Raw genomic sequence first — 55,346 nt, forward strand, 5'->3', positions numbered from 1 at the left:
TCCTGTCTCACCCCCTGTCGAACTCGGTCGCTTATCCGTTCGATTCCGACGCTAGACCATGCCCCTGACACGGGGGTGAACTCCGGGGTCAACCGACGGTAAATATCCAGTTCAGGGGGTATTTATTTAATGAAAATGGGCACCATTTCCATTTATCAGGAAACGGTGCCCATGAGAATGGGACTGACTACCTAGAGGGTTTCAACAACCTCTTCAAAGCCTAGGCGCGGCAGGCGGTCGAACCAGGCGCCCTCCTCGGCAGGCTTGCCCATGTTGATGGCGACGAGCACGCGGTGGCGGCCGTCCGGGAAGAACTCCTTAGAGAGGGCCGCAGCGTCCATACCGGTCATCGGGCCGGCTGCAAGACCGGCAGCGCGGATACCGATGATGGCGTAGCCGATCTGCAGGCCGGCGTTGAGCTCGGCGGTGCTGACACGGTTGGTCTCGTCATCGGCGAAGATGTCGCGGGCACCCTCGAAGTGCGGGAACACCTTCGGCAGCTCATCGTGGAAGTCGATGTCTGCGGCCAGCAGAGCGACGGCCGGGGCCTGCTCGGCCTTCTGTCGGTTGCCCTCGGCCAGGTGCGGCAGCAGGCGGGCCTTGGCCTCCTCGGAGCGCACGACGACAACTCGCAGCGGCTGGATGTTCATCGAGGTCGGTGCCCACTTGACGAGGTCGAAGATCGCGTTGATCTGTTCATCGGTGACCGGCTCGTCAGTGAAGGCGTTGGCGGTGCGGGCCTCCCGGAACAGGATGTTCTGGGCTTCCTCGTTGATGACGAGAGGGCTCTTGTTGTCGGTATCAGTCATACACAGTAGAACTCCCTGGCCAGCCACTTCATTCCTGAAATTAGGGTGACCCTGATCACGAGCTGTAGCTCAGGCGTTCCCGCTCAGTGGCGATGAGGATCTCAGCAAGCTGCTCCGCGGTGGCATCGGCGGCGTCGTGGACTTGGGTGGGGCGTCCCACCGGCAGGTCAAGGACGTCGGCCACGGTGGCCACACCGATGGCCTCCGGCTCCGTGAAGCGTAGCCGTTTGGTCTGGTCACGTAGAGCGGGTTCGGAGTGCGGGTTGTGCGGCAGCGCCCGGGCGCGGGCCAGGACCCTGGACTGCTGGCCAGCGTTGTGGCGGGTGAAGTACAGGCGAGGGTGCCCTACGACCAGCCTGAAACCCGCGCAGGCCGCTGTGAGGGGGTGGTCAGGTGACCCGTGGGGACCAGGCTGCAGGCGCACTCCCCTGGCCTGCGTCTGCCGAGCGGAGCGGCCACCCAGCGGCGGAGCTGTTCCCGGGAACCAGGCAGGTGCCCGAGTTCGACGTGGGATTAGAGGTCGGTCGGCCACGCCGCCCGCCCGGGTGAACTCGGCCATGGGGGCCAGTGTCTCGCTAGGCTGGGTGGGGTGAATGAGCAGAACTCCCCCAACCGGGCGATTCCTTTCCTGGCGGCATTCAATGACATCGAGGATTTCCTCCGGGATCTGTTGAACGCGAAGAAGTCGGATAATTTCCGCTGGATGGTTGATCTGGCGGCGCGCAAGCATCTGCTCTCGGATGAGCATGCGGATGATCTCAAGGAGTTCGCGGAGCTGCGCAACGCGATCAGCCACGGGCTGTACACGGAGGACATGCGGCCGATTGCGGAACCGCTGCCGGAGACGGTCGCGGAGATTGAGCGGATCCGGGACCTGCTGCGTAACCCTCCCACGGCGCTTGGCGTGCTGGGGCACCATGATGTGCACACCTTCTCTCCCGGGGATGACATCCGGGAGGCGTTGCGGATCATCCGCCGGACGCGGATCTCCCAGTTCCCCATCTACGAGGGTGGCCGGTTTGTGGCGTTGTTGACCACGAACACGATTGCGCGGTGGGTGGCGGCGGACCTGGACGACAATGATCATCTCGATGCCCGTTCTGTCGCGGAGGTCCTCGACTGGGCGGAGGAGAATGACCGGGCTGTGTTCCTGGCCAAGGATGCGCTGGCGCAGGAGGCGATCGATGTGTTGACGACGCCGCGGAAGGACGGTTCGCTGCCACGGGCGGTGGTCCTCACGGAGGAGGGGCGCAAGGATCAGCGCCCCATCCGGGTGATCGGCGGATCGGACCTCGCGGAGCTTCTCGACGCCGTGGACAACTGACCCGCTTGACCCGATGTTGACGTGTCACATATGCTGGGTTCAGCAACTTCCAGTCAGGAGATAACACACCATGCAGTTCGGCATCTTCACCATCGGCGACGTCACCACGGACCCGACCAACGGCACCACCCCCACCGAGGGTGAGCGCATCCACGCCATGACGCAGATGGCGCTCAAGGCCGAGGAGGTGGGCCTGGACGTCTTCGCCACCGGCGAGCACCACAACCCCCCTTTCGTCCCCTCCTCCCCGACCACGCACCTGGCCTACATCGCCGCGAAGACCGAGAAGCTGCAGCTGTCCACCGCCACGACGCTGATCACCACCAATGATCCACTCAAGATCGCCGAGGACTACGCCTTCCTCCAGCACCTCTCCGGCGGCCGCGTCGACCTGATGATGGGTCGCGGCAACACCGGTCCGGTCTACCCCTGGTTCGGCAAGGACATCCGCCAGGGCATCCCTCTGGCCATCGAGAACTACCACCTCCTGCGCCGCCTGTGGCGCGAGCCGGTGGTCAACTGGCAGGGCCAGTTCCGCACCCCCCTGCAGGGATACACCTCCACCCCGGCCCCGCTCGACGACGTCCCGCCGTTTGTCTGGCACGGCTCCATCCGCTCCGTGCAGATCGCCGAGCAGGCCGCCTTCTACGGTGACGGTTTCTTCCACAACAACATCTTCTGGAACAAGGAGCACACCGCGAAGATGGTGGACATCTACCGCCGCCGCTTCGAGTCCTACGGACACGGGCAGGCCGACCAGGCCATCGTCGGCCTCGGCGGGCAGGTCTTCATCGGCGAGACCGAGCAGGCCGCGAAGGATTTCTTCCGCCCCTACTTCGACAATGCCCCGGTCTACGGCCACGGCCCCTCCCTGGAGGAGTTCACGGACATGACCCCGCTGACGGTGGGTACCGTCGAGCAGGTCATCGAGCGCACCATGGAGTTCGCCGACTGGGTCGGTGACTACCAGCGCCAGCTCTTCCTCATGGACCACGCCGGCCTGCCCCTGGAGGTCGTCCTCGAGCAGATCGAGATCCTGGGCACCCAGGTCGTGCCCGAGGTCCGCCGCCGCATGGAGGCACGTCGCCCGGAGCACGTGCCCTCCAACCCGCCGACCCACGCCACCCTCAAGGACAACCCGGAGGCCCCGCACTTCCAGGTCCGCCCGGGTGAGGAGAAGTAGATGCGCACCCTGACCGTCATCACGGCCGGACTGTCCAACCCGTCGAGCACCCGGCAGGTCGCCGACCAGATCGCCGCCGCCGCGAACGCCGCCGTCACCGCCCGCGGTGAGTCACTGACCATCGAGGTCATCGAACTGCGCGAGCTGGTCAACGACCTCGGCCGCGCCCTGACCACCGGCATGTCCTCGGAGCTTCTCGACGAGGCGAAGGAGCAGGTCTCCGGCTCCGACGGGCTCATCGTGGTCACCCCGGTGTTCAAGGCCAGCTACTCAGGCCTGTTCAAGACCTTCTTCGACGTCCTCGACCAGGACGCGCTCAACGGCATGCCCACCATCATCGCCGCCACCGCCGGGACGGCGCGCCACTCCCTGGTCCTGGATCATGCGCTGCGCCCCCTGCTGAGCTTCATGCGTGCCTTCGTGGTACCCACCGGTGTCTTCGCCGCTACCGACGACTTCGGTTCCGAGGAAGGTGCGGCCCTGGCGGACCGCATCGCCCGCGCCGCAGGTGAGCTGGCCGACCAGATGGTGGCCTCGGCCAGTGTCGGTGGTCTCGGCGGGGTGACCTCCGCCGGCCAGGGCAGCCGCCGCCGCACGGGGGTGGACCCGGTGGAGAATCTCGTCCCCTTCACTGACCTGCTGCGCGGCCACGACGGAGACTGACCATGATGCATCTCGACGCCGAGTTCCTCTCCCCGACCACATTCATCGACTCCGATGACCGCGACATCATCGCGCTCGCCGCGGCGTTGGACGGGGACAACCCGGCGGAGACGGTGCGCAACATCTTCGTCTACGTCCGCGACCACATCACGCACCCCGCCGACACCGGGGGCACGCACCTGGCCGCCTCCGCCTCGGACACACTGCACTCCCGGGAAGGTGTCTGCTACGCCCAGGCCCATCTGCTCGTCGCCCTCTACCGGGCTGCCGGCATCCCGGCGGCCCTGCGCTATCAGCGGCTGGAGGACGGGGTGCTGCACGGCGTGGCCACGGTGTGGGCGCCGGATATCTCCGAGGTCGGGGGTTTCTTGCTCGCCGACCCCCGCTACCGCGAGAATGACCCCCGCCACAGCGGCGACTTCTGGCGCACCCGCGCCCTGCAGGCCCCCTTCGAACGCAATCTGCCCACCATCCACACGGATGTGGCGCCTGGGGTGGCCGCCGCGATGCGGAAAGCGACCGACGCGCAGGAGTTCCTGCGCTCCGGTCTGCCGCGTGGCTGATCAGTCGCGGAAGGCCTCGTCCAGCACCTCGACGCGGCCGCGCTGCGCGGCCAGGTAGGTGCCGACCTCTGCTTGTCGACGCTCCTCCGCCCAGCCCAGCAGTGGGGCGATGAGCGTGGCGACCTGCTCGACGACCGGGGCGTCGACAAGCCCGAGGGTACCCACCGTCAGGCGGCGGTCCAGCACATCTGCCAGGGTGCGGGCGGATTCCTCGGTGACGGCGTAGACGGCCTGGGCGGCGATGTCAGCCGAACCGCCCAGCCGGGCCGTGAGAGTGCGGTCCCCGGCGACGAGCGCGAGGACCTTCTCGTGGGCAGTGCCGTAGAGGCGCGCCAGATGCACGCGGGTGTCGCGCGGCAGGCCGGCCTCCGGGACCCTGGCCGCAGCCGCACTGAAAGCGGCGGCGACGGTGTCGTAGTCACCGAAGGAGGTCGACAGGTCGAGATGACGGGAATCGAAGACACGGGTCGGCGGCAGATGCTGCGCACTGGCCTCGATGACCGTGTCCATGACCTTCTCCCCCATCTTGCGGCCCGTCGTCCACTTGCCGCCGGACACGGTGAACAGGCCGGGCAGGCCGTTGGGGCCGTGATCGCGGATGTCGAAACGCCGGGAGGAGGTGTAGGTGTTGTTGCCGTCGTCGATGAGCGGACGCACACCGACGATGGTGTCCTGCACGTCCGCACGCACCAGCGGACGGACCGAGACGGAATCAAGGGTCTCGCGCAGCAGGTTGATGTCCGCCACCGTCGTCTCCATCGACTCAGCCGGGGTATCCGTCGGCCCGACCAGGGTGCGGCCCTCCCAGGGGTTGACCACGATGTGGCGGCCGTTGCGGCCCCGGACATAGACCGCATCCCGGTTGCCCAGGTCCCGGGTGAACAGGTGCACACCCTTGGCCTGCTTGACCCGCACGCCGGCGTCCTCGGCGAGATCACCCAGCACTTCGGCAACCCAGGGGCCGGCGGCGTTGACGGTGACCGTCGCCTCGATCTTCTCGGTCGTCCCGGTGATACCGTCGCGCACCTGTATGCCGCGGATCCGCTCGCCCGGGCGACCCAGCAGACCGGTGACCTCGGCGTGGTTGACGGCCGTGCCGCCGTCGGCGACGAAGGTGTTGAGGATGGCCAGCAGGAGCCGCTCCGGGTGGATGTTGAGGGTGTCGTCATGCCGCCACGCCCCCACCAGTCCCTCCGGGTCAAGCCAGGGGACCTGATTCAGCAGCTTCTTCTTCCCGATCCACCGGAAACGGGGCGAGCGGACATCCTTGGGCATGCCGATGTTGCGCCCCAGCGCCATCGCCTCGTAGAGGGCCACACCGGCACCGAGGACCGGGGCCGGCGGGCTGGACCAGTCGTAGGCGGTGAGCAGGAAACTACGCGGCTGCACCAGGTGCGGGGCCGCCAGACCCAGGTAGTGGCGCTCCGAGACGGATTCCGCCACCACCCCGAAGTCGTACTGCTCCAGGTAGCGCAGGCCACCGTGGATCGCCTTCGTGGTGGCGGCGGAGGTGCCGGAGCCGTAGTCCTCGCGCTCCACCAGGATGGTGCGCAGACCGCGGCCGGCCGCATGGCGGGCAACCTGGACGCCGGTGATGCCGCCCCCGATGACGGCGACATCATATTTCCTGCGCAGCGGGGCACCGAGAACCCGCTCGTCGAAAACACTCACCCCCAGACCACCTGGTCGAAGGACGAGATCTCCGGGTGCTCCCCCACACCGCGGTCGTAGTGCTGGTCGCCTTCGCGGCGCACACCGACCGTGGCCCAGCCGTCCTCGCGGGCTCCGTCGAGCTCTTCGACGAGGTCGGAGAAGAAGAGCAGTTTGTCGGCCGGCACGCCGATGGCCTCGCGAATGGTCGCGTAGGAGGAGGCCAGCTTCTTCGGGCCGGCGTTCTCGGTGTCGAAGTGCCCGGTGAACATCGGCAGCAGGTCGCCCTCCGGGGAGTTGCCGAACCAGGCGGTCTGGGCGTTGACCGAACCGGAGGAGAAGATCTTCAGGTCGATGCCCTCCTCATGCCAGCGGCGGATCGCGGGGATGGAGTCGTCGAAGAAATGCGAGGTCAGGTCCCCACGGTTGAATCCGTCGGCCCAGATCAGTCCCTGCAGGGTCTTCAGCGGGGTGCGCTTCTCATCGTTGTCCAGCCACTCCTCGAGCTGGTCGACGAGCGTGTCCACGTTCACGTGCGCCCCCATCTCACCTTCCTGCATGATCTGGGCACTTGCGCGGGCGACGTCCGGATGGTCGCTGTGCTCACGCAGCCAGCTGCCGAAACGCTCACGGGAATAGGGGTAGAGGGTGTCGTGGACGAACCAGGTCGAGGAGGTGGTGCCCTCGATATCCAGGACGATTACGTCGGGGCGGGGCAGGATGACGGTGGGGAGATTATTCACGGGCGTGTCTACTTTCCGCCGCGGCTGGCGGCCAGGTCATCGTGGGTGGGGAAGGACGCGGAGATGGGGTCGCCGGTGAAGTCACCGACCCAGCCCTCCCCGTCGTGGAAGAAGCGGATGGCACAGAACTGCGGGTCAGAGGTGCCCATGTCGAACCAGTGGGTCGCACCCTCCGGGACGGACACCAGGTCACCGCGTTCGCAGAAGATCGCGGAGACGGTGTCACCGATGTGGAGGTAGAAGGTGCCGGTGCCCTCGACGAAGAAGCGGACCTCGTCGTCGTCGTGGGTGTGCTCGTCGAGGAATTTCTCCCGGGCACCGCGGGCGATCTCGGCGAAGTCCGGCTGGCCGGTGTTCTTCAGGCGGGCGACGTCGACGGTGGTGAAGTTCTCCTCCGCACTGATGCGGGCGACTTCCTCGGCGTAGGCGGCCAGCACGACCTCCTGGCCGGCGTCGTCGGGCAGCTCACGGGTGGGCCACTGGTCGTAGCGGACATCGAGTTCCGCGAGACGGGCGCGGATGGCCACCGGATCCTCACTGCGGAAGGTCTCGGTGGACGGGTCGTCGGTGTTCCACGTGACGAGCAGGGTCATGGTTTCTCTCCTAGTTGTCGTTGAGTTCGCGCAGGGATCGCACGGCGGCGAAGACCTCCTGCATGGGACGTGCCAGCAGGTCACGGCGGATGGCGGCGGCCTTACGGTAGATCCCGTGGATGGCCGGGTCCGGCTGGTGGGACACTCCCCCGGCGTTCCACTCCGCCAGCTGTGCGGCCAGGCCCGGGGAGGTGCCCAGACCCTGATTGACCAGGGCGGCGTTGGCGAGCACGGGGCCGTCGACACGGTGGGGGCGCCGCCACGGGATGCCGGTGACGTCAGCCTTGATCTGGTTCCAGACGCCACTGGCCGCACCACCGCCGGTGACCAGCACCTCGCGCAGTTCCACCCCGGCGCGCTGGGCGACACCGAGGGTGGCGGCGTATTCGTAGGCGACGGCCTCGAGCGCCGAGCGCCACAGGCGGGCGGTGTCGGTGCCGGAGTCCATGCCCAGCCAGGAGCCGGAGGCGTCGGGGCTGTCCGGATTGCCGCCGGCCAGGTACGGCAGGAAGAGCACGCCGTCGGAACCGGGGGCGACGCCGGCGGCGAGTTCGTCGAATTCGCGGTAGACGGAGTCGTCGCCGTCGAGACGCGCGATCTGGTCGCGGAACCAGCGCAGGGACAGTCCGCCGGCGCGGATGTAACCCCAGTAGAAGGACTGACCCGGGATGGTGCCCAGGCTGTAGAGCATGCCCGGCATGGCGGTGACCTCCGGGACGATGCCGTCGACGCCGACGGTGAGGATGCTGGTGGTGCCGGCGGAGTCGGTGGACTGGCCGACCTCGACCATGCCGGAGGCAAGGTTCGACTGCATGACGTCACCGGCGCCAGCGATGACCGGCGTGCCCGCGGGCAGGCCCGTGCTCTGCGACGCCCCGCGGGTCACCGTGCCCACGACGGCATCGGAGGGCACGATGCGCGGGAGGATGTCCATGGGCAGGCCGAAGGCGGCGAACTGCCCGGGTGAGAAGGTGCGGGTGTTCTCGTCCCAGCCGACCATCCAGCCGGAGGCGTGGGTCGGGTCGGTGAACATCTCCTCCTGGCGCAGGCCAGCCAGGCGGGCGGCGACGTAGGGGGCGACGGAGACCGAGCGGGCCACCCGGGCCCAGATGTCGGGCTGGTTGTCACGGATCCACTGCAGCTGGAAGGGCGCGGCGTAGGCGTCGAGGGTGGAGGTGCCGGACTCGGTGAGCCACAGCGGCTCCAGTTCCTCGGTTGCCCGGATGGCATGCCCCTGGGCGCGGGTGTCCAGGCTGGTGATCAGCGAGTGGAGGATGGTGCCCTCGGCGTCGAGAAGCACCTGGCCGACGAGGATGCCGGACAGCGCGATACCCGCGACGTCCGAGCGGCTGATGCCGGCGGCCACGGCCTCGTCGAGGGCCGTGGCGATAGCGGTGAAGGCTGCATCGACGAGGTGCTCAGGGTCCATCTCCGCCAGGCCGGGCCCGCGGTAGTTGATGGTGTGGGGGATGTAGGCGCGCCCCACCTGAACTCCGTCGGTGGTGTACACCCCGGCCTTGGTGCCCTGGGTGCCCACGTCGACTCCGATGGTGACGGCCATTCCGCACTCCTGAAATCACTCGGTCTATCGAGGATAGACCGGCTGGTCCATCCGCGTGGGGAGTACCTTAACAAAGCGACCTTACGGCCTGATAATCAGGAGAGCCGGGCGACGACGCCGGCCAGCGGCACGTCCTCCTGGGTGTGGGCGGCCAGATCCTTGACCGCCACGGTGCCGGCGGCCAGCTCGTTGTCACCGAGGACGAGAGCGTAACGCGCGTTGGCCCGGTCCGCGCCCTTCATCGCGCCCTTGAGGCCACGGTCGCCGTAGGCCATGTCCGCGGACACACCCGCGGCGCGCAGGTCGTTGATGAGCACGGCCATGGCCTTCTTGGCCGCAGCACCCAGGGCGACACCGTAGACATCGACGCGGCGGCCGACGTCCTCGAGCGTGATGCCCTCGGCCTCCAGGGCGAGGACAGTGCGGTCGACGCCGAGGCCGTAGCCGATGCCGGAGAGGTCCTGGCCACCGAGCTGGGCCATGAGCCCGTCGTAGCGGCCGCCGCCGCCGATGCCGGACTGCGCACCCAGACCGTCGTGGACGAACTCGAAGCAGGTCTTGGTGTAGTAGTCCAGTCCGCGGACCATGCGGGGGTTGATCACATAGGGCACGGACATGTCGTCGAGCAGGCCGGTGACCGTCTCGAAGTGCTCGCGCGCCGGGGTGGACAGGTGGTCGAGCATGAGGGGCGCGTCGGCGGTCATCTCCTGGACCTCCGGGCGCTTGTCGTCGAGCACGCGCAGCGGATTGATCTCCGCGCGGTTGCGGGTCTCCTCGTCCAGCGGCAGTTTGAAGAGGAACTCCTGCAGCTTCTCCCGGTAGGCGGGGCGGCAGGTGTCATCGCCCAGGCTCGTCAGCTCAAGGCGGAAACCGCTCAGGCCGAGGGTCCGGAAGGAGCGGTCGGCCAGGGCGACGATCTCCGCGTCGAGTGCCGGATCATCGACGCCGATGGCCTCCACGCCGACCTGCTGGAGCTGGCGGTAGCGGCCGGCCTGGGGGCGTTCATAACGGAAGAAGGGGCCGGCGTAGTTGAGCTTGACCGGCAGCTGACCGCGGTCGAGGTTGTGCTCGATGACCGCACGCATGACACCGGCGGTGCCTTCGGGGCGCAGGGTGACGGAGCGGTCACCGCGGTCGGCGAAGGTGTACATCTCCTTGCTCACCACGTCGGTGGACTCCCCCACGCCGCGGGCGAAGAGGGTGGTGTCCTCGAAGATGGGCAGCTCGATGTGCTGGAAACCGGCCAGGTGGGCCTGATGGATGAAGGTGTCACGGACCTTCAGGAACACCGGGGAGACCGGTGGGACGTAGTCCGGGACACCCTTGGGTGCGGACAGGGCGGCAAACTTGGCTGGTTTCTTCTCACTCACGGGTACCAACAGTACTCACATACCCAGCTGGAGCAGGAACGGGTTGCTGGCGCGTTCCGCCCGCATGGAGGTGGTGGCGCCGTGACCGGGGAACAGCTGCAGTGCATCATCGAGGTCCCAGACCGGACCGCGCAGGGTGGCGTCCATGAGGGCGGGGTCGGAACCCGCGAAGTCCGTGCGCCCGATGGAGCCCTGGAAGAGCACGTCCCCGGTGAAGCAGAACTGCTCGTGGACCAGCAGGCAGCTGCCCGGGGAATGTCCCGGGGCGTGTCTGACCTGGAACGTCACACCGGCGAGCACCAGCTCCTGCCCGTCGGCCAGGTCGCGGCGGTCGGTGACGGGGGTGATGTTCGCGGCGTCGAAAAGCACCTGGGACTGCCGGGACACGCCGTCCTTCCCGGCGAGCATGAAGGCGTCGTCCGGGTGGATGTGGACGGGCACGTTGTACTGACGTGCCAGGGTGCCGGCGTCGCGGGTGTGGTCGATGTGGCCGTGGGTGAGCACGACGGCGACCAGTTCGGAACCGGTCTCCTCGAGTGTCTGCTCGACCTGTCTGTGCGCGTGCATGCCGGGATCCACGACAAAGGCCTCCCCCTCGTGGGAGAGGACGTAGGTGTTCGTGTTGTAGGGGCCGGCGGCGAATCCGTGGAGCTGCATGCCGGGCAGTCTAGCGCCCGGCCGGCTGGTACTCGTGCACGGTGTAGCTGACCTGGGCACTCCCGGCCTCATCGGCCAGCTGGACATAAGGCAGATGGCAGTCATCGGCGAGCATCCAGCCGGTGGCGTGGCTCCCGGTGCGGACGGGGGTGCCGAGGGCGTCCGCGAGCTGCGCGGTGAGCAGCTCCCCTTCCGCCGCGGTGAAGGTGATCAGGTGGGCGCCGTCGCCGCAGCCGGGCTGGCCGGCGGGGAACCAGTTGCCCCCGGGCCCCAGGATCAGCTGCGCCGGGCTGTCCTGCCAGACGGTGAGCTCGCCCTCCCAGCTGCGGATGTGCTCGAACCCGCCCCAGGTGTCGGAGGCCGCCGGGACTTCGGTGCCGTTGATGCTGTTCATCGTGACCTGTTCCAGGGGTTCCTGCGCAGGTTCCGGAGTCGGAGCGACCACAGCCGTCTCCGCTGCCACGACAGCACCGGCATCATCCCGAGCACCGAGGCTCACCGCGGCGACCAGGCCGGCGATGGCTATCGCGATGATGGTCAGCAGCGCGATAAGGGTGGTCCCCTCCGAGCGGGTCATGAACTCTCCTGGTGGTGCGGCGCAACGGTGAACCAGTTCATCATGGCAGAGAGACAGGGGGCAGCGAAAAGCCCCGGACATCAGTCCGGGGCTGGAGGAGGGGGTGCTACTGCAGCGCGTTGACGGCGGCGTCGTAATCCGGCTCGGTGGTGATCTCGTCGACGAGCTGGGTGTAGACGACCTTGCCGTTCTCATCCGCCACGACGACGGCGCGGGCCAGCAGGCCCTGGAGCGGGGAGCCCTGGAGGGTCAGGCCGAAGTCCTCACCGAAGGTGGAACGGAAGGCGGAACCTGCGGTCAGGTTCTCGATGCCCTCGGTGGAGCAGAAACGGCCGTGGGCGAAAGGCAGGTCCTTGGACACGCCGAGGACAACGGTGTTGTCCAGGGAGGTCGCACGCTTGTTGAACTCACGTACGGAGGCCGCGCACACGCCGGTGTCCAGCGACGGGAAGATGTTGATCACGACGCGCTTGCCCGCGAAGTCGGCCGGGGTGATCTCCGCGAGATCAGTGCCGACGAGGGTGAAGTCCGGGAGCTGGTCGCCGACAGCGGGCAGCTCGCCTGCGGTGGTGGTGGGGTCATTCTGGAAAGTTACGTTTGCCATGCCACCACACTAGAGATGATCACCACACCGTGCCACGCGCACACACCGGGCACTACACTGACTGTCCGACATGACCACCGACCACAGGAAGAGCCCGCTGTGACCGACAACAGGAAACGTGGCGAGGAATCCCTCGCCAAGCTTGACCGCGAAATCAAGTCCCGCGACCGCGCCGAGAAGTCCCGCCCCGCGAAGGTCGGTGCGGCCGCAGCCGCGGCCATCCTGGTGATCGTCGGTGGCATCTGGTTCCTCACCACCCGCGACTCCGACGAGGAGATCACCGCCTCCGAGGAGACCACCACCAGCGCCGAGGCCCCGAGCATGGAACCGCTGTCCATGACCCGTGCCATGGCCCTCCCGGAGACCGTCACCTGCGAATACAACGAGACCGGTGAGGCCTCCCGCGAAATCTCCACCCCTGCCACCCAGGACATCCCCACCACCGGCACCGTCAACATCACCCTGAACACCAACCAGGGTTCGGTCGGCATGGAGCTCGACCGCACCGTCGCACCCTGCACCGTCAACGCCGTCGAACACTTCGCCAACGAGGGCTTCTACGACGACACCGTCTGCCACCGCCTGACCACCTCCGGCATCTTCGTCCTGCAGTGCGGTGACCCCTCCGGCACCGGCGCCGGCGGACCGGGCTTCCAGTTCGCCAACGAGTACCCCACCGACGAGCTTGACGAGCCCGCCACCTCCCCGGTGATCTACCCCCGCGGCTCCATCGCCATGGCCAACGCCGGCCCGGACACCAACGGCTCACAGTTCTTCCTCAACTACGCGGACTCCCCGCTGGCCCCGGACTACACCTACTTCGGCCAGATCTCTGAGGAGGGCCTGAGCACGCTCGATGAGATCGCTGAGACCGGTGTGGAGGGCGGTGCCGCCGACGGTGCCCCTGCCGAAGAGGTCCGCATCGAGACCGCTTCGGTCGGATAAGGACAGGCTGGGCGGTGTTCTTTCTGTTATAAAACGGTTGCACGGTTGATGCGGACGTTATATGGTGTCTGCAGTTCATCGCCCCACCCTCCTGGAAGAACAGGTATTCTCATGAAGCTCTCCCGTAAGGCCCTGGCTGCTGTCGCCACCACCTTCGCCCTGACCACCGCCGGCATCTCTGCCCCGGCCATGGCGGCTCCGACTCCGACCATCACCATCCTCGCTGAGGAGGCCGGTGACGATAAGGGTGACGAGAAGAACGAGGACACCTCCTCCGGTTCCTCCACCAGCGATAACAAGGACAAGGACGGCGAGGACGTCGACGGCGGTTCCAGCGACCCCAAGGACATCCGTGACTGGGTCGCCGTCTTCACCGCAGTGGTCGGCGCCCTGTCCACCGCCTTCGTCTTCATCCAGAAGCTCAACGGTTAAGCTCCACCTGTTCAGGCTGTTCACCGAGCCGCTCTCCCGCCCACGGGAAGACGGCCCGCGCTGATTCCGGCGGGGCACGCAGAGAAGAACCGGGCACCTTTCTTGAGAGAGGTGCCCGGTTCTTCCGCGTCCGGGGGTGGTGTGGCTGCAGTGAATCAGGCGGTCACGCGGTAGACGTCAAAGACACCCTCAGTATTGCGCAGCGTGGTGAGCAGCTGCCCCAGCTGCTTGGTGTCGGAGACCGAGAAGGTCATCCGGATCGTGGCGATGTGGTCATCGGAGGAGTGCGAGTTCAACGACATCACCGACAGCTTCTGCTCGCTGAACACACGGGTGATCTCAAAGAGCAGCCCCTGCCGGTCCAGCGCCTCCACCTGGAGCGTCGCGGCGAAGGCCCCGCCGGTGACCCCGTCCTGGGCCCACGCGACGTGGATGAGCCGCTCCGGCTCCTGACGCAGCTTCCCGGCGTTGGTGCAGTCGGTGCGGTGTACCGACACTCCCCCGCCGCGGGTGACGAAGCCGAAGATCTCATCACCCGGCACCGGCTGACAGCACTTGGCCATCTTCGCCATGACGTCGGGACTGCCCTCGACAAGCACCCCGGTCCCGGCCTCCGAATCTGAGGCGCGTGCCTTGGAGTTGATGATCTCGGAGAAGGGGGTGCGCGCGGCCAGGGCGTCGACGGCGTCGTCCTGGTCGCCGAAGATCGCCATGAGCTGGTTGGCCACGTGCTGGGCGGAGACGCTGCCCGCACCAATCGCGGTGTAGAGGGCATCGACGTCCGGGTAGTGCAGCTGCGTGGCCACCGTCTTCATCGACTGGGCGGTGAAGAGCCGGTGCATGGGCAGGCCGCCCCGCTGGACCTCCGCAGCGAGCGCGTCGCGGCCGGCCTCGAGGTGCTCCTCGCGGCGTTCCTTGGCGAACCACTGGCGGATCTTCGCCTTGGCCCGCGGGGAGACGACGAAGTCCTGCCAGTCCCGCGAGGGGCCGGCGTTCTGATCCTTGGAGGTGAAGACCTCCACCCGGTCACCGGACTTCAGGGAGGATTCCAGGGCGACGAGCTTGCCGTTGACCTTCGCCCCGATGCAGCGGTGGCCGACCTCCGTGTGCACGGCGTAGGCGAAGTCCACCGGGGTGGACTCAGCCGGCAGGTTGACCACGTCCCCCTTGGGGGTGAACACGAAGATCTGCTTGGCGGTGAGGTCGTAGCGCAGGGAGTCGAGGAACTCATTGGGGTCCGCGGCCTCTTTCTGCCAGTCCAGCAGCTGGCGCATCCACGCCATCTGGTCGACTTCCTCGCGGTCGCCCTTGTGGGAGCCCTTCGTCTCCTTGTAGCGCCAGTGCGCGGCCACACCGAACTCGGCGTTGAAGTGCATCTCGTGGGTGCGTACCTGCACCTCCAGCGGTCGGCCCTGCAGCGCCATCACGGTGGTGTGCAGCGACTGGTAGACGCCGAAGCGCGGGGACGAGATGTAGTCCTTGAACCGGCCCGGCAGCGCCGAATAGAGGGAGTGGACGACGCCGATGGCGGCGTAGCAGTTGTTGACGTTGTCGACCAGGATGCGGATGCCCACGAGGTCGAAGATCTCGTCGAAATCCCGGCCGCGGACGATCATCTTCTGATAGATCGACCAGTAGTGCTTCGGCCGGCCCATCACCTCGGCCTCGATGTGGTTCTCCCGCAGCGCGGAGGTGACCTGCTCGCTGATCTCCTTCAGCGCCCGGTCACGCGACGGTGCCCGGTCAGCGACGAGGCGGACGATCTCGTCGTATTTCTTCGGGTAGAGGATGGCGAAGGAGAGGTCCTCCAGCTCCCATTTGACGCTGGCCATGCCGAGGCGGTGGGCCAGCGGGGCGATGACCTCCAGGGTCTGCCGCGCCTTCTTGGCCTGTTTCTCCGGCGGCAGGAAACGCATCGTGCGCATGTTGTGCAGGCGGTCGGCGACCTTGATCACCAGGACGCGGGGGTCCTGGGCCATGGCGACGATCATCTTGCGGATCGTCTCCGCCTCTGCGGCGGCACCGAGGGCCACCTTGTCCAGCTTGGTCACCCCGTCGACGAGGCGGGCGACCTCGGCCCCGAAGTCCTCGGTGAGATCCTCGAGGGAGTAGTCGGTGTCCTCCACCGTGTCGTGCAGCAACGCCGCGACGAGGGTGGTGGTGTCCATGCCGATCTCCGCGGCAATGGTGGCCACGGCCAGGGGGTGGGTGATGTAGGGGTCGCCGGATTTCCGGAAGACCCCCTCGTGGAGCCGCTCGGCGGTCTCATAGGCGCGGGAGAGTACCTCGGCGTCGGCACGCGGGTGGATCTGCCGGTGGATGGACAGCAGCGGGTCGAGCACCGGGTTCGTCTTCGCGCGGGCACCGGTCAGGCTCCGGGCCAGACGGGCGGACATGCTCCGCACGCCGACATTGGAGCGGGGACGGGAACGGTCGGTCATTCGTTGATCACCACCAGCGGGAGGTCTGAGAGCCGGTCCCGGCCGCCGAGTTGCGGCACCTCCAGGACGACGACGTTGCCGACGACCTGACCGCCGGCATGTTCAATGAGCCTGCGGGCGGCGACCAGGGTGCCGCCGGTGGCGAGCACGTCGTCGACAAGCACGACCTTCACTCCATGCACATCCTGCCCGTCAGCGGGGATCTCCAGCGCGGCGGCACCGTACTCCAGGGAGTACTCCTCCGTGACCACCGGGGGCGGCAGCTTGCCCTTCTTGCGGATCGCCAGGATCCCCAGGCCGAGGTTGTAGGCCACCGCCGAACCGAGGAGGAAACCGCGGGCATCCAGTCCGCCGATCATCTCCGCACCGAGGCGGCGGCAGGCATCGGAGAGCTCGTCGACGACGACCTGGAACGCATCCGCATCGGCCAGCACCGGCGTGAGATCCTCGAAGAGGACGCCCTCCTCCGGCCAGTCCCGCACGTAGCGGATCTTGTCGGCGAGCGCCTCCCTGGCGCTGCCGTACCTGGTGATGCGCTTCTGCGTCTCGTTAAGCACCGTTGTCCTCGCTTAGCCATCGGTCCATGTTCCAGCCGATCCCGGCCAGTCCCGTGTACACCACCACGTTACCCACTGTGCGGTCGATCACGAACCAACGGGGCTGGGCCGACAGGGGAATGGCCGGCACCTCCTCCCACAGCCGATTCTCCGCCTCCCGGAGGTATCCGACATCCACCGCCCGGGCCGAGGCCGCACCGTACTCCGCCAGCGGATCCACCGCCATGAGCACGGCATCAAGACCACCCTCACGCACCACCGTCCCACCCCACCGGCCGGTGGTCGTCCGCGACAGATCCGCCAGGGTGGACGACTCCGCGGAAACATCCACCACCGTGATGCCGGCCTCCCCGCAGGACTGGGCAAGCGCCTCAACCATCGCCGCCTTCCGCTCGTCGGGACCCAGGTAACCGATACGCACCGTGGCGCCAGCCAGAGCCCGGGCTCGCCCGATGTCAGCCGGCAGCTGCGGGTCCCCCACCTCCGCGAGCTGGGGCGCCATCGGGTCATTATGCGGCAGGGTGTGCAGCACCACCGGCGGGACCTCCACCCCGCTGATGCGCGAGGACACCGCAGCCACCGCCTGCTGGTCCACACAACCCGCGAAGGCACGCCTGGCCTCCGGGGTGGCGAAGAGCCCTGCGTCGGCGAGCACGAGAGTGTCGGTGAGGCTGCCCACCCGGCTCTCCACATCCAGGGTATTGGTCGGCTCATCCCGGTTGACCCAGGTGGGATTGGTGCTGCGGATGTCCGCGACCCGCACGGCATCCGTATCGACCAGGTGATGCGCGTCGGTCCCCCGCGGCCACACCACAATGGTTTCCAGGTGCGGGGCGTCACCGTAGTAGTGCTCATTGGGCACGAGCACGACCTCACCGTCCTCCCCCACCCGGTCGATGACGAAGGGGCCGGACGTGACCTGCAGCTCCGGGTCGAAGGTGGCGAGGTCGAAACCGCCGCGCCAGACGGGCGCGACCTCCGCGAGGGTCTCCAGATCATCGGCCTGCAGAGCGGCGTGGAGTTCCTCCGTGCTCAGGCCGACCCGCGCCGCAATCGCATGCGCCGGCAGCGTCGAACCCGGCCCGAAGAGCTGGCGCCACCGTCCCCCGCCGTCCTCGTCGAAGACGACCGTGAAACGCTTCTGCCCCGGTTCACACTCCAACCGCAGGACGGAACGGGTCTGCGGCAGGTGGGAGCCGAAGAGCCCCTCATGCACCCCGGCCTTGTAGCTGAGCAGGAAATCCGTGCAGGTGACGGGCACTCCGTCCGAGTATTTCGCCCCATCGGCGATGGTGTAGATGACCTGCCGGTTCGCGCCGGGCAGCACCTGGGTGCTCATCAGGTCGGTGTTGGGGATCATCTGGCCGGCCGGCCCCGGCACGAAGACCGCCGGGTAGAGCCGGCCCGACAACGCCTCAGTGTTGGAGGAGGCCCCCACCTCACTCCCGGCGTTCGTGGTCAGCAGAGCGGTGTCCACGAGATAGCCGAAATGGTCCGTGGAGGCCAGCTCCGCGGCTCTGTCCCCGCCTCCCCCACCGGAGCCCGGGGAGCAGGCCACCAGCATCACCGAGGTGAGTGCGGCGACTGTCGCCGCCCTGGCGCGGCGCCCGCCCCTGAACCGTTGTCCCGCCACGTCAAACCTACTTTCCGGCCCCCACATCCACCACCGGATGTGATGCGACCAGTATAGGGGGCGGACAGTTCAGGAGAGAATCACCGGCGGTCGGGGCGCCAGCTGGCGCCGGTGGCAGGTGCCTCCGCCGGGCCCGTGACGGTGCGCGGGGTCTCCGCGGGGGTGGCGGCGGCGTCGACAGGCTCTTCCCCGTTGTCCCCGCCGGCGCGGTAGGCGGCGACCTCCGCGTTGTGCTTCTTCGTGTCCTTGCGGCGGTTGACCAGGGTGACCAGCAGCGGGGTGGCCAGGAACAGCGAGGAGAAGATGCCCTCGATGACGCCGATGAGCTGGATCAGCGCCAGGTCCTTGAGGGTGCCCACGCCCATCAGCCACACGGCGACGATCATGAGCGCGATGATCGGCAGCGCAGCGATCACCGATGTGGAGATGGAACGCATGACCGTCTGGTTGACCGCCAGGTTCGCCTCCTCCGCGTAGGTGGCGCGCCTGGAACCGAGATATCCCTCGGTGTTCTCGCGGACCTTGTCGAAGACGATGACGGTGTCGTAGATGGAGAAGGACAGCACCGTCAGCAGGCCGATCACCGAGGCCGGGGAGACCTCCAGGCCGAAGAGTGCGTAGATGCCGGCGATGAGGACACCGTCGACGACGATCGAGAGCATCGCCGCGGCGGCCATCTCCCGCTCCAGCCGGAAGGCGATGTAGAGGAAGACCAGGGCGAGGAAGACGCCCAGGGCGATGAGCATGCGCTGGGTGATCGTCGAGCCCCAGGACTCGGAGACCGTGGAGTCACCGATCGCATCCGGCGAGGGGGTGCCCGAGGAGTCCAGCGGCTGGAACTCCTCGTAGATGGCCTCACGGGCGGAGTCGACCTGCGCGGTGGTCAGACGCTCCGAGTTGATCTCCAGGGTGCGGGAATCACCGGCACCGACGATCTGGGTGATTTCCGGGGTGACGCCGGTGGCCTCGATGAAGGTCTCCTCGACCTCCTCGACGACCAGCTCAGCGGCCGGCATGTTCAGCTTGGTGCCGCCCTCGAAATCGATGCTGAGGTCGAAACCACGGATGCCGATGGCCGCAATGGAGATCACCATCAGGGCCGCGGTGATCCAGTACCACAGGCGGGAACGGCCGATGAAGTCGACGCCGCCCTCACCGGTGTACAGGCGTTGGAACACACTGTTCGAGCTCATCTACTTCTCCTCCGTGCTTGCGGTGGTTGCTTCTCGACGCTCCGCTGCCCCGGCCGCCGCGGCCTGGGCGATGCGTCGTTCCTCTGCCCGGTTGGCCTCCGCCAACTCGAAGACCTTGCCCATGCCGTTGACGGACGGCTTGGCGAAGAACGGCTTCCGCGCTGTCAGCAGCATCAGCGGGGCGGTGACCAGGAAGGTGACCAGCAGGTCGAAGACGGTGGTCAGGCCCAGGGTGAACGCGAAGCCCTTGACCTCACCCACGGCGAGGAAGTAGATCACCACCGCACCGATGAGGGTGACCATGTTGCCGGTGACGATGGTGCGCTTCGCCCGGTCCCAACCGTGCTGGGCCGCCGAGCGGAAGGTCCGGCCCTCACGTACCTCATCCTTGACGCGCTCGTAGAAGACGACGAAGGAGTCCGCGGTGGTGCCGATACCGATGATCAGACCCGCCACGCCCGACAGGTCCAGCGAGTAACCGATCCAGCGGCCCAGCAGGATCAGCGAGCCGTAGACCAGCACGCCGGCGGCGCCCAGGGTGATCAGGGAGATGAAGCCGAAGAGGCGGTAGTAGGCGAACACGAAGATCGCCACCAGGATGATGCCCACGGCACCCGCGATGAGGCCCGCCTGTAGCGAGGCGACACCGAGGGAGGCGGGGACGGACTGGGCGGTGCCGCCCGGCTCGCCGTCCTCGCCGGCGAAGGACAGCGGCAGTGCACCGTAGCGCAGGTTGTTGGCCAGGTCCTGAGCCTCCTGCTGGGTGAAGTCACCCGTGATGGAGGTCGCCGAGCCGAAGGGGGTCGCCGACTGGATCACCGGTGCGGAGATGACCTGCGAGTCCAGGGTGATGGCGATCTGGCGCTGCAGGTAATCGGTGGTCAGGTTCGTCCAGGTCTGGGAACCGGAGTTCTCACCGTCCGTCTTGAAGGCGAAGCTGATCTCCATCTGGCTGGTCTGCGGGTTGAGACCACCGGTGATCGCCCGGTCGGTGTCGATCTCGTTGCCGGTCAGGCGGGGTCCGTCCTCCTCGGTGACACCCGCCAGCAGCGGCGCCGCATCCAGGAGGTAGACCTGACCGGTGCCCGGTTCGCAGGCCACCAGCGGCAGGGCCGGGTCATCCGTCCCTGAGAGCGGGTCCACCGCGTCAGGCTCGCAGCGCATGAGGGAGCTGGCCGCCGCCTGAACCGTCGGGTCCGTGGACTGACGGTCCACGAGCAGCATCTCGGTGACCTGCTGGCGGCGTTCAGTCGCTTCCAGCGAGTTCGCCGGCTCCGGCAGCGGCTGCGCCGTGAGCTCCGGGGCCTCGACCGGCTCCGTGCCCTCCGGCAGGTTGGTGTTGATCGCGTTGATGACCGTGGTCACCGCGCCTTCAGCCTGCTCCGGGGTGATCACCCCGAACTCGACCCAGCGGTCCGCCATGGCGCCGAGCTCGCCGGGCAGGGCGGCGACGTCGGGGCCGGCGGGCACGGCCACGGGGCGGAACAGCAGCTGGGAGGTCTGGCCGACGGCGCGGGCCTGCGAGGTGTCCTCGCCCGGCACCGTGATGACCAGGGTGTTGCCGTCAGTGACCACACTGGCGCCGCTGACGCCCATGCCGTTGACACGGTTCTCCAGGATGACGCGGGCCTGGGCCAGCTGATCCGCGGTGGGCTCCTCACCCTGCGGGACCAGTGTGACGCGGGTGCCGCCCTGGAGGTCAATACCGAGTTTGGGGGTGCCCTGACGGTCGCCGGTGAAGAACACCAGGGCGTAGACCACCGCGAGAATCAGGACGAATAACGCCAGTGCACGCTTCGGCCAGGCCCGCTGGGACCCTGACCGTTCGCGTCGGGATGTGACGGACAATGAGGTGACTCCTCTGGATAAAAAAGCGCCACCGGTAACCCGGTGACGACTGCCGTCCGTGTCCCGTTCGGGAAGCTTCGCGACGGCCAACGGTCTGAATGACGCACTTCTCCGCCCCTGTTCCGGCGGAGACTGCACAAACGACCATGCTACGGCATGGTTTGCCCTGATTCAGCACAGGGCGTGTGAGTTCGGCCATGCCCGGACCATGGGTCTACCGGTTCTCCGGGCGGCCCTCATCATTGTCCGGGAAGTTCTCCGGGTGCTCGGCCGGGTACTCCGGGTGCTGGTAGCCCTGGGTCCCGGTCGTACCGGTGGAGGCATCGTAGGTGGACTGGTAACCGGAGGCGCCGAGAGCACCGGGGGCTGCGGAGGGCTCGGCCTGGCGCAGCACGGCGATGCGGTCCATCACCACGACCATGCCCGGGGCCAGCTCGATGTCCAGCTCAGTGTCGCGGACACCCACGATGGTGCCGTGGATACCGGAGACGGTGACCACGCGGTCGCCCATCTTGAGGGCGGCCTGCATGCCCTGCACCTCAGCCTGGCGCTTGCGCTGGGAGCGCATCATGAATACGGAGGGCAGGATGAATACCGCCAGAATGAGGAGAAGGAGAAGAATGTCCATGGTGGGCCAGTCTGCCAGATTGCGGCGCCGGCCCACCAGCGGGCGGGCTCACAGCTGCCCGAGAGCACCTTCCGGTGGTTCCAGACCGAGGTGGCGCCAGGCGGCGGCGGTGGCCACCCGGCCCCGGCCGGTGCGGGCCACCAGTCCGGCACGGACCAGATAGGGCTCGCAGACCTCCTCGACGGTGGCGGGCTCCTCACCCACCGCGACAGCCAGGGTGTTCACCCCTACGGGTCCGCCGCCGTGGCCGCGCACGAGGGCGGAGAGCACGGCGCGGTCGAGCCGGTCGAGGCCGAGTTCGTCGACGTCGAAGACCTGCAGGGCACCCTGTGCGGCGGCGAGGTCGATGTGGCCGTCGGCGTTGACCTCCGCGAAATCCCGGACCCGGCGCAGCAGCCGGTTGGCGATACGCGGTGTCCCCCGCGAACGGGAGGCGATCTCCACACCGGCATCCGGGTCCATGGTCACGTCGAGGATCCGGGCGGCGCGGGTGACCACGCGGGTGAGGTCCTCGACGTCATAGAACTCCATCTGGGCGGTGAAACCGAAACGGTCGCGCAACGGCCCGGTGAGCATGCCGGAGCGGGTGGTCGCCCCCACCAGGGTGAACGGGGGAAGTTCCAGCGGGATGGAGGTGGCTCCGGGGCCCTTGCCCACGATGACGTCGATCCGGAAGTCCTCCATGGCCATGTAGAGCATCTCCTCCGCGGGGCGGGCGATGCGGTGGATCTCGTCGATGAACAGGACGTCTCCCTCCGTGAGGTTGGAGAGCATGGCCGCCAGATCCCCTGCCCGTTCCAGCGCCGGACCGGAGGTCATGCGCAGGTTGGTGTTGAGCTCCTGCGCGATGATCATCGCCATCGTTGTCTTGCCCAACCCGGGCGGGCCCGAGAGCAGGACGTGGTCCGGGGTCACACCGCGGTTCTTCGCGCCGGTGAGCACGAGCGAGAGCTGGTCGCGGACCTTGGGCTGGCCGATGAACTCGTCCAGGCTGCGGGGGCGCAGCGTGGTCTCGGTGTCCTGCTCGCCGGCCAGCACCTGCGTGTCGACGTCGCGCTCCTCCGGCAGCGCGAATTCCGTGCGTTCCATGTCACCCATGACTCACCTACTTCCGGCCGAGCTGGGTCAGGGCCGCGCGGAGGGCGGCGGCGGTGTCCAGGGCGGGGTTCTCCGCCAGCACGCCCTCCACGACCGGTTGGGCGACCCGGTCGGTGAAACCCAGTCCCAGGAGGGCCTCGGTCACCTGCTCGACGACGGCCTCAGCGGCGGTGGGCAGCTGGGGCGCGGGGGCATTCTCGTCCTCCGGCGCCGCGAAAGCGGCGACCTTGTCCTTGAGTTCGAGGATGAGTCTCTCGGCCATCCGTTTGCCCACGCCGGGGATGCGCTGCAGGGCCTTGGCATCCTCCCCGGCGATGGCCTGGGACAGCTCCCCGGCGTTGAAGACGGACAGGCAGGCCACCGCCAGGCGCGGCCCCAGGCCGGTGACCGTCTGCAGGAGGTGGAACATGCCGCGGTCCTCATCAGAGCTGAAACCGTGGAGGATGTGGGCGTCCTCCCGCACGATGAGGCTGGTCAGGATCAGTGTTTCCTCGCCGCGCCGTAGTGTGGCCAGGGTGGCGGGGGTGGCCTCGACGCGGTAGCCCACGCCGGCACACTCGATGACGGCATGGTCCAGTCCGATGCCGATGACTGTGCCACGCAGGGAGGCGATCATGATGTGGCTCCTTCGGAGTTGAGCAGGGCGGCGGTACGGGCCAGCAGCGGAGCACGCCAGCAGTGGCACACCGCCAGCGCCAGGGCATCGGCGGCGTCCGCCGGTTTCGGCGGTTCGGTCAGTCCCAGGATCCGGGTGATCATGGTGGTCATCTGTTTCTTGTCGGCCCGCCCGTTGCCGGAGATGGCCTTCTTGACCTCGGAGGGGGTGTACATGTGCACCGGGATCCCCCGTTCCGCGGCCGCCAGGACAAGCACCCCGGAGGCGTGGGCGGTGTGGATGACCGTGGACACGTTGCCGCGCTCGAAGACCCGCTCGACAGCGACGACATCGGGACGGTAATCGTCCATCCACTGGTTGACCCCGGCGGACAGGCGTTTGAGCCGTTCAGGCAGCTCCGCGGTCGCCGGGGTGCGGACGATACCGACGGCGACCGGCAGCACCGACCGCCCCCGGCCGGCCTGTACCACGGAGAGTCCACACCGGGTCAGTCCCGGGTCAATGCCCATCACGCGCAGTCCTGCAAGACTCAAACCGCCGCCCGTACCTTTCTGTGTGACTCCACCCCCAACTTATAGCACACATGTCCGAAAAGTGGCCTCAGGCGTCCAGCGCGGCGATGACCTCGTCGGACAGGTCCATGTTGGTGTACACGTCCTGCACGTCATCGGCGTCCTCGAGGGCGTCGATGAGCTTGATCATCTTCTTCGCGCCCTCGAGGTCCAGCGGGACCTCGACGGAGGCGCGGAAGTCCTGGTCGGAGTCGTCGACCTCGATGCCGGCCTCCTCCAGCGCGGCCTTGACAGCCGGGATGTCGGTGGGGGCACAGACGATCTCGAACTTCTCGCCCAGGTCGTTGACCTCCTCCGCTCCGGCGTCCAGCACGGCCATGAGGACGTCATCCTCGGTGAGCTCGCCCTTGTCCACCAGGACGATGCCGGTGCGGGTGAACAGGTAGGCGACGGAACCGGATTCGCCCAGGTTGCCGCCGTTCTTGGTCATGGCGGTGCGCACCTCGGTGGCGGCGCGGTTGCGGTTGTCCGTCAGGCACTCGATGAGGACAGCCACACCGTTGGGGCCGTAACCCTCATAGGTGATGTTCTCCCAGTTCGCGCCGCCGCCCTCTTCACCGGCACCGCGCTTGCGGGCACGCTCGATGTTGTCGTTGGGAACGGAGGCCTTCTTGGCCTTGCGGATCATGTCGTCCAGCGTCGGGTTGCCGGCCGGGTCACCGCCGCCGATGCGCGCAGCGACCTCGATCGCCTTGATCGCCTTCGCCCATTCCTTGCTGCGCTTCGCGTCGTTCGCAGCCTTCTTGTGCTTCGTGGTCGCCCACTTTGAGTGGCCTGCCATCAGATCCCTTTCTCTCTGCCCCGTCTGATTCCCGTTGCACTCTCAACCCCGACGGGCGAGGGAGCGGGCAGTACGGAATCGGCGGGGACGTCGGCTGACTTGACCTGCCTGATTATACGCAGGTCACCAAATTGCCCGGTTATTTCGACGCGGTCCTCCGTGTCGGGATCACCTCACCGCCCTCCCGCAGGGTGCGGGTGAGGCCTTCCTGGGTGACCACGGCGACCAGATTTCCCGCCCGGTCGAAGATACGCCCGTGGGTCAGGGCACGCCCCCCGTGGGCGGACGGCGAGACCTGGTCGTAGAGCAGCCACTCGTCAGCGCGGAAGGGGCGCAGGAACCACATTGCGTGGTCCAGGCTCGCCATCTGTGCCCTGTGGTCCGGGTGCGGCACCATCGCGGAGTGCAGCAGCGTCATGTCCGACATGTAGGCCAGGGTGCAGATGTGGAAGGTCTCGTCGTCAGGGAGTGGGCGTCGGGACCGGAACCACACCACCTGCTGGCCCGGGGAGTATTTATCGCGCTCGTAGTCCGTGGAGGGCACGACGTGGATGTCCCAGTCGCCCCATTCCTCCAGCAGCGCGCGGGAGGAGACCGGCAGGGTGGAACCGTCCTGGGTCAATTCCTCGGGGCCCGGCACGTCCCGCATGATGGCGGAGTGCTCCGGGCCTGCGTCGTCCCGCCGGTGGAAGCTGGCCTGCATGGAGAAGATGGTCTCCCCGTCCTGGACGGCCCGGACCTGCCGGGAGGCGAAGCTGCCGCCGTCACGGATCCGGTCGACCAGGAAGATGGTGGGGTCGGCCGACTTGCCGGGGGCCACGAAATAACCGTGCAGGGAGTGGACCGTCAGGTCGCGCTCGATGGTCTCCGTGGCTGCGACCAGTGCCTGTGCCGCCACCTGCCCGCCGAAGGTGCGCGGCAGCTTCGAGTCCGCCGCGGGGCCGCGGAAGATGTCGCGGTCGATCCGCTCCAGTCCGAGAATGTGCTCGATCTGACTCATGGTGTCCTTTCCCAGCCGGTTACTGCCCCTGGAACTCTACCGAAACGGCCGACTGTCCCGTTTTCCCACCCACCGGTAGCATCAGCCCACATGAGCACGATCTCCCCGACCGAGACCACCACCCGCCTGATCCCCAAGACATTCCACCGTTTCGCCGCCCTCACGGAGATGGTGACCTGGTCGTTGCTGATCATCGGCATGGCCCTGAAGTACTCCGGCACCACCGACGCCGTCATGCCCTTCGCGGGCGGCATCCACGGCTTCGGTTTCCTCACCTTCGCGGCCATCACCACCCTGCTGTGGATCAACAACCGCTGGTCCTTGGGCCAGGGCATCGTCGGGCTGGGCGTGTCGATCATCCCGTTCGCGGCCTGGCCCTTCACCATGTGGGCGGACCGGAAGGGCCTGCTGGATGGTGGCTGGCGTTTCGCCGACACCACCGAGGAACCCCGCAACCTTCCGGAGAGGATCCTGGCACAGTTCGTGCGCCGTCCGGCACGCTCCATCATCATCCTGCTGATCGTCATCGCCGTTGTCTTCACGGCGTTGCTGCTCATCGGGCAGCCCTATGATCCGGATGCGATCGCGGACCGCGTCAACTGATCAGGGAGAAAATAATCCACGTTCCGGTACCGGGACGTGGATTATTTCGTTGGCGGGCCGGAGCTACCAGCCGCGCTCGGAGAGGCGGTGCGGGACCGGGATGTCGTCGACGTTGATGCCGACCATGGCCTCACCCAGGCCACGGGAGACGTCGGCGACGATGGCCGGGTCCAGGTAGTTCTGGGTGGCCTTGACGATGGCGCGGGCGCGCTGCTCCGGGTTACCGGACTTGAAGATGCCGGAGCCGACGAACACGCCGTCGGCGCCCAGCTGCATCATCATGGCGGCATCGGCCGGGGTGGCGATGCCGCCGGCGGTGAACAGCGGCACCGGCAGCCTGCCCTCGCGGGCGACCTCGACGACCAGGTCGTAGGGGGCCTGCAGTTCCTTGGCGGCGACGTAGAGCTCGTCCTCGGCCATGGAGGTCAGGCGGTTGATCTCCGCGCGGATGGTGCGGATGTGGGTGACGGCGTTGGAGACGTCACCGGTGCCGGCCTCACCCTTGGAACGGATCATGGCGGCACCCTCGTTGATGCGGCGCAGGGCCTCGCCGAGGTTGGTGGCACCGCACACGAAGGGGGTCTCGAAGTCGAATTTGTCGATGTGGTTGGCGTAGTCGGCCGGGGTGAGCACCTCGGATTCGTCGATGAAGTCGACGCCGAGGGACTGCAGCACCTGGGCCTCCACGAAGTGCCCGATGCGGGCCTTGGCCATGACCGGGACGGTGGCGGCGGCGATGATGCCGTCGATCATGTCGGGGTCGGACATGCGGGAGACGCCGCCCTGGGCGCGGATATCTGCGGGGACCCGCTCCAGCGCCATGACGGCGATGGCACCGGCCTCCTGGGCGATCTCCGCCTGCTCGGGGGTGACGACATCCATGATGACGCCGCCCTTGAACTGCTCCGCGAAGCCGCGCTTGGCGCGGCCGGTGGTGTTGATGGTCACAGTGGGTCTGCTCCTGTTCGCGATGTAACCTGTTTGCACCGAAAACCTTAGGCTCTCACTGCGGGCGCGGGTTAATTGCCCTGTGTTTACATTCGGGGCGGGTTAGGATCACCGGGTGCGCAGATTCTCCTCGGTCCCCGTGGTGTGGTTCGGTTGGGTGGTGGCCCGCCTGATTCTCGCCGGCATGATCCTGGTGGAACCTCATCCGCTCGGCGACGTGCGCTACTACCATTCGGGCCTGTTCGGCACCGATCCCACAGCCATGACGGAGTACCCGGACGCCGGCGTGTGGCCGCTGCGTCTGCTCAGTGCCCTCACCGGCCCGGAGATGACCGGTTTTCTCATCGGCTTCGGCGTGATGATGATGCTTGTCGACGCCGCCTTCCTCACCCTCCTCCTGTCCGTCGGCGGCACGCGCCGCTTCACGGCCGCGTGGTTCTGGGTCTGTTTCGGGCTGGCGGCCGGGCATGTGTTCTGGCTGCGGCTGGACCTGTTCCCGGCGGTCCTGGTGGGGCTGTTCGCGGCGCTGCTGTTCACCCGCCCTGCGGTGGGTGCCGCGGTGCTCGCGCTGGCCACGGCCGTGAAGCTGTGGCCCGGGGTGCTCGCTGCCGGTCTGGTCGGGGGTCTGCGCCGGGGTGCGACCTGGCGGCGGGTGCTCGCCTTCACTTTCACACTGGTGGCTCTGGCGGGGGTCACCTGGTGGACCTCAGGGCTGCCCCGGCTGCTCAACCCCCTGGACTACCAGGGCGGGCGCGGCATCCAGATCGAGTCGCTCGCGGCCACACCCTTCCTCCTGCACGCCCATAACCGGCCGGGTGAGTACTGGATCGGGTTCGCGGCGTCGAAGAGCTTCGAGATCTCCGGCCCGGGCACCGACGTGGCCGTCCTGGCCACCGACTGGGCGATGGTCGCGGTACTGCTGGCCACTGTGGCGTGGGCCGGCTGGAACCTGATGGCCGACCGCTGGCGGCCCCTGCGGACCGTGGCCTTCTCCCTGCTGTTCGTGCTGCTGCTGATCATGACCAACAAGGTCTTCTCCCCGCAGTACATCGTGTGGCTGGGACCGCTGCTGGCGGTGTGCCTGTACGTCACCCGGTCCCGGCTGGTGCAGGTGATGGCGGTGCTCACGGTCATCGCCGCGGTGCTCGGCACGTGGGTGTACCCCTTCCACTACGACGCGCTGTGGGCCGACCCGGCGACGGCGGGCACCGAGATCACCGTCCTGGCGGTGCGCAACGGCCTCATCGTCGTGCTCACCCTGCTGGCCGCGATGTGGCTGGTGCTGCAGTCCCGGCGCGGTCGGGGGTTCAGGAGCGGTACTCGAAGAATTCCGGCAGCGGCGCAGTCCCCCCGAGACGAAACACCCTGACCAGAGGCCGCAGCCGCAGGGCCCGGGTATCGGCCACCGCGTCGTTGTAGAAGCGGTGGGCCAGCTGGACGCGGACCTCGGCGTCGATGAGTCGGCCGGGCAGGTCGGGGCCCAGTGGAATCAGCGCCTCGGAGAGCTGACGTTCCCGGGTGGCGCGTTCCTCGAAGCTGCCGTGCACCAGAGGTTCGGTCTCCGCGGACAGGGCCAGGGGCCGGGCCTCCGGCAGCAGGGCGGCGATGACGGCCGCACGGCGGTCCAGGGCCGCCTGCAGGGCTGCCAGGGCGGCATCGGTGCGGATGTGCAGCCGGTTGAGGCGCTGCGCGGTCTGGAAGGCCCACAGGGCCACGGCGGTGAGGATGACCGCCAGCAGAATCCACCAGATCATCACTCCACCCCCACCGCGGTGCCGTCCGCGACGGTCTCGTAGACGGTGAGCACGTCCTGGGCGACGGTCTCCCAGTCGAAACGCCGGGCACGCTGCTCCCCCGCCGCGATGAGGCGGGTGCGGGTGGCGGGGTCGTCGACAAGCAGGCGCAGGCTGTCGGCCAGGGCCCGGGCACTGCCCATCTCGAAGAGGACACCTGCCTCCCCCACCACTGCGGCGAAGGCCTCGATGTCGCTGGCCACGACCGCGCAACCGGCGGCCATCGCCTCGACGAGGACGATGCCGAAACTCTCGCCGCCGGTGTTGGGTGCGACGTAGATGTCGGCCCGGCCGAGGATGGCGGCCTTCTCCTCGTCGCTGACCCGGCCCACGAAATCCACGCCGGCGACCTGGCGGGCTTTGCCCGCGCCGATGACGGTGACCCGGACCTCACGTTCCAGCAGTTCCAGGGCGCGCAGCAGGATGTCCAACCCCTTGCGGGGTTCATCCAGGCGGCCGAGGAAGACGATCTCCACCGGCCCCTCCGTGACGGCCGGTTGCTTGCGGGCGGCGGCGAAACGGGCGGTGTCCACCCCGTTGGGGATGAGCACCGGGTCCCCGCCCAGCTGCTCGACCTGCCAGCGGCGTGCCATCTCGGAGACGGCGATCCCGCCGCGGACCTTCTCCAGCGCGGGGCGCAGCAGCGGACGGGCGAGCTGGAGCATGAACGAACCTGAGGAGGAGGCGTGGTAGGTGGCCACGATCGGTCCCCGCGCCATCCACAGGGCCGCCATGGAATAGCTCGGGGAGTTCGGTTCGTGGATGTGCAGGACGTCGAAACGACCCTGGATGATGAATTCCCGGATCCGCGCCCGCACGGCCGGTCCGAAGGAGAGCCTGGCGACGGAACCGTTGTAGCGGATGGGGATGCTGCGCCCGCCGCGGGTGACGTAGTCGGGGACCTGGGTCTTCGCGGCTGCCGGCCCGAGAACCTCGACGTGGTGGCCCAGACCGATGAGTACCTCGGCCAGGTCGAGGATGTGCGCCTGCACCCCGCCCGGGGCGTCGAAGGAGTACGGGCAGATGATGCCGATGCGCACTAGCCACCCCACCCGGGGCCCACGTCCGCCGGCCACAGCGGCTGCAGCATGTGCCAGTCCGCCGGGTGCGCGGCGATGTTCGCGGCGAAACCGTCGGCGAGGCGTTGGACGGTGTCCCCGAGCGTGTCCGCCTCGATCTCCTCGGAGACCGACAACCCCCAGCCGTCCCCGGTGAACCAGCAGTGCGCGACATGCAGCGCGGCCCCGGTGTCCAGGGCCAGTTGGGAGGGGCCGGCGGGCATGGTGGTCTCCTCGCCGAAGAACTCGACCGGCACGCCACGGCGTCTCAGGTCACGCTCCCCCAGCAGGGCGACGGTGCCACCCTCCTGCAGCACCTGGCGCAGGCGCGGGTACGGCGGGGTCCCGCCGGCATGCGCGAGCACCTCGAAACCGAGTGACTCGCGGAAGTCCACGAAGGCGTTATAGAGCACCTCCGGCTTCAGCCGCTCGGCGACGGTGGTGAACGGGCCGTAGTGGCGCACCACGAACAGCCCGGCCATGTCCCAGTTGCCGGAGTGCGGCAGCGCGAGAACCACCCCCCGGCCGGAGCTGAGGGAGGCCTCGAGGTGCTCACGTCCCTCCATCCCGGCCATCAGACGGGCGCCGAGATCCGGGTCATCCTTGATGGCGGGCAGGCGGAAGGCCTCCCGCCAGTAGCGCGCGTAGGAGCGTACGGAATCCCGCACGAGCTCTGCGGTGACGTTCTCCGCACCCACGACCCGGCTCAGGTTGCGGCGCAGCATCTCCATCCCGCGGCCGTTGCCGGAGGCCAGGTCCGCGCCGGCGGTGAACAGAGCGTCCGCGAACCGGTCCGGCATGTGGCGGACCAGCCGCCACCCCGCCAGGTATCCCAGTGCCGCCGGATCCAGGTCCCGGTTGCTCATCTGGCGTTGGCCTCCTGCGGGTCAGAATCCCGGGTGCCGGGTGGCGGGGCGATGTGCTCGAGGGCCTCCGGGTTGCGCGAGGCCATGACCAGGCGCTGGACCACCGTGTACACGGAGCCGGCGGCCAGGGCCCAGATCGCTACGTCGATGGCGTAGGGCACGCCGAGTCCCTGCAGACCGATGCCCGCCAGGCCGATGATCAGCCGCTCGGGGCGTTCGATCAGCCCGCCGACGATGTGGAAGCCGCTGGCCTCGCCGCGGGCCTTGACGTAGCTGATCACCTGGGAGCCGATGAGCACCACGAAAGAGGCCACGATGAGTGAGGGGTGCGGCTGGTAGGTGAAGATCAGCCACCAGGTGATCGCGGCGAACAGCGCTCCGTCGGTGATGCGGTCACACGTGGCGTCGAGTGTCGCCCCGAATTTCGTGCCGCCGCCGCGCAGCCTGGCCATCGTGCCGTCGACCAGGTCGAAGGCGGCGAAGAGTCCGGAGACCACCGCGGCCCAAAACAGGTGTCCGCCCGGGATGAGCAGCACCGCGATGACGGCGGTCACCACCGCGCCGAAGACCGTCACCATGTTGGGGGTCAGGCCCACGCGCAGCAGACCGCGGGCCACCGGTTCGACGATGACGGAGGCGGGTCGGCGACCACGGGTACTAAGCACCGGCAACCTCCACCCAGGCCTCGGCGAGCATGGAGCGGGTGTCGCGCAGCAGCTGCGGCAGCACCTTCGTCCCACCCAGGACGGTGAGGAAATTCGAGTCACCGGACCAGCGGGGCACAACATGCATGTGCAGGTGGTTGCCCACCGAGCCACCCGAGGCCTTGCCCAGGTTGAAGCCGACGTTGATGCCCTCCGGCCGGGAGACCTTCTTGAGCACCTTCACCGCGGTGGTGACGAAGCCCATGAGCTCCGTCATCTCCTCCGGGGTGAGGTTCTCCAGGTCCGCGACCTTGCGGTACGGGATGACCATGAGGTGGCCCGCGTTATACGGGTAGAGGTTGAGGATCGCGTAGACCAGCTCACCACGGGCGACGATCAGCCCGTCCTCATCCGACATCTTCGGGGCGTCGACGAAGGGATCACCCTGCGTCGCCGAACCGGCCGGCGGGCGCTCCTTGATGTAGCTCATCCGGTAGGGCGCCCACAGGCGCGTCAGCCGGTCCGGCTCACCGACGCCGGTGTCTGTCCAGGTGTCCTCAGCGGCGGGCTGCAAGTGCGTCCTCACTCGGCTGGTCGTTGATCCGGTCCTTGATCCAGGCGTCGATGAGCTCGATGGCCTCGGCCACCGGAACGCCGTTGATCTGGGAGCCGTCGAGGAAGCGGAAGCTCACGGCGTTGGCCTCCACGTCACGGGCGCCGGCCAGCAGCATGAAGGGGATCTTGCCGGTGGTGTGGTTGCGGATCTTCTTCTGCATCCGGTCATCCGAGGTGTCCACATCGGCGCGGATACCGCGCTTACGCAGCTCCGCGGTGATCTCCTCCAGGTGCGGAGCGAAGTCCTCGGCCACGGGGATGCCCATGACCTGCTGCGGGGCGAGCCACACCGGGAAAGCGCCGGCGTAGTGCTCCAGGAGCACGCCGAAGAACCGTTCGATGGAGCCGAAGAGCGCGCGGTGGATCATGATCGGCTGTTTCCTGCTGCCGTCCGGGGCGGTGTACTCCAGGTCGAAGCGCTCGGGCATGTTGAAGTCCAACTGGACGGTGGACATCTGCCAGGTACGGCCGATGGCGTCCTTGGCCTGCACGGAGATCTTCGGGCCGTAGAAGGCCGCGCCCTCCGGGTCCGGAACCAGGTCCAGGCCGGAGTTGGTGGCCACACGCTGCAGGATCTCGGTGGAACGCTCCCAGATGTCATCGTCGCCGACGTACTTCTTCGGGTCCTTGGTGGACAGTTCCAGGTAGAAGTCGTCCAGGCCGTAGTCCTTGAGCAGGGAGATGATGAACTCCAGCACGGTGGTCAGCTCGTCCTCGAGCTGGTCCTCGGTGCAGTAGATGTGGGCGTCGTCCTGGGTAAAGCCCCGGGCGCGGGTCAGGCCGTGGACCACGCCGGACTTCTCGTAGCGGTAGACGGTGCCGAACTCGAACAGGCGTAGCGGCAGTTCACGGTAGGAACGGCCCCGGGAGTCGAAGATGAGGTTGTGCATGGGGCAGTTCATCGGCTTCAGGTAGTAGTCCTGACCCGGCTTGGTCTCGTTTCCCTCCTCGTCATACTCCGCGTCGAGCTGCAGCGGGGGGAACATGCCTTCCTTGTAGAAGCCCAGGTGGCCGGACTTCTCGAAGAGGTCCGCCTTGGTCACGTGCGGGGAGGTGACGAAGGAGTAGCCGGCCTCCACGTGACGGCGGCGGGAGTGCTCCTCCATCTCCATGCGCACGGTCGCGCCGTTGGGGTGGAAGACCGGCAGGCCGGAACCGATCTCGTCCGGGAAGGAGAACAGATCCAGCTCGGTGCCCAGACGGCGGTGATCGCGCTTCTCGGCCTCCGCCAGCATGGTCTGGTAGGCGTCGAGGGACTCCTTGTCCTCCCAGGCGGTGCCGTAGATGCGCTGCAGACCGGCGTTGTCCTGGTCGCCGCGCCAGTAGGCCGCCGAGGAGCGGGTGAGCGCGAAGGCCGGGATGTAGCGGGTGGTCGGGATGTGCGGGCCACGGCACAGGTCCGACCACTCGACCTCGCTGGTGCGCGGGTTGATGTTGTCGTAGGCGGTGAGTTCGCCGGCACCGACCTCGGTGGCCTCATCGGAATCCGGGTCGACGTTGCCCTTGTCCTGGATGAGCTCGAGCTTATAGGGCTCGTCCTTCAGTTCCTCGGCGGCAGCCTCGGTGGACTCGTAGACGCGGCGCTCGAAACGCTGGCCGGTCTTGATGATCTTCTTCATCCGCTTCTCAATTGCCTTGAGGTCCTCCGGGGTGAAGGGCTCGGCGACGTCGAAGTCGTAGTAGAAACCATTGTCGATGGCCGGGCCGATGCCCAACTTCGTACCCGGGAACTCCAGCTGCACGGCCTGCGCCAGCACGTGGGCGCAGGAGTGGCGGATGATGGCGCGCCCGTCCTCGGTGTTCGCTGCAACCGGGGTGAACTCGGCGTCGACCTCCGGGGTGTGGGAGAGGTCGCGCAGCTCGCCGTCAGTGTCCTTGACGGCGACGATGGCCTCCGGGCCCTTGTTCGGCAGGTCCAGCTCCCGCATCGCGGCACCGACCGCGGTGCCGGCCGGGACCTGGAACGAAGGGATGTCGGTAGCGGTGATGTTCACCATGGGTGTTGCGCTCCTTAAACTTGCGCTCACGCAGGCGGCGGCATACCTGGCCGCTGCCTGCTCAACAGGACGGGCGCGGCTGCGCAGCGCGCAGTCGCTGCGCAACATCCTACCCCGCAGCCGCGCGCCCTCCGGAAGCCGTGTCGGGCTCAGGCGTCGTCAAGAAGCGACTGCGCCCAGAAGACGTCGTTGCCGCGGCCGTCTGCCCGGGTTCCCGGCGGGATCCAGTAGACGGCGGAACCGATGTGGGAGATCCACTCGTTGAGGCGGTCACCCTCGTCCAGGCGCTGCTGGACCGGGTGGTACTGGCGGACCGGGTCCTTCTGGAAGGTGAGGAAGACCAGGCCGGAGTTGGACAGCTGCTCCGAGCCGGGCTCCGGCGCAATATCGTAGTTGTAGGGGCGGCGGAGGAACTTCTGCTCCGGGCGGTCAGCGGGGGCCTTGGCGCGGAACATGTGGCTCTGCCGGTCGATGACGGGCAGCCCGTATTTATCGGTGGCGTTGTAATCCGGCTCGTCGAACTCCGCCTCCCCGGTCAAGGGTGCACCATTGTCCAGGCGGCGGCCCAGGGACTCCTCACGGGATTTCCGGTCGAGCATCTCCCAGGTGTCCATGTTCATGTTGATGCGCCGCAGCACCATCGACGTCGAGCCCTGCATCCAGGCGGGACCGTCCTGGATCCACACCTGCTCGTCGAAGCTCTCCCCCGTCCGCGGGTTGACGGTGCCGTCGACCTGGCCGAAGAGGTTGCGCGGTGTCTCATCCTTCGTCCGCGCCCCGTCCGCGTTGAGAAAGCCCTGCTGCATCCACTGCACGCGGGCGTAGTCCACGCCTGAGCGCACCAGGTGGCGCGTGGCATGCGAGAGCATCAGCGGGTCGTCGCAGCAGACCTGGATGACCAGGTCGCTCTGGCCCCACTTGGGGTCCAGCTGGTCCAGGCTGTACTCCGGCAGGGGTTTCAACCACTCCGGACGCTGGTCGGCGGCGTCGATGACCTCGAAGATGCGGGGACCGAAACCACAGGTGATGGTCAGGTTCGCCGGGGTGACCACGAGTTCCGGTTCGAGGCTGCCCAACGGGGTTTCGCCGGTGCACAGGCGCCGGGAGTCCTCGGTCCAGGAACGCATCAGCCGGGTCAGACCCGCCCGGTCAACACCGTCGGCCAGTTGGAAGCCGATGAGGTTGAGCTGGGCCTGCGCCGGAGTGGCGACACCCGCCTGATGCACACCGTCAAAGGGCACGATCGCATCCCGCAGCCGCGTATCCGCCGGCGGCGGCCCGGACTCCGCTGCCGCGCAGGCGGCCAGAGCGGCTCCACCGGCGGTGACGGACAGGCCCGTGAGAAATCCACGGCGGGACAACGAGAACATGACTGTCAACTACTTCCTGGGGAATATGCTCGTGCTGGTGCGGACTAGTGGTCGTGGCCCATCAGGGAGCCGTCGGAACCGTAGTCCTCATCACCCGGGTTCATGGTGCGGACGGGGATCTCCTTGATGTCGAAGGTCGAGCCGTCGGCGAGCTCGACGGTGATGTCGACGACGTCACCGGCCGGGATCTCACCCATGTAGTCCATGATCATCATGTGGTCCCCGCCCGGCACGAGCTCATGGGACTCACCGGCCGGGATGACGAAACCACCCGGCTTCTCCTGCATGACGCCGTCAGTGACCTCGTGCAGCTCGAAGCTGGCGTCCTCGAAGTCAGCGCTGAAACCGGTGACGTTGATCTCTTCGTCGGTGTGGTTGATGAAGGTGCCGAAGATACCCGTCATGCCCTTGTCGGCCTCCATTGCCCGGACGACGCCCTCGGTGAAGGTGACATCCGTGGCGGCCTGGGCGGCAGCGCTGGTGGCGGTGGCGGTTGTGGTGGTGTCCGCGCCGTTGTCACCGGTGGCGCAACCTGCCAGGGTGAGGGCGGAAACGACGAGAACGGACACTGCGATACGACCTCGGTTGAACATCATCTACTCCTGTGTGTTGTGTCGGCCCCGGGCGATCATCATGATGACGACGCCGAGGACAGCAAGTACACCCACACCGGCGAGCACCCATGCCATGGGGCCCTCCGGCAGTCCCGACTCCCCCGCACCCGGATCGGTGGACACCTCGGTGGTGTCCGCCGTCGTGGTGGGGGCCGCGGTGCCGGTGGCCGCCTCTGCCGCAGCTTCCCCGCCGGTCACGGTGAAGGTGGTCATGCCGCGGGTGGAGTGGCCGTCCGAGGAGGTGATCTGGAAGCCGATGCGGTATTCGCCGGCCCCCGGTTCGATGTCCGCCGGCACATCCAGGCTCACCCAGCGGCCGTCGATGGCCGGCTCGCCGGAGAAGAGGATGTCACCGGATTCCGCTTCGGAGATGGCGAAGGTGTTGAAGTCCTCCTTCACGTAGCCGGAGAACTCGAGGGAGATCGTGTCGGGGAATTCCTGCAGGACCGCCTTGTCAGCGGGGTCGCCGCCGATGACCACATCATGCGCCAGCGCAGCGGGGGCGGACAGGGCCAGGCCGACCGCCACGGCTGTCGCGGCGGTCAGGGTCCGGAACGGACGGAAACGAGACACGGTCACTGAGGGCATCCACCTTCACAGATAAGGGTGTACGACACCCGCGTCTTGCGGGTGTCACTGGAGCTGTCGGAGAACCACGGGTTTTAGTTCCCGGCGGAAGCGTCCTCACCTGGGGTTTCACCTTGCCCGCAGCTGTGCAGGTCGCGCCGTCAGTGGCGGGGACCTGCGGAAATGCGGGGAACCGGCACCAGGCGTGATCTGGGACACTCGGGCCCCCCGAATTGACAGCCATACCCCGCCAGGGTAGCACCCTGATATCCCGGAAGGAAGGTGGTGTGCGGCACCCCGGGCTGCGGCACCATATGGTGGTTTCATGCGATGGACCGGCCACATGACATCAACTGACCAGCCCGCACGGGTCATGCTCGTCGGCTGCGGCCGGGTGGGCACCAGACTGGGGAAGCACCTGCTCGCCTCCGGCCGGGAGGTGGTCGCGCTGCGGCGGGACACTTCGAGCCTGCCCGCGGAGTTCCACAGCGTCCCCGTCGATCTGGGGAAGCCACTTGCTGAGGCATTACCCGCCGCAGACGCGATGGTGATCACCCTGACGTCGTCCACGGGCGGGGAACCCGACGGCTATCTGAAGGCGCTGCGAAATCTTGCGGCAGCGCTGCCGTCCGTGCCGCCGCGGGTGATCTTCGTGTCCTCCACGGGTGTCTTCGAGGGCAGATACGATGGCCGCCCACTGACCGAGGCGGACATCCCCGCGCCCACCACCCCGCGGGGTGTCCTGCTGCGCGAGGGCGAGCTGCTGGCCACCGCGCTTTTCGACGCCCTCATCGTCCGCCCCGCAGGCATCTACGGACCGGGGCGCGAGATGATCCTGCGGAAGGTCCTCGAACGCTCTCCCATCCGGTACGCACAGCGGACCAACCGCATCCACGAAGCTGATCTGGTCCGCGCCCTGGAGTGGCTGCTCACCGCCGCAGATCCTCCCCGTGTGCTGCACGCCGTGGACCGGGCACCCGCCCCGCTCGGCGAGGTGGCCGGCTTCGTAGCGCAGCACCTGGGACTGCCGGCACCTCCGGAGGCCGCGCCCGGAGAGGCCGGGGGCACGGTTCTGGACGGGTCACTGCTGCATGGTCTCCTGGGTGGTCTGCACTACCCGACCTTCCGGGAGGGCTATGCGGAGATCATCGCGGGACGAGAGCCCTGAGCTGGGCAAATAATGAAAATGCCCCGTTCATCACCATGATGAACGGGGCTGTTGTGGTCCTAGCTGGGTTCGAACCAGCGACCTTTCCGGTGTGAACGGAACGCTCTTCCACTGAGCCATAGGACCTTGTGCGCTTAAGAACTCTACCCACAGGAGGGTGAAAGGACCTAATCCGCAGGTCAGCACACATATCGGCCGGGCAAGGCCCCATCGGGCACCCCTGAAATGACACAGATGTAATTCAAACCTGCCCAGCGGCCGGGCCGCGACCTGCACTTCCCTGCCGCGACCTGGCGATTTGTCATCCGAGGGTGGTTGAGGATAATGTTTTGAACCGCACCACAGCAACGGCCACAAGCCGCCAGCCAGGTGCATGCGGATGTAGCGCAGTTGGTAGCGCATCACCTTGCCAAGGTGAGGGTCGCGAGTTCGAGTCTCGTCATCCGCTCTCATTTCACCGGGCCAATCGGTAAGAAATGAACCCGCGCGTTTAGCTCAGCGGGAGAGCGCTTCCCTGACACGGAAGAGGTCACTGGTTCAATCCCAGTATCGCGCACTGAGGGTCAAGCACCCTCGCATTGCGGATGTAGCGCAGTTGGTAGCGCATCACCTTGCCAAGGTGAGGGTCGCGAGTTCGAGTCTCGTCATCCGCTCTGGTACTTTGTGCCTTAAGGTGCCTTGAGGCGGTAACGCCACGGTGGAATGGCCGAGTGGTGAGGCAACGGTCTGCAAAACCGTGCACACGGGTTCGATTCCCGTTTCCACCTCTGTTAGTCCTGCGCGATTAGCTCAGCGGGAGAGCGCTTCCCTGACACGGAAGAGGTCACTGGTTCAATCCCAGTATCGCGCACTGAGGGTCAAGCACCCTCGCATTGCGGATGTAGCGCAGTTGGTAGCGCATCACCTTGCCAAGGTGAGGGTCGCGAGTTCGAGTCTCGTCATCCGCTCCAGCCCACGGGGGCCGGTCTTTGACCGGCCCCCGTTTTCGTTACCCTTGGGGCATGCTGACTGACATCATCGGCCCCACCCTCCCACCGGGCGAACCGGAACTGCGGGCCGTCGCCATCTCCTCCCTCACGGGTTCCCTCACCCTCGACGGCCTCTCCGGCGGGATGGGCAACGACCTCGACCGGGAGCTGTTTCTGGCCATGCGCGACTGGGCGGATGTCGTGCTGGTGGGGGCGCGCACCGTCGTCGCGGAGAACTACACCGGCCAGCGGGCCGCATGCCTGGCCATCGTCTCCCGCACCCTGCACCTGGGCGACCGCTCCTTCGACAACACCCTCATCCTCACCCCGCGCAGTTCACTGACCACCGCCCCCGCCCATCTCGCCCCGGCCGAACTCATCCCCGCTGACTCACCCGAGGAGATGGTGCAGGCGCTGCACGACCGTGGGCTCATGCGGATCGCCTGCGAGGGCGGGTCCGGTGTCTTCAACATGATGTTCGGGGCGGACCTGGTGGACGTGCTGCACCTGACGGTGGCGCCGCTGATCTCCGCGCCCGTGGGAAAGCATCTGGTCAACGACGTGAACAGGTGGCTGTCGCTGGACCATATGACCTCCACTGACGACGGCACGCTGTTCCTGCGCTACCGCAGGGGCGAAAAGGGGCTGCGGTAGGGTAAACCGCGTGACTTCGCCGACGACCCGACTTGAGAACCTGTGGGTTGCCCGCACCCCCCTGACTGATCCGCCGGCGGAGCCGCGCCGGACCCGCTTCGACCGGATCGGTCGGGCGGTCGCCTGGCCGCTGGCTGTGGCGCTGGTCCTGCACCGGGTGTTCGTGCTGGCGTTGAACGGTTCAGTGACCGACGACTTCACCACCGTCTACGCCGCGGTGCGCCGGGCAATCGACGGCGTGCCGGTCTACAACGAGATCTACCACCACGTGGACCCGCACTACCTGTACAACCCGGGGGCCACGCTGCTGCTGATGCCCCTGGGTTGGTTGAGCGACATCGACGCCGCCCGGACCGCCTTCATCATCGCCAATGCGGCGGCCGTCATCGCGGCGCTTGCGCTGCTCACCCGGATGTTCGGCTGGTCCCTGCGCAGCTTCGTGTGGCCCGCGGCGGTCGCATTCGCCTTCCTCACCGAATCAGTGCGCAACACGTTGATCTTCTCCAACATCAACGGGATGCTGCTGCTGGCCCTCGCCGGGTTCCTCGCGCTGCTGCTGTCGGGTCGGCGCTGGCGGGCCGGGCTGCTCATCGGGGTGGCGATCCTGATCAAACCGCAGTTCGCGCCCCTGCTGTTCCTGCCGGCGGTGAAACTCGACTGGCGGACCGTCCTGGGCGGTGTCACCGTCCCGGTCGTCTTCAACCTGGCGGCATGGCCGGTGGTGCCCGGGGCCGGTGACTACCTCACCCGCCTGGTCCCCTACCTCGGTGAGGTGCGCGACTACGCTAACTCCTCGCTGGCGGGCGCGGCCGTCTACTTCGGTATGCCCGCCGCGCTGGAGACGGCCCTGTGGCTGTTGTTCGCCGTCATCGTCGCCGTGGGCGTCATCGTCCTGCTGCGCTGGCGTTACACCGATCCCCTGCTGTGGGCCACCACCACCACCGGGCTGCTGCTCGCCGGGGTGTTCTTCCTGTCCTCGCTGGGGCAGATGTACTACTCGATGATGCTCTTCCCCATGATGTTCACCCTCCTGCAGCGCACCAGCGTCTTCCACACGTGGCCGGCCTGGCTGGCGGCCTATCTCTTCCTCACCCCGGATTCCTTCCACTCGACCACCGAAGTCGATCTGTCACGGTGGATGGCCTTCTTCCACCCGACCATCGGCTGGGCGCTGCTGCTCGTGGCGGTCACCACCAGCGCTCTGGTGTGGTGGCGGGAGGAATCGTTAGACTCGGGGCATGACCGACTTCAAACTGATCAGCGACACCGAGTGGCGCCAGCGTCTGACGCCTGAGGAATTCCACGTCCTGCGTCAGGCAGGCACCGAACCGCCCCACGTCGGTGAATACACCGACACCACCACCGAGGGTGTCTACTCCTGCAGGGCCTGCGGTGCAGAACTGTTCCGTTCCGACGAGAAATTCGACGCCCGCTGCGGCTGGCCCTCCTTCTTCTCCCCCCTGGCCGGGGACCGCATCATCGAGCGCCGCGACACCTCCCACGGCATGGTCCGCGTGGAGGTGCTGTGTGCAAACTGCGAATCCCACCTGGGGCACGTCTTCGAGGGTGAGGGCTACGACACCCCCACCGATCTGCGCTACTGCATCAACTCCATCTCCCTGACACTGGAGCCGCAGGAGAAGTAGGACAGCAACGCAAAGACGCCCGCCTGGGTTCAGGCGGGCGTCGACAAGCATTCTGCTAAGGCAGGATCCGGATGATCTCCCCGACGTCGGCGACACGGCGGCCGGTGAAGAAGGGGGTCTCCTCACGCACGTGGAGGCGGGCCTCCGTGTAACGCATCTTGTACATCAGATCAACGATGCGGTCCAGGCTCGGCCCCTCGAAGGCGAGCATCCACTCGTAGTCACCCAGGGCGAAGGCCGGCACCGTGTTGGCGCGGACATCCGGGTAATCGCGGGCCGCCTGGCCGTGCTCCGCGAGGATACGGCGACGCTCCTTGTCGTCGAGCAGGTACCACTCGTAGGAACGGACGAAGGGGTAGACCGTGATCCACGCCTCCGCTTCCTCACCCATGATGAAGGACGGCAGGTGCGAGCGGTTGAACTCGGCCGGACGGTGCAGGGAGGAACCGATCCAGGTGGACTCCAGCAGCTGGCCCAGCACCGTGGTGCGGCGGAAGCCCTGGTAGGCGGCCTGCAGATCCTCGAATTCCTCGGCGTGCCACCAGATCATCAGATCGGCCTCGGCGTTGATGCCGGAGACGTCGTAGATACCGCGGACCACGACCTTGCCCTCCCCCGCCAGCTTCTCGAAGAAGGCCGTGGCCTCGGAGATGATCTCATCACGCTCGGTGCCGAGCGCCCCCGGGATGGCGCGGAAGGTGACGAACTGGGAGTAGCGCTGAATGCTGTTGAGCTCGTCAAAGTTCAGTTTGCTCACGAAAACCTCTTTCCTGGTCGGGCCGTCGGAAACAGCGGCCTCATCCATCATAAGTTGTATCCGCCCGCGGGAGGCAACCTTCCCGGCGGCGCGCCTCCACCGGCCTGAAGACACGCGTGGTTAATTGGAGTCGTGTTCACCCCAGACGCCTCCTCCACCCCGACGCCTCTGAACCGCGCGAGTGACACCGGAAACGGAAACAGCACTCCGCCGGCATTCACGCAGGCCGTCGAGTCGATGCACGCGGCCCGGTTACGTCCCGAGATCACCCTGGGCACCATCCGTCCGCCGCAGCGTCTGGCGCCGTTCAGCCACGCGATCGGCCTCGAGGTGGAACGCTCCATGGAGGAGGCCGCCGCCGAGGGGGATGCCTTCGGACGGCTCATCCTCCTGCACGACCCCGGTGCCGAGGAGACCTGGGAGGGGGCCATGCGGCTGGTGGCCTACATCCAGGCCGACATGGAGCACGAGGTCGCCTCCGATCCCCTGCTGCCCGACGTCGCCTGGCAGTGGCTGACCGAGGCCCTGGCCGGCGCCGACGCCGACCACACCAACCTCGGCGGCACCGTCACCGCGACCGCCTCGGTCCGCTTCGGGGAGATCGGTGGCCCACCGCGGGCCCACCAGCTGGAGATGCGTGCCTCCTGGACCGCCTCCGACCTGGATCTCGCCCCGCACGTCCTCGCCTTCTCCCGCGTCCTGGCCCACGTCGCCGGCCTTCCCCCGGAGGGCATCACCCGCCTGGGCTGAGCAGTGGTTTAGGCTGGATGATCATGGCGCACGTTCTCAGCACCCCCAACGACGGGATCCCCCGGGTCCTGGCCACCCCTGACGCTTTCAGCGAGGCCGCCGATGCCCTCGCCGCGGGACAGGGACCCCTGGCCATCGACACTGAACGCGCCTCCGGTTTCCGTTACGACGACCGCGCCTTCCTCGTCCAGATCCGCCGCCGCGGCGTGGGCACCTTCCTCCTCGACCCGGAGGGCCACCGCTCCGAATTCACCGCCGCCCTGGCGCCTGTCCTCAACCGGCAGGACTGGATCCTCCACGCCGCAGCCTCCGACCTGCCCTCCCTGGCCTGGCTCGGCCTCTACCCCCGCACCCTCTTCGACACGGAACTCGCCGGGCGCCTCGCAGGCTTCGACCACGTCAACCTCGCCGCCATGACCGAGATGCTTTTCGACGTCCGCCTCGCCAAAGGCCACGGCGCCGAGGACTGGTCCCAACGCCCCCTGCCCGAGGACTGGCTCGCCTATGCCGCCCTCGACGTGGAACTGCTCCTCGAACTCGGGGACACCATGGCAGAGATCCTGGACAACCAGGGCAAACTCGACTGGGCCAGCCAGGAGTTCGAGTACATCCGTACCACCCATTCCGAGATCACCGGCCCCGCGGACGCCACCTGGCGTTCCGTGCGCGGCATCTCCTCCCTCCACCGGCCGGAGCAGCTCGCGATCGCCCGGGAACTGTGGATGAGCCGGGAAGCCATCGCCGTAGAGGAGGACCGGGCAGTCTCCCGGATCCTGCCGAACAAGGTGCTCGTCGAGATCGCCCGCACCGTCCCCCGCACCAACCGCGAACTCACGCAGGTCAAGGGTTTCCGCCGCTCCGCCAGCCGCTTCTGGAGAGAGATCATCCAGCGCGCCCTGGACTCCGACCCGCGCACCTGGCCGAAACGCGAACGCCCCACCCGCGGCCTGCCCTCCCGCCAGGCCTGGGCCAGCGAATACCCCGAATCCTTCGAGCGCTACTCCACCGCCCGGGGGCTTCTCGACGACCTCTCCGCCGACCTGGCCATCCCCAGCGAGAACATCCTCAAACCTTCGGTCCTGCGCACGGTGGTGTGGTCCGCCACCACCGGCCGGGAGATCCGCTCCCCCCTGGAACTGCCGGATGCGCTGCGCGCGCATCAGGCACGTCCGTGGCAGGTGGAACTGACCTCCCCCATCCTCACGGAGACCCTCTTCTAGTTGTCCCGCCAGTAGTTGTTCGCCGCGGCGATGGTCGCGAACTCAATCGCGACGACATGGCCGGCCGCCACCAGCGAATCAGCGTCCGTGGCATAACCCGCCCGCAGGACCTGCCGGACCGAGGCGTCAGGCTGGATCGCCCCGATCGTCTTCCGCGCGATGGCCAGCGCCAGCTCGCGGCCCTGCTCAGGTGTTTCAGTGATGAGGGAGTTGTTCGGGACAAGCGGCATGATGACCTCCGGAGATCAGTGATGGGGATGGCGGAGGCCGTCACCGACAACCGCCGGACTGTAACCCGGATCATAGCCCGGCAGCGGGTGGCATGTCCGGGATTCCGGGCTTGCTTGACCTGTTCGAGATCAGGGTTTCGAACCAGGTGGGGGAAAGGAACCCTAAACCTCCCCGCCGTCCTCCACGAGGCTCTCCAGCCAGCCGGTGACCGACCCCACCACGCCGTCGGCGTCGAGGCCGACCTCGGCGAGCAGCTCCGAACGGGAGGAGTGCATCGGGAAGGCGGAGGGGAAGCCGAGTCGGCGCACGGGGGTGTCCACCTCGGCTGCGGAGAGGACCTCTGCGATCAGCGAGCCCACGCCACCGCGGATCACGCCGTCCTCGAGGACGACGACCAGGTCGTGGTCGTCCGCCAGACCGATGAGCGAGGCTGCGACGGGAGCGATCCAGCGGGGGTCCACGACGGTGATGTTGAGGCCGAGGGCCTCGAGGTGGGGCGCCGCCTCCAGGGCGAGGTCGGTGAAGGATCCGACGGCGATGAGGAGGACGTCGAGAAGCGAGGAGTCGGCGTCGGAGTAGTGGAGGATGTCCACACCGTCCTCCAGGCGCATGAGCTCCACATGCTCGGTGGGCAGGGCACCCTTGGGGTAGCGGACGACGGTGGGCCCGTCCGTGGTGTCGAGGGCCTCGTTGAACAGCTCGCGCAGCTGGGCGCCGTCACGCGGGGCGGCGATACGGATGCCGGGGACGATGCTGGTCAGAGCCATATCCCAGACACCGTTGTGGCTGGCGCCGTCCGGCCCGGTGACGCCGGAACGGTCGAGGACGAAGGTGACGGGCAGGTCCAGCAGCGCCACGTCCATGAGCAGCTGGTCGAAGGCCCGGTTGAGGAAGGTGGAGTAGATCGCCACGACCGGGTGCATGCCGGCCAGGGCGAGACCGGCCGCCGAGGTGACCGCATGCTGCTCGGCGATACCCACGTCGAAGAAACGCTCGGGGAACTGCTCCGCGAAGGAGGACAGGCCGGTGGGGCCGGCCATGGCGGCGGTGATGGCGACGATGTCATCGCGTTCCTCGGCCGCTGACAGGATCGAGGAGGTGAACACGCTGGTCCAGTCAGGCTGGGACTTGGACAGGGCGGCACCGGTGAGGGGGTCGATGACACCGGTGGCGTGCATCTGGTCGGCGACGTCGTTGACCGCCGGGGCATAGCCGTGCCCCTTCTCGGTGACGGCGTGGACGATGATCGGTCCCTGATAGTTCTTCGCGTAGGTCAGCGCGTGGAGCAGGGACTTCAGGTCGTGGCCCTTGACCGGGCCGACGTATTTCATGCCGAGCTCGGGGAACATCTCGGTGGGGATGACCTGTGACTTCACGCCTTCCTTGAAGGCGGCCAGCGCGTCGAAGGTGCGCTCCCCCACCCAGCCCATGGCCTTGAGTGTCTTCTTGCCGTGCTCCATGAGCTCGTCGTAGGAGCGTTCCATGCGCAGGCGGGCGAGGTTGTCGGCGAAACCGCCGATGGTCGGCGAATAGGAGCGGCCGTTGTCGTTGACGACGATGACCACGTTGCGGTCCTGGCCGGAGGCGATGTTGTTCAGGGCCTCCCAGCACATGCCGCCGGTGAGCGCACCGTCACCGACCACGGCGATGACGGTGTTGTCCCCGCGGCCGGAGAGCTGCAGTCCCTTGGCCAGGCCGTCGGCGTAGGACAGCGCGGCGGAGGCGTGGGAGGATTCGGTCCAGTCGTGCTCGGATTCGCCGCGGGCGGTGTATCCGGAGATGCCGCCCTTCTGGCGCAGGGTGTCGAACTTACCGGCGCGCCCGGTGAGGATCTTGTGCACATAGCTCTGGTGCGAGGTGTCGAAGATGATCGGATCTTCGGGTGAGTCGAAGATCTGGTGCAGGGCGATGGTCAGTTCCACGACACCGAGGTTGGGGCCGAGGTGGCCGCCGGTGGCGGAGACCTTCTGCACGAGCAGCTGGCGGATCTCCTCGGCGAGTTCCTCGAGCTGTTCCACCTCGAGGGCCTTGAGGTCGGCGGGTGACGACAGTCCACTGAGAATGCCCATTGTTGTCTGCGCGTCTCCTTCAACCTCGGTTCGAACGGTCCCGCTCATCTTACCTGCCTGCCCCAGTGCCGCTGATTCGACCGTGTCACCCGCGGGTGAGTTCGCCGATGACCTCGAAATGGTGGGTGCCGGGGAAGGCGTTGACCACGGCCAGACGTTCGAGGCGGTAGCCGTTCTCCCCCCAGGCGGCGGCGTCGCGGGAGAAGGTCGCAGGGTCGCAGCCGACATGGATGACCCGCTCCGGCTGCTGCTTCGCGATACCCGCGACCACCTCATCGCCCGCACCCGTGCGCGGCGGGTCCAGAACGACGACGCGCGGGGCGGGCAGCGTGTCCAGGGCCTTCTCGACGCGGTCGTTGTGCACCTCGAGGCCGTAGGGGGCCAGGGTGTCCTGGCTCAGGGCGGCGGCTGCCGGAGAGTAGTCCACCGAGTGGACCGTGGCGCCCTCGCCCAGGGAATCGGCGAGCGCGGGGACGAACAGCCCCACCCCGCCGTACAGGTCCCAGCCGGTGAGGTTCTCCGCCGGTGCCAGGTCAGCCAGCCAACCGCGGATCAGGCCGGTGTAGGCGTCGGGGGCCTGGACGTGGGCCTGCCAGAAGGCGGTGGCCGGGAAGTGGAAGGTGTGTCCGTCGGCCTGCTCGGTGACGGTGCCCGTGCCCTCGAGGACGTCGGTGACCTTCTCCACGCGGCGTCCGCGCGGGGCCCGGCGGGTCTCCACGACGTGACGCGCACCGGTCGAGTCGAGGACGGCGACGACCTCCGCGCCCGGGGTGAAGGTGCGGGCGCCGGGGCCGACGAGGCCGTCGAGAAGCTCGGGTACGACCTGGGTGCAGGGGGTGAGCACCAGGTCACGGGAGGCGTGCGCGCGGAAACCGGCGCGGCCCTGCTCATCGACACCCAGCCGCACCCGCGTGCGCCAACCGCGCACCGGCCGCAGTTCGATCAGCTCAGGCGTGGGGGCGTCCGCGACGCGGCCGAGACGGCTGAGCTGGCCCAGCAGGATCTCCGCCTTGATCCCCGTCTCCTGCGCCGGATCGAGGTCACCGAAATCGCAGCAGCCGGCCCCCGCGGCGGCCGCCGGGCAGGCCTGTTCCACACGGAGCGGGCCCGGGGTGGTCACCTGCGTGAGCTCGGCGCGGGCGAAACGCTTCTTCACCTGGGTGACGGTGGCCGCCACGACATCCCCCGGATAGGCGCCGCGGACGAAGACGACACGGCCGTCGAGCTCCCCGATGCCCTCCCCGCCATGGGCCATCCGGGTGATGGTCAGTTCCCGGGTCTGGTCCCGCTCGAGTTCAGTCACGGTGGAGGCTCCTTGTGTTCTGGGATGTGAGGAAGTGACGATACCCGCCTGCGGCTGTCCAGCGGGAATCCGGGACCTATTTCTCAGTGGTCTCCGGGCCCGAACCGTCCGCGAGATCACGCAGGGCCTGCGAGGTGTCGTCGATCGCCTGCTCCTCCTCAGGGCTGGCGGCCTCCGCCCGGCTGATGTTCTGTGCCCGCTGCTCCATGGCCTGCTGCACCTGGGCCACCAGCTCCTTCGGCAGGATGACAGGCAGGGAATTGCCGGCGAGCACGGGGTTGTCACCGCGGTAGACGAAGGTGCGGGCGGTGATCTCCCGGGCGATGTCACGCATGTCCCCGGCCTTGTCGTGCGGGGCGGTGGTGGTCATCCGCAGCATCCAGCGCGGACCCTCCACGCCGATGACCCGGATGATGCCGTTCTCACCTTGGCCGATGATCTCCGGACCCCAGGGCCCCTGCTCGATATCGGTCTCAAGCCCGTCACCGATCATGCCCTGGGTGATCTGCTCGGTCGATTCGGCCCACTGGCCGGCGGAGGTGGGAGCGGCGAAGGCCACCGGGGTGAGCCGGCCGAACTCGGTGACGATGTGGATCATGCGGGGGCCGGTCTCCCCCATCTCCACCTGCACCTGGGAGTTGCGCGGCAGGGCGATGCGCATGGAACCCAGGTCGAGCACGCCCTGGGCGAAATCGGAGAAGTCGAAACCGGCGATGTCCACGGAATCGCCGTCGAAGGGACCGGTGTCACCGTCGACGGCATCGTGGCGGGGCACCTCGACAGTCGCCGGCACCTCGGGGGGCGCGTCATTGTAGGTGGAGACCGGCTCGCTGTCCGGAGCCTCCGTCGGCTGGTCGTCCTTCTTCTTCCCGAATGGCCACAATGCCATGCCCTCACCGTCTCCTTCAGTCGTGTTTGGGCCCACTGTACCGGCGGTCAGGAGACACCGGTGGAACCGTGGCCCCCTGCCCCACGGACGGTTTCACCGAGCTCCTCAACCTCCTCGAAATCGACGAGCTCGACCCGCTGGATGACCAGCTGGGCGATGCGCATGCCACGGGTGATCTCGATCGGGCTGTGGGGGTCGAGGTTGATCAGACAGACCTTGATCTCCCCCCGGTAGTCGGCGTCGACGGTGCCGGGGGCGTTGACGATGCTCAGGCCCTGCTTCGCCGCCAGGCCGGAACGCGGATGGATGAGGCCGACGGTCCCCAGGGGCAGGGCCAGGGCCACGCCGGTGCCGACGAGGCGGCGCTCCCCCGGCGTGAGGGTGAGGTCCTCGGCGGAGCAGAGGTCGGCGCCGGCGTCCCCGCGGTGGGCACGGTTGGGCAGGGGCAGGTCCTTGTCGAGGCGCTTGACGCGCACAGGGCTGAATTCACTCAAGTAGGTCACGTCATGCAAATCTACCCATGCGATAGAGTGTTCAATCGTGAGTGACACCGGTTCTGCTGATTCTGCCTCTTCCCCCCGAACGCTCTACCGCGAGCGGCAGTGGGTGCCGCTCTACTGGTGGTTCCTGGCGGCTTTCCTCGTTCTGCTGACCTCCATGCAGCTCTATCTCAACCGCGACATCTGGTGGTTCATCGTCCCCCTGGTCGTGCTCTCCACGGTGGCGGTCTGGGTGCTGCTGAGCTGGTCGTCGACGGTGCTGACCGTCGAGGAGGATCCGGACGGGACGCGCTGGCTGTCGGTGAAGTCGGCCAACCTGCCGCACACCGTGGTCTCCCGCTCCCTGGCGGTGCCCTCCACCGCGAAGCGTAACGCGATGGGCCGGCAGCTGGACCCGGCGGCCTTCGTCGTCTCGCACGGCTGGGTGCCGGAGATGGTGATGCTGGTGCTCGACGACCCGGCGGACCCCACCCCCTACTGGCTGGTGAGCACGCGCAACCCGGAGGCCCTCCTCGAGGCCTACCTCCCGGAGCAGGCGGAGACCGCCCTGTCGCACTACCGGTAGCACCAGGAGCCGGCAGAAAGAACAGACCGCCCCCAGGAAATTCCTAAAGGGGCGGTTCTCTTTGCCCGGGCAGCCTAGGCGCAGTCCAGGCAGATCTCGGAACCGTCCGATTCGGTGTGGGACATGCGGTTGCGACGCTGCACCAGGAAGCACTCGGCGCAGGTGAACTCGTCCTCCCGCTTGGGTACGACGGTGACGTTGAGCTCCTCACCCGACAGGTCAACTGCCGGGAGGTCGAAGGGCTCGACGATCTCGCCGTCGTCATCAATACCCGGGTTCTGCCCCTCGGCGGCCTTGAGGCCCTCCAGGGAATCGGTTTCCAGCTCGTCCTCAACCCGGCGGCGCGGTGCGTCGTAATCGGTGGCCATTGCTCATACATCCTTAACCTGTAGATCGGCCCTGCAGAAAGGGACGATGTGCGTAGTGTCGAGGCGCATATTAAGCCACAATTGTGTCCCTGTCATCCTCCCTGTTCACACGGGGGTTCCCGGCAGATTCAGCGGGTTGGACGCACCGACGGAATCCAGCAGTTCCGCCCACGCGCCCGCCAGGTTGCCCGCGGCAGCGGAGACCGGCTGTCCGGCGGCACCGGGCGTCGACAGGCCCGGGGTGTGCACCACGGCGCCGGCCTCCGCGGCGATGAGCGCACCTGCGGCAAAGTCCCAGCAGTGCAGGCCGTGTTCGTAGAAGGCGTCGACGGTGCCCTCCGCCACGCGGCAGAAGTCGAGCGCGGCGGCCCCCATGCGGCGGATGTCACGCACCCGGGGCAGCAGGCGGACGAGCAGCTCGGCCTGCTGGGCACGCCATTCCGAATCGTAGGAGAAGCCGGTGGCCACCAACGCGAGGGCGGGGTTGGCGGCCTTCGTGCAGCGCAGGGGGCGGGCCGCACCGTCCCGGATCACGGTCGCGCCGTGGCCGAGGGCCGCGGAGTAGACGTCCCCGCGAGGTACGTTGACCACCGCCCCGGCGATGACGTGGCCGTCGACGGCTGCGGCGATCGACACCGCGTACTCGGGTACCCCGTAGAGGAAGTTCACGGTGCCGTCGATAGGGTCGACCACCCAGGACACCCCGCTTGCCGACGCCCGCTCGCTCCCTTCCTCACCGATGACCCCGTCCTTCGGGCGCAGGGTGTTCAACCGGTCGACGATGAAGTCCTCGGCGAGGGTGTCCACCACCGTCACCGGATCCACCGCCGAGGATTTGGTGCTGGCGAACTGGCGGATGTCCCCGTGTCCGGACAGCTCCGCGCGCTTTTCCAGGATGCGTTCGGCCGCGGCGGTGGCAACGTCGACCGCGATGGAACGGAGCTCGAGAGGGTCGTGTGAAGTCATGCACCCATTGTGCCCGCAGTTTGTATGCTGGTCGCCATGGGCAACATCGGCTTCGGCATCGACATCGGCGGCTCGGGAATCAAGGGCGCGCGCGTGAACATGGACGACGGTGAATTCGTCGGCGAGCGGATCAAGATCCGCACCCCACAACCCGCCACCCCGGAGGCGGTGGCGCAGACGGTCGCGGAGATCGTGCGCACCGCGGAGTGGACCGCCCCCGTGGGCATCACACTGCCGTCTGTCATCCGCGGCCAGGTGGCCTACTCGGCAGCCAACATCGACCCGGCCTGGATCGGCACCGACGTCCGCGAACTCTTCGACCGTCACCTCGACGGGCGGGAGGTCAGCGTGCTCAACGACGCGGATGCCGCCGGCATCGCCGAGGTCGCCTTCGGTGATCCGCGGGCCCGGGAGGGCTCCGTCATGTTCCTCACCTTCGGCACCGGCATCGGATCCGCGCTGCTCACTGACGGGAAACTGTTCCCCAACACGGAGCTGGGGCACATGATGATCGGTCAGAAGGAGGCTGAGGACCGGGCGTCGTCCGCCGCCAAGGACCGGGACGGACTCAGCTACAAGAAGTGGGCGAAGCGCGTGAGCCGGGTGCTCAACGAGTACGAACGGCTGCTCAACCCGGGCGTGTTCATCGTGGGCGGGGGAATCTCCCGCGACCACGAGCGGTGGGTTCCGCTGCTGGATGTGGACACGCCGGTGTTCCCCGCCCGGTTGCGCAACCGCGCGGGCATTGTCGGGGCGGCCATGGCGGTGACCGCGCACCTGGCCCCCTGACGTCTCATCCGGATACGCATAAGCAGGGCTTGAGTGAACCGTCAAGGGTTAATTGCTCTATAATGGGCGGTCGATCGTGATGACGGTGAACACACCGCCATCACAGGTGTGGGTCGCGGGGCAGTTTCCCGTCTCCACATGGACCAGTAGGAAAGTCGAAAGGGCGTACGTGGCAGCCACGGATTCTTCAGGCAATGCAGCGACTGACAACGCGGAGACGACCGCTGCGTCGGCCGCCGACACTCCGGTGAAGAAGGCCGCCAAGAAGGTGGCCAAGAAGACGGCCCGCAAGGTCGCCAAGAAGACTGCGCGCAAGGTGGCGAAGAAGAGCACCGGAACGGCGGTCAAGAAGACCGCCAAGAAGGCTGTGCGCAAGACAGCCGCCAAGGCCACGACCAAGGTCGAGACCGAGGTTGAGGATCTTGAGGATGAGCTCGACGACGAGGAGCGCGAGCCCGAGGAGGTCGACTTCGACGAGGAGAACCTCGACGAGGACGACGAACTCGATGCCGACTCCGAGGAAGATGAGGAGGAAGAAGAGGAGAAGGAGGACGAAGGTGCCTCCGTCTGGGACGAGGACGAGTCCGCTGCCCTGCGCCAGGCGCGTAAGGATGCCGAACTCACCGCCTCCGCCGACTCCGTCCGCGCCTACCTCAAGCAGATCGGCAAGGTCGCACTGCTCAATGCGGAGCAGGAGGTTTCCCTGGCCAAGCGCATCGAGGCCGGTCTCTACGCCACCTACCGCATGGAGCAGATGGAGGAGGCCTTCGCCGCCGGTGACAAGGACGCGAAGCTGACGCCCGCCGTCAAGCGTGACCTGCGGGCCATCGCACGCGACGGGCGCAAAGCCAAGAACCACCTGCTGGAGGCCAACCTCCGCCTCGTGGTCTCCCTGGCCAAGCGTTACACCGGCCGCGGCATGGCCTTCCTGGACCTGATCCAGGAGGGCAACCTCGGACTGATCCGTGCCGTGGAGAAGTTCGACTACTCCAAGGGCTACAAGTTCTCCACCTACGCCACGTGGTGGATCCGCCAGGCCATCACCCGCGCCATGGCTGACCAGGCCCGCACCATCCGTATCCCGGTGCACATGGTGGAGGTCATCAACAAGCTGGGCCGTATCCAGCGTGAGCTCCTCCAGGATCTCGGCCGCGAGCCCACTCCGCTGGAGCTGGCCAAGGAGATGGACATCACCGAGGAGAAGGTCCTCGAGATCCAGCAGTACGCCCGTGAGCCGATCTCCCTGGACCAGACCATCGGTGATGAAGGTGATTCCCAGCTCGGTGACTTCATCGAGGACTCCGAGGCCGTCGTCGCCGTCGACGCCGTCTCCTTCACCCTCCTGCAGGATCAGCTGCAGGACGTCCTGCAGACGCTGTCTGAGCGTGAGGCGGGTGTGGTCCGTCTGCGCTTCGGCCTGACCGACGGCATGCCGCGCACCCTCGACGAGATCGGCCAGGTCTACGGGGTGACCCGTGAACGCATCCGTCAGATCGAGTCGAAGACGATGTCCAAGCTGCGTCATCCCTCGCGTTCGCAGGTGCTGCGCGACTACCTGGACTAGTCGCCCGACACTGTCTGTCTGCCGCGGGCGCACACCCCTCACCGGATGTGCGCCCGCGGTTTTTTCGTGCCCTCCTCCGACAGGATGCACAGGGAGCGCAAATTTGCACGAGGTGTGCACGTATCCATAGAGTAGGAGGGTCATATCCTCCCCCACCCCCTGAAAGGTCTGCCCACCCATGGCACGATTCCTCTACCGACTGGGCAGTTCCGCCTACCGCCGGTCCTGGCCCTTCCTCGCCTTCTGGTTGGTTCTGCTGATCGCCGTCGGGGCCCTGGCGGGCGCATTCGCCAAGTCGCCGTCGACCACCTTCACCATCCCCGGGCTCGACTCGGTGGTGACCATGGAGAAGATGCAGGAGCGCTTCCCCGGTGCCGAGGACGCCACCAACGCCCCCACCGGCAACATCGTCATCCAGGCGCCGGAGGGTGCGACGCTCACCGACCCGCAGGTGCAGGCGCAGGTCGACGAGATGCTCGCCGAGGTCCGTGGCGCCGGTGTACTCAGCGAACCGGAGACCATCGTCGATCCGGTCCTGGCCGCCCAGGGGGTCGCCGCCCAGATGACCCCGCAGCTGCAGGCGCAGGGTGTCCCGGAGCAGAAGATCGCCGCCGACGTGGCCGCGGTCAGCCCCCTGAGCCAGGATGAGACCACGGGCATCGTCAGCGTCCGCTTCGACTCCGCCTCCCTCATGGATATCCCCGCCGAGGACGTCACCGCCGTGACCGGGATCCTCGACCGCTACGACGAGGGGGATCTCACCGTCGTCTACAACGGCAACGCCTTCGGTGCCGCCTCCGGCGACATCGAGATGACCTCCGAGCTCATCGGTCTGGCCGTCGCCGCCCTCGTGCTGCTGATCACCTTCGGTTCCGTCGTGGCCGCCGGCATGCCCCTGGTCTCCGCCATCGTGGGCGTGGGCATCGGTATCCTGGGTATCCAGCTGACCACCGCAGTCAGTGACGACATCAACGAGATGACCCCGATCCTGGCCTCCATGATCGGTCTGGCGGTCGGCATCGACTATGCCCTGTTCATCGTCTCGCGTTTCCGGACCGAGCTGATCAAGGCCTCCGGTGCCAATGACGTCACCCCGAAGGAGCTGGCCCAGCGGCTGCGGGAGCTGGACAAGGAGACCCGCGCGCACGCCATGGGCATGGCCGTGGGCACCGCCGGTTCGGCGGTCATCTTCGCCGGTCTGACGGTCCTCATCGCCCTGTCGGCGCTGTCGATCATCAATATCCCCTTCCTCACCGCCATGGCGCTGGGCGCCGCCGCAACCGTGGCGCTCGCCGTGCTCATCGCCCTGTCCTTCCTGCCCGCCCTCATGGGTCTGCTGGGCACCCGGGCCTTCGCCGTCCGCTTCCCCGGGGTCAAGGCCCCGGACCCGGAGGACGACAACCCGACCATGGGTCTGCGCTGGGTGCGCCGCATCCGCAGGCGCCCGGTCGCCCACCTGATCGCCGGTGTCCTGCTGCTGGGTGTACTCGCCATCCCGGCCTCCTCCATGCGCCTGGCCATGCCCACCGACGGCTCCGCCACCCCGGGCACCCCGCCGCGCATCGCGCATGAGATCACCGCCGACGCCTTCGGACCGGGCCGTGACGCCCCCATGATCGCGCTCATCGACACCGCCGACCTCCCCGCCGAGGAGCGCCCCCTGGCGTTCGGGGCGGGCGTCGAGAAGTTCCTCGGTGTCGAGGGTGTGCGCAACGCCCAGGTCGTGGCCACCACGGAGGACTTCAGCGCCGCCCAGGTGCTGATCACCCCGGCGTACGGCGCCACCGACCCAGAGACCTCGCAGACACTGCAGGCACTGCGTG

At 67.5% G+C, this 55,346-nt stretch carries 57 protein-coding genes and 7 tRNA genes (1 of these 64 running past the window's edge); 24 read left to right on the forward strand and 40 right to left on the reverse strand.

The features are described from left to right. Positions 1-191 precede the first annotated feature (191 nt). Both NYP18_RS05235 and NYP18_RS05240 read right to left on the reverse strand, forming a co-directional pair. Complete coding sequence (locus NYP18_RS05235; RefSeq protein WP_259427135.1) at positions 192-809, reverse strand: malonic semialdehyde reductase; 618 nt, start codon at positions 807-809, stop codon at positions 192-194. A gap of 55 nt (positions 810-864) precedes the next feature. Continuing rightward, positions 865-1,368, reverse strand: a complete 504-nt coding sequence (locus NYP18_RS05240; protein ID WP_259427136.1) for a hypothetical protein — start codon at positions 1,366-1,368, stop codon at positions 865-867. 30 nt (positions 1,369-1,398) lie between these two features. Between NYP18_RS05240 and NYP18_RS05245 the strand changes: the two genes are divergently transcribed. The 4 genes from NYP18_RS05245 to NYP18_RS05260 all read left to right on the forward strand — a co-directional run bounded on the left by NYP18_RS05245 (position 1,399) and on the right by NYP18_RS05260 (position 4,542). Next, positions 1,399-2,133, forward strand: coding sequence for a CBS domain-containing protein (locus NYP18_RS05245; protein WP_259427137.1), 735 nt, complete (start codon positions 1,399-1,401; stop codon positions 2,131-2,133). Positions 2,134-2,203: 70 nt separating this feature from the next. Next, positions 2,204-3,316 carry an LLM class flavin-dependent oxidoreductase gene (locus tag NYP18_RS05250; protein ID WP_259427138.1) on the forward strand — a complete coding sequence of 371 codons (1,113 nt, stop codon included), beginning with the start codon at positions 2,204-2,206 and terminating at the stop codon, positions 3,314-3,316. Then, the gene (locus tag NYP18_RS05255; RefSeq protein ID WP_259427139.1) at positions 3,317-3,979 is read left to right on the forward strand and encodes an FMN reductase; all 663 of its coding nucleotides are present in this window, start codon (positions 3,317-3,319) and stop codon (positions 3,977-3,979) included. Positions 3,980-3,981: 2 nt separating this feature from the next. Then, the gene (locus NYP18_RS05260; protein WP_259427140.1) at positions 3,982-4,542 is read left to right on the forward strand and encodes a transglutaminase-like domain-containing protein; all 561 of its coding nucleotides are present in this window, start codon (positions 3,982-3,984) and stop codon (positions 4,540-4,542) included. Here the strand turns inward: NYP18_RS05260 and NYP18_RS05265 are convergent, their stop codons facing one another. From NYP18_RS05265 to tpx, 8 genes are all read right to left on the reverse strand, one after another. Continuing rightward, positions 4,543-6,213 (reverse strand): glycerol-3-phosphate dehydrogenase/oxidase, encoded by a 1,671-nt coding sequence (locus NYP18_RS05265; protein ID WP_259427141.1) that lies wholly within the window; start codon positions 6,211-6,213, stop codon positions 4,543-4,545. Continuing rightward, positions 6,210-6,935, reverse strand: a complete 726-nt coding sequence (gene mtnC, locus NYP18_RS05270; protein WP_126121575.1) for an acireductone synthase — start codon at positions 6,933-6,935, stop codon at positions 6,210-6,212. The genes NYP18_RS05265 and mtnC overlap by 4 nt, the downstream gene beginning before the upstream one ends. An 8-nt stretch (positions 6,936-6,943) precedes the next feature. Beyond that, positions 6,944-7,528, reverse strand: a complete 585-nt coding sequence (locus tag NYP18_RS05275) for a 1,2-dihydroxy-3-keto-5-methylthiopentene dioxygenase (protein WP_259427142.1) — start codon at positions 7,526-7,528, stop codon at positions 6,944-6,946. Positions 7,529-7,538: 10 nt separating this feature from the next. Continuing rightward, a complete protein-coding gene (locus tag NYP18_RS05280; protein WP_259427143.1) occupies positions 7,539-9,089 on the reverse strand; it encodes a xylulokinase in 1,551 nt (516 codons plus the stop codon). 95 nt (positions 9,090-9,184) lie between these two features. Further along, the gene (gene hisS, locus NYP18_RS05285; RefSeq protein ID WP_259427144.1) at positions 9,185-10,459 is read right to left on the reverse strand and encodes a histidine--tRNA ligase; all 1,275 of its coding nucleotides are present in this window, start codon (positions 10,457-10,459) and stop codon (positions 9,185-9,187) included. A gap of 15 nt (positions 10,460-10,474) precedes the next feature. Next, positions 10,475-11,116: an MBL fold metallo-hydrolase gene (locus NYP18_RS05290; protein ID WP_259427145.1), complete on the reverse strand. Its 642-nt coding sequence runs from the start codon at positions 11,114-11,116 to the stop codon at positions 10,475-10,477. A 10-nt stretch (positions 11,117-11,126) separates the two neighbouring features. Beyond that, a complete protein-coding gene (locus tag NYP18_RS05295) occupies positions 11,127-11,693 on the reverse strand; it encodes a hypothetical protein (protein WP_259427146.1) in 567 nt (188 codons plus the stop codon). 106 nt (positions 11,694-11,799) lie between these two features. Further along, entirely contained in the window at positions 11,800-12,297 is a 498-nt protein-coding gene (gene tpx / locus NYP18_RS05300) for a thiol peroxidase (RefSeq protein ID WP_259427147.1), read from the reverse strand. 99 nt (positions 12,298-12,396) lie between these two features. Between tpx and NYP18_RS05305 the strand changes: the two genes are divergently transcribed. Next, positions 12,397-13,242: a peptidylprolyl isomerase gene (locus tag NYP18_RS05305; protein ID WP_259427148.1), complete on the forward strand. Its 846-nt coding sequence runs from the start codon at positions 12,397-12,399 to the stop codon at positions 13,240-13,242. A gap of 111 nt (positions 13,243-13,353) precedes the next feature. Then, positions 13,354-13,674 (forward strand): hypothetical protein, encoded by a 321-nt coding sequence (locus NYP18_RS05310; protein ID WP_259427149.1) that lies wholly within the window; start codon positions 13,354-13,356, stop codon positions 13,672-13,674. A gap of 155 nt (positions 13,675-13,829) precedes the next feature. Here the strand turns inward: NYP18_RS05310 and NYP18_RS05315 are convergent, their stop codons facing one another. The 11 genes from NYP18_RS05315 to NYP18_RS05365 form a co-directional block, all read right to left on the reverse strand. Beyond that, the gene (locus NYP18_RS05315) at positions 13,830-16,115 is read right to left on the reverse strand and encodes a RelA/SpoT family protein (RefSeq protein ID WP_304503637.1); all 2,286 of its coding nucleotides are present in this window, start codon (positions 16,113-16,115) and stop codon (positions 13,830-13,832) included. Beyond that, positions 16,112-16,672 (reverse strand): adenine phosphoribosyltransferase, encoded by a 561-nt coding sequence (locus NYP18_RS05320; RefSeq protein WP_259427150.1) that lies wholly within the window; start codon positions 16,670-16,672, stop codon positions 16,112-16,114. Before NYP18_RS05320 ends, NYP18_RS05315 begins: the two co-directional genes overlap by 4 nt. Next, the gene (locus tag NYP18_RS05325) at positions 16,665-18,236 is read right to left on the reverse strand and encodes an ABC transporter substrate-binding protein (protein ID WP_304503650.1); all 1,572 of its coding nucleotides are present in this window, start codon (positions 18,234-18,236) and stop codon (positions 16,665-16,667) included. Before NYP18_RS05325 ends, NYP18_RS05320 begins: the two co-directional genes overlap by 8 nt. 149 nt (positions 18,237-18,385) lie before the next feature. Further along, positions 18,386-19,498, reverse strand: coding sequence for a protein translocase subunit SecF (gene secF, locus NYP18_RS05330; protein WP_259427152.1), 1,113 nt, complete (start codon positions 19,496-19,498; stop codon positions 18,386-18,388). Beyond that, entirely contained in the window at positions 19,499-21,346 is a 1,848-nt protein-coding gene (secD, locus tag NYP18_RS05335) for a protein translocase subunit SecD (RefSeq protein ID WP_259427153.1), read from the reverse strand. 214 nt (positions 21,347-21,560) lie between these two features. Continuing rightward, complete coding sequence (gene yajC / locus NYP18_RS05340; RefSeq protein WP_259427154.1) at positions 21,561-21,974, reverse strand: preprotein translocase subunit YajC; 414 nt, start codon at positions 21,972-21,974, stop codon at positions 21,561-21,563. A 48-nt stretch (positions 21,975-22,022) separates the two neighbouring features. Beyond that, positions 22,023-23,072: a Holliday junction branch migration DNA helicase RuvB gene (gene ruvB, locus NYP18_RS05345; protein WP_126121589.1), complete on the reverse strand. Its 1,050-nt coding sequence runs from the start codon at positions 23,070-23,072 to the stop codon at positions 22,023-22,025. 7 nt (positions 23,073-23,079) lie between these two features. Then, complete coding sequence (ruvA, locus tag NYP18_RS05350; protein WP_126121590.1) at positions 23,080-23,688, reverse strand: Holliday junction branch migration protein RuvA; 609 nt, start codon at positions 23,686-23,688, stop codon at positions 23,080-23,082. Next, entirely contained in the window at positions 23,685-24,221 is a 537-nt protein-coding gene (gene ruvC, locus NYP18_RS05355; protein WP_259427155.1) for a crossover junction endodeoxyribonuclease RuvC, read from the reverse strand. The genes ruvA and ruvC overlap by 4 nt, the downstream gene beginning before the upstream one ends. A 67-nt stretch (positions 24,222-24,288) precedes the next feature. After that, positions 24,289-25,041: a YebC/PmpR family DNA-binding transcriptional regulator gene (locus NYP18_RS05360; RefSeq protein WP_259427156.1), complete on the reverse strand. Its 753-nt coding sequence runs from the start codon at positions 25,039-25,041 to the stop codon at positions 24,289-24,291. Between the two features lie 139 nt (positions 25,042-25,180). Next, complete coding sequence (locus tag NYP18_RS05365; protein ID WP_259427157.1) at positions 25,181-26,041, reverse strand: acyl-CoA thioesterase; 861 nt, start codon at positions 26,039-26,041, stop codon at positions 25,181-25,183. A 90-nt stretch (positions 26,042-26,131) separates the two neighbouring features. On the opposite strand from NYP18_RS05365, the gene NYP18_RS05370 reads away from it, so the two are divergent. After that, a complete protein-coding gene (locus NYP18_RS05370) occupies positions 26,132-26,644 on the forward strand; it encodes a DUF3817 domain-containing protein (protein ID WP_439648053.1) in 513 nt (170 codons plus the stop codon). A gap of 63 nt (positions 26,645-26,707) precedes the next feature. On the opposite strand, the gene pdxS is transcribed toward NYP18_RS05370, so the two are convergent. After that, positions 26,708-27,592: a pyridoxal 5'-phosphate synthase lyase subunit PdxS gene (gene pdxS, locus NYP18_RS05375; protein ID WP_259427158.1), complete on the reverse strand. Its 885-nt coding sequence runs from the start codon at positions 27,590-27,592 to the stop codon at positions 26,708-26,710. 115 nt (positions 27,593-27,707) lie between these two features. Here pdxS and NYP18_RS05380 point away from each other — a divergent pair, with 115 nt between their 5' ends. After that, complete coding sequence (locus tag NYP18_RS05380; protein WP_259427159.1) at positions 27,708-28,961, forward strand: DUF2029 domain-containing protein; 1,254 nt, start codon at positions 27,708-27,710, stop codon at positions 28,959-28,961. Here NYP18_RS05380 and NYP18_RS05385 read toward each other — a convergent pair. The 9 genes from NYP18_RS05385 to NYP18_RS05425 form a co-directional block, all read right to left on the reverse strand. Next, the gene (locus NYP18_RS05385) at positions 28,900-29,349 is read right to left on the reverse strand and encodes a LemA family protein (RefSeq protein WP_259427160.1); all 450 of its coding nucleotides are present in this window, start codon (positions 29,347-29,349) and stop codon (positions 28,900-28,902) included. The genes NYP18_RS05380 and NYP18_RS05385 overlap by 62 nt on opposite strands. Further along, positions 29,346-30,425, reverse strand: a complete 1,080-nt coding sequence (locus NYP18_RS05390; RefSeq protein WP_259427161.1) for a glycosyltransferase family 4 protein — start codon at positions 30,423-30,425, stop codon at positions 29,346-29,348. The genes NYP18_RS05385 and NYP18_RS05390 overlap by 4 nt, the downstream gene beginning before the upstream one ends. Next, positions 30,425-31,309, reverse strand: coding sequence for a phosphatidylinositol mannoside acyltransferase (locus NYP18_RS05395; protein ID WP_259427162.1), 885 nt, complete (start codon positions 31,307-31,309; stop codon positions 30,425-30,427). Before NYP18_RS05395 ends, NYP18_RS05390 begins: the two co-directional genes overlap by 1 nt. Further along, entirely contained in the window at positions 31,306-31,974 is a 669-nt protein-coding gene (gene pgsA, locus NYP18_RS05400) for a phosphatidylinositol phosphate synthase (RefSeq protein ID WP_259427163.1), read from the reverse strand. The genes NYP18_RS05395 and pgsA overlap by 4 nt, the downstream gene beginning before the upstream one ends. Continuing rightward, positions 31,967-32,527 (reverse strand): ATP adenylyltransferase, encoded by a 561-nt coding sequence (locus tag NYP18_RS05405; RefSeq protein WP_259427164.1) that lies wholly within the window; start codon positions 32,525-32,527, stop codon positions 31,967-31,969. The genes pgsA and NYP18_RS05405 overlap by 8 nt, the downstream gene beginning before the upstream one ends. After that, on the reverse strand, positions 32,511-34,565 hold the full coding sequence (gene thrS, locus NYP18_RS05410; protein WP_259427165.1) for a threonine--tRNA ligase: 2,055 nt from the start codon (positions 34,563-34,565) through the stop codon (positions 32,511-32,513). The genes NYP18_RS05405 and thrS overlap by 17 nt, the downstream gene beginning before the upstream one ends. A 149-nt stretch (positions 34,566-34,714) precedes the next feature. Then, positions 34,715-35,935 (reverse strand): Dyp-type peroxidase, encoded by a 1,221-nt coding sequence (locus tag NYP18_RS05415; RefSeq protein ID WP_259427166.1) that lies wholly within the window; start codon positions 35,933-35,935, stop codon positions 34,715-34,717. Positions 35,936-35,979: 44 nt separating this feature from the next. Continuing rightward, a complete protein-coding gene (locus tag NYP18_RS05420; RefSeq protein WP_259427167.1) occupies positions 35,980-36,531 on the reverse strand; it encodes a copper chaperone PCu(A)C in 552 nt (183 codons plus the stop codon). Beyond that, a complete protein-coding gene (locus NYP18_RS05425) occupies positions 36,532-37,137 on the reverse strand; it encodes a copper resistance CopC family protein (RefSeq protein WP_439648054.1) in 606 nt (201 codons plus the stop codon). 322 nt (positions 37,138-37,459) lie between these two features. Between NYP18_RS05425 and NYP18_RS05430 the strand changes: the two genes are divergently transcribed. Beyond that, positions 37,460-38,284: an NAD(P)H-binding protein gene (locus NYP18_RS05430; RefSeq protein ID WP_259427169.1), complete on the forward strand. Its 825-nt coding sequence runs from the start codon at positions 37,460-37,462 to the stop codon at positions 38,282-38,284. Between the two features lie 54 nt (positions 38,285-38,338). Here NYP18_RS05430 and NYP18_RS05435 read toward each other — a convergent pair. Then, positions 38,339-38,410, reverse strand: a tRNA-Val gene (locus NYP18_RS05435). Between the two features lie 249 nt (positions 38,411-38,659). Between NYP18_RS05435 and NYP18_RS05440 the strand changes: the two genes are divergently transcribed. From NYP18_RS05440 to msrB, 9 genes are all read left to right on the forward strand, one after another. Next, positions 38,660-38,732 (forward strand) — tRNA-Gly (locus tag NYP18_RS05440). Between the two features lie 36 nt (positions 38,733-38,768). Continuing rightward, a tRNA-Val gene (locus NYP18_RS05445) sits at positions 38,769-38,840 on the forward strand. A 24-nt stretch (positions 38,841-38,864) separates the two neighbouring features. After that, positions 38,865-38,937 (forward strand) — tRNA-Gly (locus NYP18_RS05450). A 43-nt stretch (positions 38,938-38,980) separates the two neighbouring features. Then, positions 38,981-39,051: transfer RNA gene (locus NYP18_RS05455), tRNA-Cys, on the forward strand. An 11-nt stretch (positions 39,052-39,062) separates the two neighbouring features. Then, a tRNA-Val gene (locus NYP18_RS05460) sits at positions 39,063-39,134 on the forward strand. Positions 39,135-39,158: 24 nt separating this feature from the next. After that, a tRNA-Gly gene (locus NYP18_RS05465) sits at positions 39,159-39,234 on the forward strand. 51 nt (positions 39,235-39,285) lie between these two features. Then, the gene (locus NYP18_RS05470) at positions 39,286-39,906 is read left to right on the forward strand and encodes a dihydrofolate reductase family protein (RefSeq protein WP_259427170.1); all 621 of its coding nucleotides are present in this window, start codon (positions 39,286-39,288) and stop codon (positions 39,904-39,906) included. A gap of 10 nt (positions 39,907-39,916) precedes the next feature. Next, a complete protein-coding gene (locus NYP18_RS05475) occupies positions 39,917-41,200 on the forward strand; it encodes a glycosyltransferase family 87 protein (protein WP_369415243.1) in 1,284 nt (427 codons plus the stop codon). Continuing rightward, positions 41,145-41,552 (forward strand): peptide-methionine (R)-S-oxide reductase MsrB, encoded by a 408-nt coding sequence (gene msrB, locus NYP18_RS05480; protein ID WP_259427171.1) that lies wholly within the window; start codon positions 41,145-41,147, stop codon positions 41,550-41,552. The genes NYP18_RS05475 and msrB overlap by 56 nt, the downstream gene beginning before the upstream one ends. Before the next feature lie 55 nt (positions 41,553-41,607). On the opposite strand, the gene hemQ is transcribed toward msrB, so the two are convergent. Continuing rightward, on the reverse strand, positions 41,608-42,309 hold the full coding sequence (hemQ, locus tag NYP18_RS05485) for a hydrogen peroxide-dependent heme synthase (protein ID WP_369408411.1): 702 nt from the start codon (positions 42,307-42,309) through the stop codon (positions 41,608-41,610). A gap of 168 nt (positions 42,310-42,477) precedes the next feature. Here hemQ and NYP18_RS05490 point away from each other — a divergent pair, with 168 nt between their 5' ends. Further along, complete coding sequence (locus NYP18_RS05490) at positions 42,478-43,059, forward strand: DUF3000 domain-containing protein (RefSeq protein ID WP_259427434.1); 582 nt, start codon at positions 42,478-42,480, stop codon at positions 43,057-43,059. A gap of 23 nt (positions 43,060-43,082) precedes the next feature. Then, positions 43,083-44,279: an HRDC domain-containing protein gene (locus NYP18_RS05495; protein ID WP_259427172.1), complete on the forward strand. Its 1,197-nt coding sequence runs from the start codon at positions 43,083-43,085 to the stop codon at positions 44,277-44,279. Here the strand turns inward: NYP18_RS05495 and NYP18_RS05500 are convergent. The 5 genes from NYP18_RS05500 to dut all read right to left on the reverse strand — a co-directional run bounded on the left by NYP18_RS05500 (position 44,276) and on the right by dut (position 49,265). After that, positions 44,276-44,509, reverse strand: a complete 234-nt coding sequence (locus NYP18_RS05500) for a hexameric tyrosine-coordinated heme protein (RefSeq protein WP_259427173.1) — start codon at positions 44,507-44,509, stop codon at positions 44,276-44,278. The two genes, NYP18_RS05495 and NYP18_RS05500, sit on opposite strands and share 4 nt — an antisense overlap. A gap of 162 nt (positions 44,510-44,671) precedes the next feature. After that, complete coding sequence (gene dxs, locus NYP18_RS05505) at positions 44,672-46,579, reverse strand: 1-deoxy-D-xylulose-5-phosphate synthase (RefSeq protein WP_259427174.1); 1,908 nt, start codon at positions 46,577-46,579, stop codon at positions 44,672-44,674. Positions 46,580-46,664: 85 nt separating this feature from the next. After that, positions 46,665-47,882: a class I SAM-dependent RNA methyltransferase gene (locus NYP18_RS05510; protein ID WP_259427175.1), complete on the reverse strand. Its 1,218-nt coding sequence runs from the start codon at positions 47,880-47,882 to the stop codon at positions 46,665-46,667. 76 nt (positions 47,883-47,958) lie between these two features. Continuing rightward, on the reverse strand, positions 47,959-48,771 hold the full coding sequence (locus NYP18_RS05515) for a DUF3710 domain-containing protein (protein ID WP_259427176.1): 813 nt from the start codon (positions 48,769-48,771) through the stop codon (positions 47,959-47,961). A gap of 47 nt (positions 48,772-48,818) precedes the next feature. Beyond that, the gene (dut, locus tag NYP18_RS05520) at positions 48,819-49,265 is read right to left on the reverse strand and encodes a dUTP diphosphatase (RefSeq protein WP_259427435.1); all 447 of its coding nucleotides are present in this window, start codon (positions 49,263-49,265) and stop codon (positions 48,819-48,821) included. 46 nt (positions 49,266-49,311) lie between these two features. Here dut and NYP18_RS05525 point away from each other — a divergent pair, with 46 nt between their 5' ends. Beyond that, on the forward strand, positions 49,312-49,836 hold the full coding sequence (locus NYP18_RS05525; RefSeq protein ID WP_259427177.1) for a DUF3093 domain-containing protein: 525 nt from the start codon (positions 49,312-49,314) through the stop codon (positions 49,834-49,836). Between the two features lie 74 nt (positions 49,837-49,910). On the opposite strand, the gene NYP18_RS05530 is transcribed toward NYP18_RS05525, so the two are convergent. Continuing rightward, the gene (locus NYP18_RS05530; protein ID WP_259427178.1) at positions 49,911-50,204 is read right to left on the reverse strand and encodes a DUF4193 domain-containing protein; all 294 of its coding nucleotides are present in this window, start codon (positions 50,202-50,204) and stop codon (positions 49,911-49,913) included. A 105-nt stretch (positions 50,205-50,309) separates the two neighbouring features. Beyond that, positions 50,310-51,170 carry an inositol monophosphatase family protein gene (locus NYP18_RS05535; protein ID WP_259427179.1) on the reverse strand — a complete coding sequence of 287 codons (861 nt, stop codon included), beginning with the start codon at positions 51,168-51,170 and terminating at the stop codon, positions 50,310-50,312. 36 nt (positions 51,171-51,206) lie between these two features. Here NYP18_RS05535 and ppgK point away from each other — a divergent pair, with 36 nt between their 5' ends. From ppgK to NYP18_RS05550, 3 genes are all read left to right on the forward strand, one after another. Beyond that, positions 51,207-51,959: a polyphosphate--glucose phosphotransferase gene (gene ppgK / locus NYP18_RS05540; protein WP_259427180.1), complete on the forward strand. Its 753-nt coding sequence runs from the start codon at positions 51,207-51,209 to the stop codon at positions 51,957-51,959. Between the two features lie 79 nt (positions 51,960-52,038). Beyond that, positions 52,039-53,523 carry an RNA polymerase sigma factor gene (locus NYP18_RS05545; protein WP_439648063.1) on the forward strand — a complete coding sequence of 495 codons (1,485 nt, stop codon included), beginning with the start codon at positions 52,039-52,041 and terminating at the stop codon, positions 53,521-53,523. 178 nt (positions 53,524-53,701) lie between these two features. After that, a protein-coding gene (locus tag NYP18_RS05550; protein WP_259427182.1) for an MMPL family transporter crosses the window boundary here: on the forward strand, positions 53,702-55,346 show its 5' portion. It continues 695 nt past the right edge of the window; the window shows 1,645 of its 2,340 coding nt (coding positions 1-1,645); its start codon is at positions 53,702-53,704; its stop codon lies off the right edge, out of view.

The organism is Corynebacterium lemuris, from assembly GCF_024919295.1.
GTDB classification, from domain to species: Bacteria; Actinomycetota; Actinomycetes; order Mycobacteriales; family Mycobacteriaceae; genus Corynebacterium; species Corynebacterium lemuris.

What these genes read in the sequence shown, in the direction of transcription:
- NYP18_RS05370 (WP_439648053.1), top strand. Translation starts at nt 26,132, where the DNA reads ATGAGCACGATCTCCCCGACCGAGACCACCACCCGCCTGATCCCCAAG.
- secF (WP_259427152.1), bottom strand. Translation starts at nt 19,498, where the DNA reads ATGAGCTCGAACAGTGTGTTCCAACGCCTGTACACCGGTGAGGGCGGC.
- NYP18_RS05240 (WP_259427136.1), bottom strand. Translation starts at nt 1,368, where the DNA reads ATGGCCGAGTTCACCCGGGCGGGCGGCGTGGCCGACCGACCTCTAATC.
- NYP18_RS05395 (WP_259427162.1), bottom strand. Translation starts at nt 31,309, where the DNA reads ATGAGCAACCGGGACCTGGATCCGGCGGCACTGGGATACCTGGCGGGG.
- NYP18_RS05255 (WP_259427139.1), top strand. Translation starts at nt 3,317, where the DNA reads ATGCGCACCCTGACCGTCATCACGGCCGGACTGTCCAACCCGTCGAGC.
- NYP18_RS05235 (WP_259427135.1), bottom strand. Translation starts at nt 809, where the DNA reads ATGACTGATACCGACAACAAGAGCCCTCTCGTCATCAACGAGGAAGCC.
- msrB (WP_259427171.1), top strand. Translation starts at nt 41,145, where the DNA reads ATGACCGACTTCAAACTGATCAGCGACACCGAGTGGCGCCAGCGTCTG.
- NYP18_RS05275 (WP_259427142.1), bottom strand. Translation starts at nt 7,528, where the DNA reads ATGACCCTGCTCGTCACGTGGAACACCGACGACCCGTCCACCGAGACC.
- tpx (WP_259427147.1), bottom strand. Translation starts at nt 12,297, where the DNA reads ATGGCAAACGTAACTTTCCAGAATGACCCCACCACCACCGCAGGCGAG.
- ruvA (WP_126121590.1), bottom strand. Translation starts at nt 23,688, where the DNA reads ATGATCGCCTCCCTGCGTGGCACAGTCATCGGCATCGGACTGGACCAT.
- thrS (WP_259427165.1), bottom strand. Translation starts at nt 34,565, where the DNA reads ATGGTGAACATCACCGCTACCGACATCCCTTCGTTCCAGGTCCCGGCC.
- NYP18_RS05415 (WP_259427166.1), bottom strand. Translation starts at nt 35,935, where the DNA reads ATGTTCTCGTTGTCCCGCCGTGGATTTCTCACGGGCCTGTCCGTCACC.
- yajC (WP_259427154.1), bottom strand. Translation starts at nt 21,974, where the DNA reads ATGGACATTCTTCTCCTTCTCCTCATTCTGGCGGTATTCATCCTGCCC.
- NYP18_RS05295 (WP_259427146.1), bottom strand. Translation starts at nt 11,693, where the DNA reads ATGACCCGCTCGGAGGGGACCACCCTTATCGCGCTGCTGACCATCATC.
- ruvB (WP_126121589.1), bottom strand. Translation starts at nt 23,072, where the DNA reads ATGGGTGACATGGAACGCACGGAATTCGCGCTGCCGGAGGAGCGCGAC.
- NYP18_RS05280 (WP_259427143.1), bottom strand. Translation starts at nt 9,089, where the DNA reads ATGGCCGTCACCATCGGAGTCGACGTGGGCACCCAGGGCACCAAGGCC.
- NYP18_RS05495 (WP_259427172.1), top strand. Translation starts at nt 43,083, where the DNA reads ATGGCGCACGTTCTCAGCACCCCCAACGACGGGATCCCCCGGGTCCTG.
- NYP18_RS05470 (WP_259427170.1), top strand. Translation starts at nt 39,286, where the DNA reads ATGCTGACTGACATCATCGGCCCCACCCTCCCACCGGGCGAACCGGAA.
- NYP18_RS05260 (WP_259427140.1), top strand. Translation starts at nt 3,982, where the DNA reads ATGATGCATCTCGACGCCGAGTTCCTCTCCCCGACCACATTCATCGAC.
- NYP18_RS05515 (WP_259427176.1), bottom strand. Translation starts at nt 48,771, where the DNA reads ATGGCATTGTGGCCATTCGGGAAGAAGAAGGACGACCAGCCGACGGAG.
- dxs (WP_259427174.1), bottom strand. Translation starts at nt 46,579, where the DNA reads ATGGGCATTCTCAGTGGACTGTCGTCACCCGCCGACCTCAAGGCCCTC.
- NYP18_RS05250 (WP_259427138.1), top strand. Translation starts at nt 2,204, where the DNA reads ATGCAGTTCGGCATCTTCACCATCGGCGACGTCACCACGGACCCGACC.
- NYP18_RS05545 (WP_439648063.1), top strand. Translation starts at nt 52,039, where the DNA reads ATGACGGTGAACACACCGCCATCACAGGTGTGGGTCGCGGGGCAGTTT.
- NYP18_RS05420 (WP_259427167.1), bottom strand. Translation starts at nt 36,531, where the DNA reads ATGATGTTCAACCGAGGTCGTATCGCAGTGTCCGTTCTCGTCGTTTCC.
- NYP18_RS05325 (WP_304503650.1), bottom strand. Translation starts at nt 18,236, where the DNA reads ATGCTGGTGGCCTGCTCCCCGGGCTCCGGTGGGGGAGGCGGGGACAGA.
- NYP18_RS05360 (WP_259427156.1), bottom strand. Translation starts at nt 25,041, where the DNA reads ATGGCAGGCCACTCAAAGTGGGCGACCACGAAGCACAAGAAGGCTGCG.
- NYP18_RS05365 (WP_259427157.1), bottom strand. Translation starts at nt 26,041, where the DNA reads ATGAGTCAGATCGAGCACATTCTCGGACTGGAGCGGATCGACCGCGAC.
- NYP18_RS05310 (WP_259427149.1), top strand. Translation starts at nt 13,354, where the DNA reads ATGAAGCTCTCCCGTAAGGCCCTGGCTGCTGTCGCCACCACCTTCGCC.
- NYP18_RS05500 (WP_259427173.1), bottom strand. Translation starts at nt 44,509, where the DNA reads ATGCCGCTTGTCCCGAACAACTCCCTCATCACTGAAACACCTGAGCAG.
- NYP18_RS05425 (WP_439648054.1), bottom strand. Translation starts at nt 37,137, where the DNA reads ATGCCCTCAGTGACCGTGTCTCGTTTCCGTCCGTTCCGGACCCTGACC.
- NYP18_RS05430 (WP_259427169.1), top strand. Translation starts at nt 37,460, where the DNA reads ATGACATCAACTGACCAGCCCGCACGGGTCATGCTCGTCGGCTGCGGC.
- NYP18_RS05290 (WP_259427145.1), bottom strand. Translation starts at nt 11,116, where the DNA reads ATGCAGCTCCACGGATTCGCCGCCGGCCCCTACAACACGAACACCTAC.
- NYP18_RS05530 (WP_259427178.1), bottom strand. Translation starts at nt 50,204, where the DNA reads ATGGCCACCGATTACGACGCACCGCGCCGCCGGGTTGAGGACGAGCTG.
- ppgK (WP_259427180.1), top strand. Translation starts at nt 51,207, where the DNA reads ATGGGCAACATCGGCTTCGGCATCGACATCGGCGGCTCGGGAATCAAG.
- NYP18_RS05535 (WP_259427179.1), bottom strand. Translation starts at nt 51,170, where the DNA reads ATGACTTCACACGACCCTCTCGAGCTCCGTTCCATCGCGGTCGACGTT.
- NYP18_RS05315 (WP_304503637.1), bottom strand. Translation starts at nt 16,115, where the DNA reads ATGACCGACCGTTCCCGTCCCCGCTCCAATGTCGGCGTGCGGAGCATG.